This is a genomic window from Stenotrophomonas sp. TWI169, assembly GCF_039674705.1.
Lineage (GTDB): Bacteria > Pseudomonadota > Gammaproteobacteria > Xanthomonadales > Xanthomonadaceae > Stenotrophomonas > Stenotrophomonas maltophilia_P.
On the sequence record NZ_JBDJOB010000002.1, the window covers coordinates 225,464 to 281,879 of the forward strand.

51 protein-coding genes (1 of these 51 only partly in view) are annotated in these 56,416 nt (G+C 67.0%); 19 read left to right on the top strand and 32 right to left on the bottom strand.

The features are described from left to right. Nucleotides 1-54 precede the first annotated feature (54 nt). Nucleotides 55-621, top strand: coding sequence for a queuosine precursor transporter (locus ABE543_RS02775; RefSeq protein WP_053520117.1), 567 nt, complete (start codon nt 55-57; stop codon nt 619-621). Between the two features lie 35 nt (nt 622-656). Here ABE543_RS02775 and glnE read toward each other — a convergent pair whose 3' ends face one another. Beyond that, a complete protein-coding gene (gene glnE, locus ABE543_RS02780; protein ID WP_346475273.1) occupies nt 657-3,452 on the bottom strand; it encodes a bifunctional [glutamate--ammonia ligase]-adenylyl-L-tyrosine phosphorylase/[glutamate--ammonia-ligase] adenylyltransferase in 2,796 nt (931 codons plus the stop codon). A 318-nt stretch (nt 3,453-3,770) separates the two neighbouring features. Here glnE and ABE543_RS02785 point away from each other — a divergent pair, with 318 nt between their 5' ends. After that, a complete protein-coding gene (locus tag ABE543_RS02785; RefSeq protein ID WP_128988074.1) occupies nt 3,771-5,285 on the top strand; it encodes an acetyl-CoA hydrolase/transferase family protein in 1,515 nt (504 codons plus the stop codon). Between the two features lie 87 nt (nt 5,286-5,372). Here ABE543_RS02785 and ABE543_RS02790 read toward each other — a convergent pair whose 3' ends face one another. From ABE543_RS02790 to ABE543_RS02830, 9 genes are all read right to left on the bottom strand, one after another. Continuing rightward, complete coding sequence (locus ABE543_RS02790) at nt 5,373-6,734, bottom strand: VOC family protein (protein ID WP_262218526.1); 1,362 nt, start codon at nt 6,732-6,734, stop codon at nt 5,373-5,375. Between the two features lie 100 nt (nt 6,735-6,834). After that, on the bottom strand, nt 6,835-7,323 hold the full coding sequence (locus ABE543_RS02795; RefSeq protein ID WP_346475274.1) for a hypothetical protein: 489 nt from the start codon (nt 7,321-7,323) through the stop codon (nt 6,835-6,837). A 31-nt stretch (nt 7,324-7,354) separates the two neighbouring features. Then, nucleotides 7,355-8,107, bottom strand: coding sequence for an HAD family hydrolase (locus tag ABE543_RS02800; protein ID WP_053519655.1), 753 nt, complete (start codon nt 8,105-8,107; stop codon nt 7,355-7,357). Between the two features lie 95 nt (nt 8,108-8,202). Then, nucleotides 8,203-8,610: an EF-hand domain-containing protein gene (locus tag ABE543_RS02805; protein ID WP_065175425.1), complete on the bottom strand. Its 408-nt coding sequence runs from the start codon at nt 8,608-8,610 to the stop codon at nt 8,203-8,205. A gap of 227 nt (nt 8,611-8,837) precedes the next feature. Continuing rightward, entirely contained in the window at nt 8,838-9,209 is a 372-nt protein-coding gene (locus tag ABE543_RS02810; protein ID WP_053519653.1) for a hypothetical protein, read from the bottom strand. 71 nt (nt 9,210-9,280) lie between these two features. Continuing rightward, nucleotides 9,281-9,994: a M15 family metallopeptidase gene (locus ABE543_RS02815; RefSeq protein ID WP_346475275.1), complete on the bottom strand. Its 714-nt coding sequence runs from the start codon at nt 9,992-9,994 to the stop codon at nt 9,281-9,283. Then, a complete protein-coding gene (locus ABE543_RS02820) occupies nt 9,927-11,477 on the bottom strand; it encodes a serine hydrolase domain-containing protein (RefSeq protein WP_346475276.1) in 1,551 nt (516 codons plus the stop codon). Before ABE543_RS02820 ends, ABE543_RS02815 begins: the two co-directional genes overlap by 68 nt. A 58-nt stretch (nt 11,478-11,535) precedes the next feature. After that, the gene (locus ABE543_RS02825) at nt 11,536-14,535 is read right to left on the bottom strand and encodes a TonB-dependent receptor (RefSeq protein ID WP_111186633.1); all 3,000 of its coding nucleotides are present in this window, start codon (nt 14,533-14,535) and stop codon (nt 11,536-11,538) included. Between the two features lie 51 nt (nt 14,536-14,586). After that, nucleotides 14,587-16,047 carry a transglutaminase-like domain-containing protein gene (locus ABE543_RS02830; protein WP_346475277.1) on the bottom strand — a complete coding sequence of 487 codons (1,461 nt, stop codon included), beginning with the start codon at nt 16,045-16,047 and terminating at the stop codon, nt 14,587-14,589. Between the two features lie 132 nt (nt 16,048-16,179). Between ABE543_RS02830 and ABE543_RS02835 the strand changes: the two genes are divergently transcribed. The 6 genes from ABE543_RS02835 (at nt 16,180) to ABE543_RS02860 (ending at nt 22,193) form a co-directional block, all read left to right on the top strand. Then, nucleotides 16,180-17,616 (top strand): SH3 domain-containing protein, encoded by a 1,437-nt coding sequence (locus tag ABE543_RS02835; protein WP_111186651.1) that lies wholly within the window; start codon nt 16,180-16,182, stop codon nt 17,614-17,616. After that, nucleotides 17,613-18,719 carry a dipeptide epimerase gene (locus ABE543_RS02840; RefSeq protein WP_111186635.1) on the top strand — a complete coding sequence of 369 codons (1,107 nt, stop codon included), beginning with the start codon at nt 17,613-17,615 and terminating at the stop codon, nt 18,717-18,719. The genes ABE543_RS02835 and ABE543_RS02840 overlap by 4 nt, the downstream gene beginning before the upstream one ends. Nucleotides 18,720-18,792: 73 nt before the next feature. Next, the gene (locus ABE543_RS02845) at nt 18,793-19,638 is read left to right on the top strand and encodes a MurR/RpiR family transcriptional regulator (RefSeq protein WP_346475278.1); all 846 of its coding nucleotides are present in this window, start codon (nt 18,793-18,795) and stop codon (nt 19,636-19,638) included. A gap of 27 nt (nt 19,639-19,665) precedes the next feature. Next, nucleotides 19,666-20,442, top strand: coding sequence for a L,D-transpeptidase family protein (locus tag ABE543_RS02850; RefSeq protein ID WP_279942934.1), 777 nt, complete (start codon nt 19,666-19,668; stop codon nt 20,440-20,442). Beyond that, complete coding sequence (locus ABE543_RS02855) at nt 20,439-21,737, top strand: amino acid permease (RefSeq protein WP_065175432.1); 1,299 nt, start codon at nt 20,439-20,441, stop codon at nt 21,735-21,737. Before ABE543_RS02850 ends, ABE543_RS02855 begins: the two co-directional genes overlap by 4 nt. Before the next feature lie 111 nt (nt 21,738-21,848). Beyond that, entirely contained in the window at nt 21,849-22,193 is a 345-nt protein-coding gene (locus tag ABE543_RS02860) for a hypothetical protein (RefSeq protein ID WP_053519473.1), read from the top strand. Between the two features lie 90 nt (nt 22,194-22,283). On the opposite strand, the gene yiaA is transcribed toward ABE543_RS02860, so the two are convergent. Continuing rightward, nucleotides 22,284-22,733 carry an inner membrane protein YiaA gene (yiaA, locus tag ABE543_RS02865; protein ID WP_053519474.1) on the bottom strand — a complete coding sequence of 150 codons (450 nt, stop codon included), beginning with the start codon at nt 22,731-22,733 and terminating at the stop codon, nt 22,284-22,286. A 169-nt stretch (nt 22,734-22,902) separates the two neighbouring features. Between yiaA and ABE543_RS02870 the strand changes: the two genes are divergently transcribed. Next, entirely contained in the window at nt 22,903-24,087 is a 1,185-nt protein-coding gene (locus ABE543_RS02870) for a PQQ-dependent sugar dehydrogenase (protein ID WP_346475279.1), read from the top strand. A 45-nt stretch (nt 24,088-24,132) separates the two neighbouring features. Here ABE543_RS02870 and ABE543_RS02875 read toward each other — a convergent pair whose 3' ends face one another. From ABE543_RS02875 to tsaD, 5 genes are all read right to left on the bottom strand, one after another. After that, nucleotides 24,133-24,648 (bottom strand): hypothetical protein, encoded by a 516-nt coding sequence (locus ABE543_RS02875; RefSeq protein WP_253119765.1) that lies wholly within the window; start codon nt 24,646-24,648, stop codon nt 24,133-24,135. A gap of 106 nt (nt 24,649-24,754) precedes the next feature. After that, entirely contained in the window at nt 24,755-26,929 is a 2,175-nt protein-coding gene (locus ABE543_RS02880) for a glycoside hydrolase family 3 N-terminal domain-containing protein (RefSeq protein ID WP_065175435.1), read from the bottom strand. 128 nt (nt 26,930-27,057) lie between these two features. Next, a complete protein-coding gene (locus ABE543_RS02885; RefSeq protein ID WP_065175436.1) occupies nt 27,058-28,329 on the bottom strand; it encodes a mechanosensitive ion channel domain-containing protein in 1,272 nt (423 codons plus the stop codon). A 65-nt stretch (nt 28,330-28,394) separates the two neighbouring features. Continuing rightward, entirely contained in the window at nt 28,395-28,748 is a 354-nt protein-coding gene (gene folB / locus ABE543_RS02890) for a dihydroneopterin aldolase (protein WP_053519479.1), read from the bottom strand. 124 nt (nt 28,749-28,872) lie between these two features. After that, nucleotides 28,873-29,898: a tRNA (adenosine(37)-N6)-threonylcarbamoyltransferase complex transferase subunit TsaD gene (gene tsaD / locus ABE543_RS02895; protein ID WP_053519480.1), complete on the bottom strand. Its 1,026-nt coding sequence runs from the start codon at nt 29,896-29,898 to the stop codon at nt 28,873-28,875. Between the two features lie 167 nt (nt 29,899-30,065). Between tsaD and rpsU the strand changes: the two genes are divergently transcribed. Together rpsU and ABE543_RS02905 are read left to right on the top strand one after the other, a co-directional pair. Further along, nucleotides 30,066-30,281 (top strand): 30S ribosomal protein S21, encoded by a 216-nt coding sequence (rpsU, locus tag ABE543_RS02900; RefSeq protein WP_002808376.1) that lies wholly within the window; start codon nt 30,066-30,068, stop codon nt 30,279-30,281. A 133-nt stretch (nt 30,282-30,414) separates the two neighbouring features. Beyond that, nucleotides 30,415-30,861 (top strand): GatB/YqeY domain-containing protein, encoded by a 447-nt coding sequence (locus ABE543_RS02905; protein ID WP_065175438.1) that lies wholly within the window; start codon nt 30,415-30,417, stop codon nt 30,859-30,861. 78 nt (nt 30,862-30,939) lie between these two features. Here ABE543_RS02905 and ABE543_RS02910 read toward each other — a convergent pair whose 3' ends face one another. Further along, a complete protein-coding gene (locus tag ABE543_RS02910; RefSeq protein WP_229765859.1) occupies nt 30,940-31,878 on the bottom strand; it encodes a hypothetical protein in 939 nt (312 codons plus the stop codon). A gap of 212 nt (nt 31,879-32,090) precedes the next feature. Here ABE543_RS02910 and ABE543_RS02915 point away from each other — a divergent pair, with 212 nt between their 5' ends. Genes ABE543_RS02915 through ABE543_RS02930 form a run of 4 tightly spaced genes read left to right on the top strand, consistent with a single transcriptional unit; the run spans nt 32,091 to nt 36,345 of the window. Continuing rightward, a complete protein-coding gene (locus ABE543_RS02915; RefSeq protein WP_346475280.1) occupies nt 32,091-33,017 on the top strand; it encodes a YihY/virulence factor BrkB family protein in 927 nt (308 codons plus the stop codon). A gap of 60 nt (nt 33,018-33,077) precedes the next feature. Continuing rightward, nucleotides 33,078-34,817 (top strand): DNA primase, encoded by a 1,740-nt coding sequence (dnaG, locus tag ABE543_RS02920; RefSeq protein WP_346475281.1) that lies wholly within the window; start codon nt 33,078-33,080, stop codon nt 34,815-34,817. A 27-nt stretch (nt 34,818-34,844) separates the two neighbouring features. Next, nucleotides 34,845-35,345 (top strand): protein tyrosine phosphatase family protein, encoded by a 501-nt coding sequence (locus ABE543_RS02925; RefSeq protein ID WP_346475282.1) that lies wholly within the window; start codon nt 34,845-34,847, stop codon nt 35,343-35,345. A gap of 28 nt (nt 35,346-35,373) precedes the next feature. Beyond that, on the top strand, nt 35,374-36,345 hold the full coding sequence (locus ABE543_RS02930) for a bile acid:sodium symporter family protein (RefSeq protein WP_065175442.1): 972 nt from the start codon (nt 35,374-35,376) through the stop codon (nt 36,343-36,345). Between the two features lie 96 nt (nt 36,346-36,441). Here the strand turns inward: ABE543_RS02930 and ABE543_RS02935 are convergent, their stop codons facing one another. The 5 genes from ABE543_RS02935 to ABE543_RS02955 all read right to left on the bottom strand — a co-directional run bounded on the left by ABE543_RS02935 (nt 36,442) and on the right by ABE543_RS02955 (nt 41,341). Continuing rightward, complete coding sequence (locus tag ABE543_RS02935) at nt 36,442-37,185, bottom strand: hypothetical protein (RefSeq protein ID WP_164151075.1); 744 nt, start codon at nt 37,183-37,185, stop codon at nt 36,442-36,444. 743 nt (nt 37,186-37,928) lie between these two features. After that, the gene (gene cyoE, locus ABE543_RS02940) at nt 37,929-38,822 is read right to left on the bottom strand and encodes a heme o synthase (protein WP_053519487.1); all 894 of its coding nucleotides are present in this window, start codon (nt 38,820-38,822) and stop codon (nt 37,929-37,931) included. Between the two features lie 4 nt (nt 38,823-38,826). Next, nucleotides 38,827-39,990 (bottom strand): COX15/CtaA family protein, encoded by a 1,164-nt coding sequence (locus ABE543_RS02945; protein ID WP_053519488.1) that lies wholly within the window; start codon nt 39,988-39,990, stop codon nt 38,827-38,829. 10 nt (nt 39,991-40,000) lie between these two features. Then, nucleotides 40,001-40,570 carry a hypothetical protein gene (locus tag ABE543_RS02950; RefSeq protein ID WP_346475283.1) on the bottom strand — a complete coding sequence of 190 codons (570 nt, stop codon included), beginning with the start codon at nt 40,568-40,570 and terminating at the stop codon, nt 40,001-40,003. Between the two features lie 57 nt (nt 40,571-40,627). Then, nucleotides 40,628-41,341, bottom strand: a complete 714-nt coding sequence (locus tag ABE543_RS02955; protein WP_346475284.1) for an SURF1 family protein — start codon at nt 41,339-41,341, stop codon at nt 40,628-40,630. Nucleotides 41,342-41,398: 57 nt separating this feature from the next. On the opposite strand from ABE543_RS02955, the gene ABE543_RS02960 reads away from it, so the two are divergent. Continuing rightward, complete coding sequence (locus ABE543_RS02960) at nt 41,399-41,617, top strand: twin transmembrane helix small protein (protein ID WP_008264755.1); 219 nt, start codon at nt 41,399-41,401, stop codon at nt 41,615-41,617. A 21-nt stretch (nt 41,618-41,638) separates the two neighbouring features. On the opposite strand, the gene ABE543_RS02965 is transcribed toward ABE543_RS02960, so the two are convergent. Genes ABE543_RS02965 through ABE543_RS02990 form a run of 6 tightly spaced genes read right to left on the bottom strand, consistent with a single transcriptional unit; the run spans nt 41,639 to nt 46,432 of the window. After that, entirely contained in the window at nt 41,639-42,514 is an 876-nt protein-coding gene (locus tag ABE543_RS02965; RefSeq protein ID WP_197600599.1) for a cytochrome c oxidase subunit 3, read from the bottom strand. Between the two features lie 13 nt (nt 42,515-42,527). Further along, complete coding sequence (locus ABE543_RS02970) at nt 42,528-43,118, bottom strand: cytochrome c oxidase assembly protein (protein ID WP_053519492.1); 591 nt, start codon at nt 43,116-43,118, stop codon at nt 42,528-42,530. Then, entirely contained in the window at nt 43,115-43,321 is a 207-nt protein-coding gene (locus ABE543_RS02975; protein ID WP_346475285.1) for a hypothetical protein, read from the bottom strand. The genes ABE543_RS02970 and ABE543_RS02975 overlap by 4 nt, the downstream gene beginning before the upstream one ends. Before the next feature lie 8 nt (nt 43,322-43,329). Next, nucleotides 43,330-44,937: a cytochrome c oxidase subunit I gene (gene ctaD / locus ABE543_RS02980; RefSeq protein ID WP_346475286.1), complete on the bottom strand. Its 1,608-nt coding sequence runs from the start codon at nt 44,935-44,937 to the stop codon at nt 43,330-43,332. A 59-nt stretch (nt 44,938-44,996) separates the two neighbouring features. After that, nucleotides 44,997-45,944, bottom strand: coding sequence for a cytochrome c oxidase subunit II (gene coxB / locus ABE543_RS02985; protein ID WP_053519495.1), 948 nt, complete (start codon nt 45,942-45,944; stop codon nt 44,997-44,999). Nucleotides 45,945-45,955: 11 nt separating this feature from the next. Further along, nucleotides 45,956-46,432: a DUF2244 domain-containing protein gene (locus ABE543_RS02990; RefSeq protein ID WP_065182572.1), complete on the bottom strand. Its 477-nt coding sequence runs from the start codon at nt 46,430-46,432 to the stop codon at nt 45,956-45,958. Nucleotides 46,433-46,705: 273 nt separating this feature from the next. Here ABE543_RS02990 and putA point away from each other — a divergent pair, with 273 nt between their 5' ends. After that, entirely contained in the window at nt 46,706-49,924 is a 3,219-nt protein-coding gene (gene putA, locus ABE543_RS02995) for a bifunctional proline dehydrogenase/L-glutamate gamma-semialdehyde dehydrogenase PutA (RefSeq protein ID WP_197600598.1), read from the top strand. A gap of 118 nt (nt 49,925-50,042) precedes the next feature. Here the strand turns inward: putA and pnuC are convergent, their stop codons facing one another. Beyond that, nucleotides 50,043-50,642, bottom strand: a complete 600-nt coding sequence (gene pnuC, locus ABE543_RS03000) for a nicotinamide riboside transporter PnuC (RefSeq protein WP_197600597.1) — start codon at nt 50,640-50,642, stop codon at nt 50,043-50,045. Nucleotides 50,643-50,747: 105 nt separating this feature from the next. Next, nucleotides 50,748-52,169: an outer membrane protein transport protein gene (locus ABE543_RS03005; protein WP_065175449.1), complete on the bottom strand. Its 1,422-nt coding sequence runs from the start codon at nt 52,167-52,169 to the stop codon at nt 50,748-50,750. A 226-nt stretch (nt 52,170-52,395) separates the two neighbouring features. Here ABE543_RS03005 and ABE543_RS03010 point away from each other — a divergent pair, with 226 nt between their 5' ends. After that, on the top strand, nt 52,396-53,088 hold the full coding sequence (locus tag ABE543_RS03010) for a rhomboid family intramembrane serine protease (RefSeq protein WP_053520204.1): 693 nt from the start codon (nt 52,396-52,398) through the stop codon (nt 53,086-53,088). A gap of 39 nt (nt 53,089-53,127) precedes the next feature. On the opposite strand, the gene ABE543_RS03015 is transcribed toward ABE543_RS03010, so the two are convergent. Both ABE543_RS03015 and ABE543_RS03020 read right to left on the bottom strand, forming a co-directional pair. After that, nucleotides 53,128-54,660 (bottom strand): S41 family peptidase, encoded by a 1,533-nt coding sequence (locus tag ABE543_RS03015; RefSeq protein ID WP_346475287.1) that lies wholly within the window; start codon nt 54,658-54,660, stop codon nt 53,128-53,130. A 108-nt stretch (nt 54,661-54,768) separates the two neighbouring features. Continuing rightward, a complete protein-coding gene (locus ABE543_RS03020; protein WP_053520206.1) occupies nt 54,769-56,067 on the bottom strand; it encodes a peptidoglycan DD-metalloendopeptidase family protein in 1,299 nt (432 codons plus the stop codon). Nucleotides 56,068-56,162: 95 nt separating this feature from the next. Between ABE543_RS03020 and ABE543_RS03025 the strand changes: the two genes are divergently transcribed. Next, on the top strand, nt 56,163-56,416 hold the 5' end (the start) of the coding sequence (locus tag ABE543_RS03025) for a hypothetical protein (RefSeq protein ID WP_053520207.1). 409 nt of this gene lie beyond the right edge of the window; the window shows 254 of its 663 coding nt (coding positions 1-254); the start codon lies at nt 56,163-56,165; its stop codon lies beyond the right edge, outside the window.

Genomic DNA, 56,416 nt, shown 5'->3' on the forward strand with positions numbered 1-56,416 from the left:
TTTGCCTTTGGTCGCGCGGATAATGGCCGATTCCCTGATTGCCCCTGGCTCGCCATGTCCGTGCGTCCCGCCCCCGTTTTTGCCCCACTGACCCCGCGCGCCCTGGTGCTGGCCGTGCTGGCGATGGGCGCGGTGGTGCTGCTGTCGAACGTGCTGGTGCAGTACCCGATCAACGACTGGCTGACCTGGGGTGCGTTCAGCTATCCCGTCGCGTTCCTGGTGAGCAATCTGATCAACCGTCGCTTCGGCCCGGGACCCGCCCGGCGCGTGGCCTGGATCGGTTTCGCGGTGGCGGTGCTGTTGTCGGTCTGGGTGGCGACGCCGCGCATCGCCATCGCATCGTGCTCGGCCTTCATCGTGGCGCAGCTGCTGGACATCACCGTATTCGACCGCCTGCGCCGGGGCAGCTGGTGGCGTGCGCCGATGGTAGCCACCACCTGCAGCGCGACGGTGGACACCACGATCTTCTGGTCGATCGCCTTTGCCGGTTCCAGTCTGCCGTGGGTGAGCTGGGCGGCAGGCGATCTGGCCGTGAAGCTGGCCATCGGCGTGTGCCTGCTGGCGCCGTTCCGCGCGCTGCTGTGGAAGATGGCGCCGCTGCGCGCGGAAAGCGCGCGGTGATTCCGCCGGGCATGGCCCGGCGGCCTCGCCGCCGATCAGCCGAACGGCAGGCCGGCCGCCCGGCAGGCCGCACTGATTGCTGCGCAGGCCGCTTCGATGGCCGGTGTGGTCGGTGCCAGCCGCGGGCGACGGTCCAGCGTGCAGGCCAGGCCCACATCCAGCAGAGTGGCATGCGCAGCGTGCAGTGCCTGCGCGGTGGCAACCGGCAGGAATTCCGCTGCGGCCAATGCATCGATCAACGACGGCGTATCGCGGGGTGACAGCAGCGCCGGTACCTGTGCACTGCGCTCGAGCACACCGGTCTGCAGCAGGAACTCCAGGTCCACCACGCCACCGGCGCCCTGCTTCAGGTCGATGCGCGCGGCATCGCTGCGGTCCAGTTCGGTGCGCATGCGCCCTCGCATCTTCAGCACATCGGCATAGAGGGTGGCGGGGTCGCGTGCACGGCCCAGGGTCTGCGCACGCACCTGCTCGAAGTCGGCCAGCAGGCTGGCATCACCGGCCACGCCGCGCGCGCGCACCAGCGCCTGATGCTCCCAGGTCCACGCGCGTTCGCGCTGGTATTCGGTGTAACTGGCCAGGGACGAGACCAGCGAGCCTTTGCCGCCGTCCGGCCGCAGGCGCACGTCGATGTCGTACAGGCGACCGGCGGCGGTGACCGCGCCGAGCAGGGCCATCACCTTCTGTGCCAGCCTCGCGTACCAGCGTCCCGGCTCCAGCGCGCGCGCGCCATCGCTGGCCTCCACGCCCGCCGGATGATCGTGCAGGAACACCAGGTCCAGATCGGAACCGAAGCCGAGTTCGAGGCCCCCCAGGCTGCCATAGCCGATGATCGCAAAGCGCCCGCCGGGAATGCCGCCGTGGGCGGCCTGCATGTCGGACTCGGCCATGGCCAGCACCGTGACCACCACCGCCTGCGCCAGCTCGGCCAGTTGGCGGGTGCTGTCGACCGCGCCCTGGCGGCCGTCCAGCGTGGCCATCGCCATGCGGAAACTCAGGGCCAGCCGGGTTTCGTTGAGCCAGCGCAATGCGGCCTCCGGATCTTCGACCGTCAGCGCCTGCTGGCATTCGGCCAGCATGCCGGCCGCATCCGGCATCGGGCCGGACACGCGCACGTCCAGCAGTTCGTCCAGCAGCAACGGATAGGCCGCCAGGCGCTCGGCCAGCAGCGCGCTGCGCGCCAGCACATCCACCAGCCGCGCCAGCGCACTGGGCTGTTCGTCCAGCAGGGCCAGATAACTGGTCCGGCGCAGCACCGCCTGCAGCAGGCCGAGTACGCGCTTGAGCGCGGCATCCGGTTGCGGCGAGCGCGTGGCGGCGTGCAGCAGCGCCGGCAGCACGCGGTCCAGCCGCGCGCGCGCGGCGTCGGACAGCGATTTCACGCCGGTGCTCTGCGCGAAATCGCGCAGCGACTGATCGGCGCCGTTCGCATCGAGGAAACCGGCTTCGGCCAGCAACGGCGCGTCACTGCCACCCGGCAGGCTGCGCCAGTAGTTGGCCAGCGCGTCCGGCGCCGCCTGGCCCTTGCGCGGTGCCAGCAATGCAGCGAACTCGGTGCTGACCCGCTGCTGCTGCACGGTCAGTGCGGCGCGCAGCGCCTCCCAGTCCGGGTAACCCAGGCCCAGGGCGATGCGCTCGCGGTCGATCGCATCGCTGGGCAGCACATGCGTCTGCGCATCGCGCAGCATCTGCAGCCGGTTCTCCAGGCGGCGCAGGAACAGGTAGGCCTGCTCCAGCGATGCGCCGTCTTCGGGCGCGATCTGGCCCGCCGCCACCAGCGCCTGCAGCGCCACCAGCAGGCGACGTTCACGCAGGGCCGGTTCGCGGCCGCCACGGATCAGCTGCAGTGCCTGGCACAGGAATTCGATTTCGCGGATGCCACCGGCACCGCGTTTGATGTCTTCATGCAGTTCGCGGCGGGCGACTTCAGCCGTGATCGCAGCTTTCATCTCGCGCAGTCCGTCCAGCGCGGTGAAGTCCAGATAGCGTCGATAGACGAACGGGCGCAGCGTCTGCAGCCACGCCTCACCGGCGGCGATATCACCGGCCACGGCACGTGCCTTCAACCAGGCGTAGCGCTCCCAGTCGCGGCCCTCCCGCTGGAAGTACTGGTCCATCGCAGCGAACGACAGCGCAACGCGGCCGGCACTGCCGAACGGGCGCAGGCGCAGGTCGACGCGGTGGCTGAAGCCATCGACGGTGGTTTCATCCAGCAGCTTGGCCAGGCGCTGGCCGAGCCGCGCGAAGTATTCTTCGGCGGCCAGCGGACGCGGTCCGTCCGATTCACCGCCCTGCGGGTAGGCGTAGACCAGGTCGATGTCGGAGCTGAAGTTGAGTTCGCCACCGCCGAGCTTGCCCAGGCCAAATACGACAAGTTGCTCGACGCGGCCCTCGTCATCACGGATCACGCCGTGGCGCTGTGCGAATTCCTGCTGCAGGGCGTCCAGCGCCAGCCGCAGGCAGTCTTCGGCCAGGGCGGTGGCGCCGGCCAGGGTCTGCACCACGTCATCCAACCCGGCCAGATCGCGCCAGACCAGGCGGGTCGACATCGCCGCACGCCAACGCCGCAGCTGCGCCGGCCATTCACCGGGCTGCACCGGGTCGAGCACCGGCGTCGGCAACGGCGGGCACCCCGGCTGGGCCAGTTGCGACAACAGGCCGGGCTGCCGCACCAGCGTGTCCAGAGCGAAGTCACTGGCGATGGCCAGGTGGGTCAGCAGGGGCCGCAGGTCGGCCGGAATCGGTTCCGGAACCACCTGGGCCAGGCGCGACAGGGCACGATCAACCAGGGGCTGCAGCGCGGCGGGCAGTTCGGCGGGGGCGAGGGTCATGCGTTGATTCTCGCGGCGCCGGGCGCCTTTGCCAACGGCGGGAAGTCGCTGCGCCGCCGTCCATCGCGCGCATTCATCCTGGGCAGCGGGCAATAAAAAAGCCCGCTTGCAGCGAACTGCCAGCGGGCTCTGCTCCCTCCCCCACGTCGGGATGCAGGGCCATCCTGCGGGCTGCGAAAGGACTTTGCACGCTGCACTGCAAAACAGAACCGGCGGGTATGGATAGCCCCGCCCGCGAAAAGCCATTCCACGAAGGTAGCCCCCCCGTACGCCGGGGGATGGCCGATAATCGAGGCTCCCCCCAGAAACACTGTCGTCATGTCTGTTGATCGCATCGCCAACGCGCGTCTCCGCGACCGCGTGGTCTCCGCCGAGGCCGCAGCCGCGCTGATCCAGCCGGGTGAAACCGTGGCCATGAGCGGGTTTACCGGCTCGGGCTATCCCAAGGCCGTCCCCGTGGAACTGGCGCGCCGCATCGAAGCGGTGCATGCCCAGGGCCAGCCCTTCCAGATCAAGCTGATGACCGGCGCCTCCACCGCGCCGGAGCTGGACGGTGCGCTGGCCAAGGCCGATGGCATCGCCATGCGCATGCCCTTCCAGAGCGACCCGGACGCGCGCAACCGCATCAATGAAGGCAAGCTGGATTACATCGACATCCACCTCAGCCACGTTGCCCAGCACGTCTGGTTCGGCTTCTACGGCGAGATCGACACCGCCGTGGTGGAAGTCTCGGCCATCCGCGAGGACGGCTCGCTGGTGCCGTCCACCTCGGTCGGCAACAACAAGACCTGGCTGGACCTGGCGAAGAAGGTGATCGTCGAGGTCAACGAGTGGCAGCCGGCCGGCGTCGATGGCATGCATGACATCTACTACGGCACCGCGCTGCCGCCGCATCGCAAGCCGATTCCGCTGGTCAACGCCAACGACCGCATCGGCGATACCGCGCTGCGCTGCGACCCGGACAAGATCGTGGCGGTGGTCCGCACCAACGGCCCGGACCGCAACAGCCCGTTCAGCCCGATCGATGCGACCAGCGAGCAGATCGCCGCGCACCTGATCGACTTCCTCAAGCACGAAGTGAAGCACGGCCGGCTGCCGCCGAACCTGCTGCCGCTGCAGTCCGGCGTGGGCAATATCCCCAATGCGGTGCTGGCAGGCCTGGCCAGGAGTGGTTTCCGTGATCTGGCCGCGTTCACCGAGGTGATCCAGGACGGCATGCTCGACCTGCTGCGCGACGGCGTGCTGAGCTATGCCTCGTGCACGGGCTTCGCGCTGAGCCCGCAGGCCAACGAGACGTTCAAGGAGAACATCGACTTCTACCGCGAGCGCATCATCATGCGCACGCAGGAAATCTCCAACCATCCCGAGCTCGTGCGCCGGCTGGGCTGCATCGGCATGAACGGCATGATCGAGGTGGACCTGTACGGCAACGTCAATTCGACGCACGTGATGGGCACGCGGATCATGAACGGCATCGGCGGCTCTGGTGACTTTGCCCGCAACGGGTTCCTGTCGGCGTTCCTCAGCCCGTCCACGGCGAAGAACGGCACCATCTCGGCGATCGTGCCGATGGCCAGCCACGTCGACCACACCGAACACGATGTCTCGGTGATCGTCACCGAGCAGGGCCTGGCCGATCTGCGCGGCCTGACCCCGCGCAAGCGTGCGCAGGTGCTGATCGACCGCTGCGCGCACCCGGATTTCCGCCCGCAGCTGCAGGACTACTTCGACCGCGCCAGCCGTGAGAGCTATGGCAAGCACACCCCGCACCTGCTGCCGGAAGCGTTGTCCTGGCACCAGCGGTGGCTCGATACGGGCACGATGAAGGGTTGAGGCATAGGGTTCGCGGGGCATGGCCGGGCGCTACCGTTGCATTGTCCCTGGTAGCGCCGGGCCATGCCCGGCGACCAACGCAACGCATCAACCGCGCAGGCTCGCCAGTGATTCGGCCTGCAGGCGCTCGTAGATGTCGAACTCATCGTTCACCGGCACGCCCAACGCCTGCTCGAACGCTTCGCGGTTGGCATGTGCGGCATAGGCGCGCTGCTCTTCGCCCCCCAGGTTCGACTGGAAGATGCCTGCGGCGCTGACCGGCAGGAAATCCTCGTAGACGATCGGGTCGGCCACCACCAGCCCCGCCGCGATCAGGGCTTCCGCCGGCAGGTCACCGATCCCGCCAGGCGCGGCGCGGCCGGCCTCGGTCAGCTGGTAGCGGAAGTAGCCCAGACCCTCGCGGCGCAGGGTGTCATGGTCGTCCGGGAACGCTGCGAACGCTGCCTGCAGGCGCTGGCCATAGTCGCCACCGGTGCTGCCGGCACCTTCGCTGTTGCGCGCCTGCGCCAGCAGCTGGTCGTACAGCGCGCGCCCCTTCGGCGTCAGGGCCAGGCCACGCTGCTCGATCTCGCCGAACCGCGCGGTGTGGGTGCCGGCATCACCGCCCTGGTCATCGGGGAAATGCACGGCTTCTTCCAGCGCTTTGAAACTGGTCTGCCGCAGCAGGATCGGACAGGCGCGGCGCGGCGGACCTTCGATGACCGCCTTGGCGGCCATGCCCTGCTCGATCATCGCCGCCTGCGCGGCATCGATGTCCAGCGTGCGCGGGGTCAGGTGGTTGATGTGCGGGCCACGGAAGCTGACCACGTCGGCCACCAGCCGGTGTGCCTGGTGCAGCGCATGGTAGGTCGGCAGGTCGACGGTGGCGTCACCGTGCCAGCGGAAGGTCTCCAGCGCCTCCGCTACGAAGCGCTCGGCGTCGTGCTGCGACAGCCCGCCATCGCGCTCGGCCTGGTCGATCAGGGCCAGGGCGGCATCGGTGAAGATGCGGCGGCGGGCCAGGATCTGTGCCGACTGCGCACGCAGGGCCTCGTCCTCGATCAGTTCCAGGCGCAGCAGCGAGGTGAACACGCGGAACGGATTCTGCGCCAGCGCCGCACCGGTGAGCGGGCGAAACGCGGTGGAATGCACCGGCACCCCGGCCACCGACAGGTCGTAGTAGCCGACCGGAAACATGCCCATCACCGCGAACAGGCGGCGCAGGGTGGCCAGCTCCTGCACGGTGCCGACGCGGATCGCGCCGTGCCGCTCCTCGTCCAGCCGGCCGCGCTCATCGTTGCGCTGCAGCTGCGCAGCCAATGCAGGGTCCTGCGCCAGCACCTGCGCGTTGATCCGCTCCACCAGTTCCACCAGCGTGCCGTACAGCGGCACTTCGGTGCGGTACATGCGGGACATGGCCTGGGCGAACAGGCGGCGGATCACATCAGGCGAAACGAAAGAGGCGCTCATCAGTCACTCGATTACGGGAACGGGGAACAGCTCGGACCCGTATTGTCGCCGGAGCGCGGGGCCGGCGGCGATATGCAGAGCAGCATGGAGCGGACCGGCGCTACCGGTTGAGCTGGCGCTTCAGGGTGGCATCCAGGATGATCGGCCGGTCCCAATGCTCATAGCTGGCCACGATGGCGTGGCGCACGGCGCGGTAGTGCAGGTTGTCCGGTGCCTTGGGCATCCGCTTCACCACGGCCTGCCAGCCGCCGGCCGGGTCACGGCTGAAGGCACGCACGCTGTCGCGGCAGGTCTGGCCGCTGGCCTTGGCCCAGAAGCAGGCGAAGTACAGGTCACCCGCCTGCCAGCCGTGGGTGCTGAACAGCGCGCTGACATAGCCACGCGGCACATCGGCATAGCGCGAGACCTCGTCGAGGAAGGCATCGGGGTAGCGCTCGGCGTAGTGGTTGATGTCGCGCAGCTGGGCGTCGATCCAGCGGTCGCCGGTGTCCACCTCATAGGCTGCCGAGCGTTCGGCCGTCTGCTGTGCCAGCACGGTGGCCGGCGCCAGCAGCAGGAGCATCAGCAGCGTGAGCAGGCGAGCATTCATGCCCCGATTCTGCCGCAGCCGTCGCGCCCTGTCAGGCCGCGACGCTGGCCTTGGCTTCGATCGCGGCCAGTGCGGCCGGCCAGTCCCAGGCGGTATCGGCGCTGACCATGCGCGGCTCGTCGTCGGCCACGCCATGCTGGGTCTCGTGCGCCCAGGTGACCGCATAGGGCGTATGGATGCCCCAGCCCCCCAGCGTGACCACCGGCTCGATGTCCGAGCGCAGCGAATTGCCGACCATCACGAAGCGCTCGATCGGCAGGTCGAACTCGGCCAGCACGCGGGCATAGGTCGCCGGGTCCTTCTCCGAGACGATCTCGATGCGCGGGAACAGTTCATGCAGCCGGGCAACGTTGATCTTCGCTTCCTGGTGAAACAGGTCGCCCTTGGTGATCAGCACCACCGGATAGTGCTCGGCGATGGCCGCCACCGATTCACGCACACCGTCGATCAGCTCGACCGGATGGCGCAGGGTGTCGTGGCCGATATCGAGGATGCGCTGGATGTCCCTGGCCTCGATGCGCTGGCCGGTGATGTCGATGGCCGCCTCGATCATCGACAGCGCCATGCCTTTCACGCCGTAACCGAACACACCCAGGTTGCGCTGCTGCACTTCCAGCAGGTGACGGGCGGTCTGGGTGTCGTGCACGTCGATGTAGCGCGACAGCAGGTCAAGGTAGTCCTGCTCGGCCTTGCGGTAGTAGTCCTCGCTCTTCCACAGCGTGTCGTCACCGTCAAAACCGACCAGGCCGATGGCGCGCGCGGGCGCAGGCGTGGAGGTGTTCATCGGACAAGGATACAGGCGCGGCGAGGGCGAAAAAAACCCGGGCGGCTGGCGCCGCCCGGGTACCCATGCACCGGTTGTCCCGAATCAACGGTGGATCAGCGGCCCTGTGCGGCGCCGCCGGCACCGGCCTGCTGGGCGGCCACATAGGCCTTGTACTCATCGGCGCTCAGCTCGCCGTCCTTGTTGGCATCGGCCTGGTCGAACACCTGGGCAAGGCCGGCGTTGACCTGTGCCTCGGACTTGCTGATGGTGCCGTTGCCGTCGGTATCGATGCTGGCCCAGGTCTGGCCGCCGCCGCTGGCCTGCGCCGACGCGGCCGCCGCTGCGTCAGTGGCCTGGTTCGCGGCCTGGCCTGCCTGCGCGGCGGCCTGCTGGGCCTGCGCTGCATCATTCTGCGCCTGTGCGGCCTGCTGCTGCGCGGTCTGCGCCATGGCCGGAATGGCCAGTACGCTGCCGGCGGCGACAATCAGGGCGATCAGGGGCTTGCGGTTGCGAATGGTCATCAGGGATGTCTCCTTGGGGTGGTGTTGCGCGGCCTGTTGTTTCCGCACGGCACCTACCCTGCCACCCCGTTTCTGAATCGATTTTGCGCCGCGACCGGCATCCACACGCGCGGTTAACCACTGCCCGGCGTGCATGCATTAGCGCGGTGGTTAGGGTGGAGTGATCGGCCCATAAGGCGAACATTCAACGCCCTTGGATTTAACTCGCAGGCAACGAAAAACCTGCGTCAGTCGACGTTCTGGGACGATGACCGCGAACTGAACAACACCCATCCCAGCGCCACACCGGCGAGCGCTCCGGCGATCTCCAGCACCACGCGGCTGCCGAGTTCGTTGGGATCGTGGATGGTGGCCAGGAACAACCGCGCATACAGCGGCGACTCCAGCCGCACGATTCCCATGTAGAAGAGCTTCCATGCATCGATGCCGGCCGAGATCACCACGGCGATGACGCACGACCAGCCGATGGCATGGCCTACCGTCCAGTGCAGCAGGCGGCACAGCCGATGCCAGAGCAGGTACACCAGCAGGCCAACCAGCAATGCGATGGCGCCAGCTTCCAGGGTACCGAGCAGGCCGAAATGCAGGGGAAGATTCATCGGGTGCGCAGGAGGGGAAAGGCGGCCAGTGTACGACGGAGGGTCTCGGCGGCGCGGACCCGCCGGTGCTGCTATCGAACGGGCACGTCGTAGGCGGTCATCGGGTCCGGCTCGGGCTGCAGCGTGTAGTGCCACCACTCCTGCGCATAGTTGCTGAAGCCATGCCGGGCCATCGCCTGCAGCAGACGGGCACGGTGGGCCCGCTGTGCGTCATCCAGGCCCTCGGCCGCGGTGTGCGCCCGCGGACCGAAGAAATCGAAATCGGTGCCCATGTCCAGCGGCGTGCACGTGTCGCGCCGGCACGCCAGCAGGCCGACGTCCACGGTGGCGCCGCGACTGTGGCCCGAGCGCTCGGCGATGTAGCCTTCGCTCAACAGCTGCGGCTTTTCCAGATCCGGATACTGCAGTGACTTGCGTGACTGCTCCACGGGGTCATGTGCCCAGGCCACGAACGCCTGCACCGCGCGCACCGGGCGATAGCAGTCGTAGATGCGCAGAGCGAAGCCCTGCGCGCGCAGATCCGCTTCGACCCGTGCCAGTGCGGCCGCGACCGGCGCCAGCAGATAACAGGCCGGCGCTTCATAGCCAGGCACGCGTGCGCCCGTGAAGTTGCCGGTGCCCGCATAGCGGATGTCCAGCTCGATTCCCGGCGACACCGTGCGGATCTCCACCAGTCCGGCCTGCGACGCATCGGTGGCCGACGATAGGCGCGGCGCCTCACTGGCGTGCGCGGGGCTCGCCAGTGCAGTCGCCAGTGCGAGTGAAATGCAGATCCTGGAAGTCATAGCTGAAGTCGATGTCCGGGTCGATCGCGCGCAGTTGCAGGGACGGCACCGGGCCATCGCCGGGCTGCAGCCACGCCTGCGCGTCCTCACCCAGCGTATCCCAACGCAGCAGCCAACGCTGCTGCAGCTGCATCACCCGGGCGTGCAGGCGAGGCGATTTCTCCACGCGGAACCGCAGGCCGTCGGGGCCTGGGCACAGCCAGGCGGTTCCCAGCCACGGATCCGCATAGCGGCCCTGCCACTGCGGCAAGGCCGTGCCGGATACGGCGCGCGCACCTTCCGTCGAAGGCGCCACATGCCCCTGCGCACGCTTGGACGCCTGCGCGCGCTCCAGTTCATCGAGGTAGTCGGCGGCACGCCTGCGGTCCTGCGGCGCGGTGTACGCCTTCAGCATCGACTGCATCAGCGCCGTACGTGCCTGCTCGCCCTCGCCATTGATCAGGATCACCACGCCGATGCCACGGTCGGGCAGCAGGGCCAGCGACGAATACATGCCGGACAGGGTGCCGGTATGCGCCATCTTCCAGTGGCCATCGATGTCCGACAGGCGCCAGCCGTAGCCATAGCCATGGACGTGTGCGTTGTCCCAGCGCCGCTGCATGTCACCCAGCGGCATCGGCATGTGCAGCGTCCACAGCGCGCGCCGCTGTGGCGTGTCCAGCCAGTCCGGCACCAGGTCGGGATCCAGCAGCACCTGCATCCAGCGCGTCATGTCGCGCAGCGAGCAGCGGATGCCACCGGCCGCCATCGATGGCAGATCGGCGCTGATCTCACCGTCGGCGTTGACCACCGTCGTGCGGCCGTCGCGCCGCGCATGCGGCTGGGCGACGTTGCCGACGTCGCGCACCGACCAGCGGCCGACCTGGCAACGGGCCATGCCCAGCGGCTCAAACACCTGCTCGCGCATCAGCTGGTCATAGGGCTTGCCCCCTGCGGCAGCAGCCACTTCACCGGCGACCACGTACATCAGGTTGTCGTAGGCATAGCCGCTGCGGAAGCTGGTGACGGGTTTCAGATGCGCAAGCCCGGCGATGATGTCGGCGCGGGTGAAGGCATTGGGCTCGGGCCACAGCATCAGGTCACCGGCGCCCAGCCCCAGGCCACTGTTGTGGATCAGCAGATCACGCACCTGCATCTGTTGCCCCACCCAGGCGTCGTGCATACGGAAGCCGGGCAGATGCCGCTGCACGGGGTCATCCCAGCGCAGCCGGCCCTGCTGCACCAGCCGTGCCAGCAGCGCGGCGGTCATCGCCTTGCTGTTGGAGGCGATCTTGAACAGCGTGTCCTCGTCAATGCGACCGCCATCGCCCCGCATGCCCTCGGCATGGCGGTACACCACCTGTCCCTGGTCCACCACCGCCACCGCCACCCCAGGCAGGTGCTCGCGTGCGACAACGGTGGCGATATCGGCATCAAAGCGCGCGGGCTCCGCCGGCGCAGCAGGCGAGGTGGCAAGTGCAGCAAGGACGATCAGCTGAAGCACAGGCCCGCTCCCTTGTGTCATTGCCCGCGCCGCCCCTTCGAGCGGCGCGGGCACAGCGTCAGTAGCTCCAGGTCACCGTCAGCTGCGCATAGCGCGGCGACTGGAAGCCGGTGCCATAACGATACAGCGGGTTCGGCGTACCGATGCTGTCCTGCGGCTCGTAATCCTGGTCCACCGTCACCACACGCTGCTGGTTGAGTACGTTGTACACCGCCAGCTTCAGGCGCAGGTCGGTGGGGATCGGCACCTTGTACGACACGCTGACGTCGAGGTCGTAGGTCCACGGCGTGCGGCCATCGCCACCGCGCGGGGAATGCACGAACACGCGCTCGGACGGCACGCTCGCCTGGCAGTTGGAGACGCACACGTAATAGCTGTGGAAGTCGGTGTCGTCGAACGGATTGCCGGCGCCGAAGCGGGTGATCGGGCTGCCCGACTGCACGCCCAGCGTCGCCGCCACGCTCAGGTTCTCGGTCAACGCATAGCTGCCACGGAACTTGAACTGATGCCGCCGGTCATTGGCCAGGTAGCCATAGCCGCCGTAGTTCACCCAGGGGTTGTCGAAGTTCTCGGTACGACCGGCATCGGCGAAGTCGGTATCGGAGTTGACCGGGCCTTCGGCGTTGCCACGGCCGTAGGCCAGCGTATAGGACGCATTGAAGCCCCACTTGCCATCCCAGGCGCGATCGACCTGCAGCTCCAGCGCCTTGTAGTCGCGCTTGGGCTTCACCCAGCCGCGCTGGCCGACATAGTTGCCGTCATCGTCATACAGCGCCCAGCCTTCCTTCGACGTATCGATGCTGATCCAGCCGTCGTTGCTGCCGTCGCAGTTGGTATCGCCCCAGACGGTATTGCTGCGCCCGGGATTGCCCATGATCCAGACGCTGTCGATGGCACCGCACTGGCCGGTGGCGGTGATGTTCATGTCATCGATCGCGTTGTGCAGGCGCCGATAGGTCACGCTGGCACCGACCGACCAGGCTTCGTTGATCATCTGCTGGAAGCCGAGGATCGCCTCGTCCTGGTAGACCGGGTCCATGTCCCGGTTCACTTCGGCACGCAGGTCCGGCACGCTGCCATCACCCTGCGAATTGTCGACCGGCCCGATCTGTGCCCCCAGGTTCGGCACGTTGTTGGCGGCACCGCTATAGCCGAGGAATTCGTACCAGGTGCGTTCGTCCAGGAAGCCACCGGCCTGCTTGATGTTGATGACGTTGGCCACCGGCAGGAAGTAACGGCCAAGGTTGCCGAACACCTTGGTGGTGCCATCACCGCGCACGTCCCACGCGAAGCCCAGGCGCGGGGCCAGCATGTCGTCGATCTTGATGTAGCTGCTGCCGTCGCCGCCCTTGTTGTCGAAGGCTTCCAGGCGCAGGCCCATGTTCAGCAGCAGGTTCGGGGTGACCTGCCAGTTGTCTTCCAGGTAATACGCCGAGTTGATGGTTTCAAACGAGCCATCCACTTCATACCGGCGGGTGCGCGCGACCAGGCCACTGGCCGGCACGATGCCCCCATTGAGCGAGCTGCCCGGCGTGCGGTAGTAGATGTCGTAGCGGAAACCACCCGGACCGGGATAGGCGCGGCTGTAGTCGGAGGTGTTCTCTTCGCGGTCCAGGCCGAAGCGCAGCAGATGGTCGCCCAGGGTCCACTCGAAGTCGGCGCGTGCGGCCTTGCGCGTATCCAGTGCCGATTCCAGCAGCGAGCTGCTGGTGCAGCTGCGGTCGCCCTGCAGCTGCGAGGGCACGCCCTGGCTGGCGGTACGGTTGTCGAACACGCGGTTGCAGTTTTCGTCCATCAACGAGCTCTGCGCGCGGTTGCGCTTGTTCTCGCCATACATCAGTTTCATGGTCAGGTCGTTGTTGACCTGCCAGCTGTAGGTGCCCGACCAGTTCCTGCCGCCCACGGTGTTGTAGATCTGGTTGCTGCGCTCGCCTACCGTCTGGCCACTGGCATAGTCGTAGTTGTAGACATCGGTAAGCGTCTTGCTCTTGTCCGAGAAGCCGAACAGCGACAGCATCTGGTTGTCGGTGATCTGCCAGTCGATCTTGCCGCCCCAGAACGGGTCATCGGCCTTGCCCTGGCTCAGGCGCGTACCAGCGTCGTTGGTCGAGGTTGGCCGGTAGTCACGGGCTTCGTACATGCCGAAGAAGAACAGCCGGTCCTGGACCAGGGCACCGGAGGCGAACACGTTGAGCGCACTGCGGCTGTAGTCGTCGCGGCTGGCGGTGATGTAGCGGCTGCCTTGGCCGTCATAGCGGTCGCGGGCCTGCGACTGCCACGCGCGGGGTTCGAACACCAGCTCGGCACCGGCCTTGAAGTCGTTGCTGCCCGAGCGGGTGACGGCGTTGATGACGCCACCGGTGCTGCGCCCGAACTCCACCGAATAGCCTCCGGTCTTGACCTGGAACTCCTGGTAGAAGGAGAACGGTACTGACGAGAAGCCCACCCGGTTGTAGAAGTCGGTGACGTTCAGTCCATTGATGTACACGGTGTTCTCGGCCACTGACGAGCCGCCGAACGAAATGCCCTGCCCGCCCAGCGAGCCCTTGCCCTTCACTGCGCCCGGCGCCAGCAGCGCGACGGCGGTGATGTCACGGTCCACCGGCAGGCGCGACAGCTCCTCGCGGGTGATGTTGGTGGCCGATTCGGTGGACTTCACATCCACCATCGATACCACCTGCGGCGCGCGCACCTCCACCGTTCCCAGGGTACTGACCGCACCCAGCGGCACATTGACGGTGGTTGCGCTGCCCAGTCCGACGGTGACCTGGCCGACGCGGCTGGCACCGCCGCCGGGCAGGCTCACCTCCATCTCATAGGTGCCCACCGGCAGCAGCGGAATGCGATAGCTGCCGTTGGCATCGGCCTGTACCGAGCGGACGAAGCCGGTGGCCGGATTGCGCACCGTGACCGTGGCGCCGGCGGGAACCTGGCCGGCATCGCTGACCAGCCGGCCGGCGACGGAGCCATCCTGCGCGAAGGCGCCGGGCGCGATCACGCCCAGACAGGTGCCCAGGGCGACGCACAGCGCCGCCCGCTTGATGTTGTATGCCTTCATCCCCTGCTCTCTCCTGCAAGAATTGAATGGTGCCGATGGTGGTGTGTCGCGCTAGCGTTGCCCGGCGGGCAGTACCTGCCACTGGAAGTCGTAGCTCCATTGGTCGAAGTACAGGTTGCCGCCTGCCCACTCGGCCTCGCCGCGCTGCGAGTCGACCGTTTCCGAGCGGAAATGCTGTTTGGCCGGCACGAACGGCTGGCCGAAATCGTCGTTGAAGGCGATGCGGTAGCCGTCGAGGCCACCTAGGTAGAAATCGCGCAGCGCAGGTACATCGCTGGTCAGTGCGCCGGTGGTCACATCCATCGGCAGCCAGCCATACGGCGCCAGATAGACCTGTCCCCAGTCATGCAGGTTGTTGTAGCCGCTGCCATCGTCGGAGAACACCATGCCCGACTGCCAGCGCGCGGGAATGCCGTTCATGCGCAGCAGCGCGATCAGCAGCAGCGTCTGCTGGCCGCAGTCGGCATGGCCGGCACGCAGCGCGTAGTCGCTGATGTTGCTGAGGGTGGAATACTCGCGTGCGCCGGCCCATGGGATGCGATCGACCGCCGCGAACAGCCTGCGCACGATCTCGTAGGGGCGTGTTTCGCCCTGCAGCACCTGGTCGGAAAACAGTTTCAATGCCGGCGTGAAACGCACATGCGGCAAGTGTTCGCTCAGGTAAGGCTGCAGCGCGGCGTCGGCCGGTGTCGGCTGCACCCGGGCCGGATCGATTGCCGTGTGGCGGGCGAACAGGGTGACGGCATAACGGATCTCGAAGCGCGTGGGCTGCCCGGCGACGGCCTTCGCTTCCAGATAGGCGGTGCGCTGCAGGGTACCGGCGGGTGCCACGCGTGCTTTGTCCGGTGTACTGCCAAGCCATTGCACGCGCTCCTGCTGGCCCGGAATCTCGCGCGGATAGGGAATCCAGGCGCGAACGGTTTCGCCCGCCGGGACCGCATCGGCCTTGACCGTGAGCGACTGCGTGAACGCGATGCGCTGCGGCAGCACCGAGCCCTGGCCGCTTTGACCGGCAGCAGCAACGACACGTGCGTGGTGCGCGTTGAGCACTTCATTCGGGCCCGGAGACGGCATCGGTGCATCGGCGCGGCGGCGTGCACGCGCTTCATCGCTGAGCAGGAACAGGTTTGAGGGCGCGCGTTTGAAGTACGCGCGCCTGCCATCGATATCGAGGTGCTCGATCAGCCCCAGCTGGTCCCAGCGCGCGAACTCCTCGTCGGTCAGATCCGGAATCCAGCGACGCACCGCCGCTTTGGCCGCCGCTTCGTCGAGGGAAAAATCCAGGCGGATGCGGCGCATGCGCTCGCGCTGGAATGCGTCTTCGGCAGCATCGTGCCCGGTCGCCAGCAGCGCCTGGGCGTCGCTGAAGCGCCCGCTGTCGATCAGGTCGATCACCTGCAGCTGCCGGCTGTCGCGCGCGTCTGCCGCGTGCGTGGCCGACGCCCACAGCAGCAGCGCGGCACACAGGCCGGCGGCGGCAGGCAGACGCGGTTTGCGAACGGCAGGATCCACAGCGACACTTCCCAAGCGCGGGTGGTAACGGCTGTGTAACACGGGCCGGAGGACCGGTCAATAATTTATTCTTGCTTTCGCAGGCGAAAGGAATAAATATTCCTTAAGGCATTCGAGGAGGGTGTGCTGCGCATGATCCTGGCTTCCCGCGAACCGCGCCGGCAGTGGCCGCGCCGGTTGACCCTGGCCCTGTGCCTGTTCGCCGCACCGGCCTTCGTGCAGGCTGCCGCGCCCGATCCGGGCGCGCCGCTGCCGTATGTGATCGGTCTGCACGAGGCTTACCTGACCCCGGACTACTGGGCCGCCCGGCTGGACGATGCCGATGCGCCGATCCTCGACCGCGCACAGATCCAGGCGCAGAACGCACGGATGCGCGCAGAGGATGCCCATATCCAGGACATCGCCGCCCTGCCCGCCCAGCTGGATGCGGCACAGGTACGCAGCAGCATCACGGCGCTGTCGAGCTGGCCCACGCGTACGCTCTACAACGCCAAGGGGCAGGCGATCGCGCCGGCAGTGCGCAAGGCCATCGAAGCCAACCTCGGCCTGGATGCGATTCCCGCACAGGTGGCGCCCGACTACGGGCTGGTGGTGAAGCGTGCCGCACTGCGCACCTTCCCGACCCGCGAGCGGGTCTTCAGCACGGTGGGCGATACCGATATCGATCGCTTCCAGGAATCGGCGCTGTTCCCCGGTGACAAGGTCGCCGTGGTCCATCGCAGCAGCGATGGCCGCTGGTTGTTCGTGCACAGCGAGCGTTACAGCGCATGGATCGAAACGGACGCCGTGGCCACCGGCGACAAGACCAGCGTGCTCGGCTATGGCAGCGCCGGCCCGTACCGCATCGTCACCGGCGCCACCGCGCACACCGTCTACACGCCGGAAGAGCCGCGCGTCTCGCGCCTGCAGCTGGACATGGGCGTGCGCCTGCCGGTGCTGGCCGACTGGCCTGCGGCCACGCCGGTCAACGGCCAGCAGGCCCACGCCTCATGGGTGGTGCAGCTGCCCGTGCGCGAGGCCGATGGACGACTGAAGCTGGTTCCGGCACTGCTGCCGCGCTCGCAGGACACGGCCGCCGATTACCTGCCGCTGACCCCTCGCCGGCTGTTGCAGCAGGCGTTCAAGTTCCTGGGTGAGCGCTATGGCTGGGGCCATGACTACGATACCCGCGACTGCAGCGGCTTCGTTTCGGAAATCTACCGCAGCTTCGGCGTGCTGCTGCCGCGCAATACCAGCGCCCAGGCGATCAGCCCGGCACTGGATCGCCTGCCGTTCACCAGCAGGGATGGCAAGGCCGCGCGCGAACGTGCCGTCACCGGCCTGCAGGTCGGTGATCTGGTCTACATCCCCGGCCATGTGATGATGGCCATCGGCCACGTCGACGGCCGCACCTGGGTCATCCACGATACGGCCGGCGGCAGCTGGTTCGGCGCCGACGGCACGCGTGTGCAGGCCCATCTCAATGGTGTTTCGGTCACGCCGCTGGAGCCGATGATGGCCAGCGACACGGTCCGCTACATCGACCGCATCACCAACATCCAGCGCCTGCGGGCCAAGACCCCTGAATGAAGATCACCGCCATTGAACTGGGCATGCTGCGCGTGCCGCTGAAGACCCCCTTCAAGACCGCCCTGCGTACCGTGGAAACCGTGGAGGACGTGGTGGTGCTGATCCGCACCGACAGCGGCCACACCGGGTACGGCGAGGCGCCGGCCACCGCGGTGATCACCGGTGATACGCATGGCTCGATCATCGAAGCGATCCGCCACTTCATCGCTCCACGCCTGATCGGGCAGGACGTTGCTAACCTCAACCGCCTGTGCGGGCTGGTGCAGACGTCGATGGAGCGCAATACCAGCGCCAAGGCCGCAGTGGAGATCGCCCTGTACGACCTGTGGGCGCAGCTGCATGGTGCGCCGCTGTACCAGATGCTCGGCGGCGGCGACCCGGTCATCACCACCGACATCACCATCAGCGTGGACTACATCGACAAGATGGTGGCCGATTCGCTGTCGGCGATCGAGCGTGGCTTCGAGTCGCTGAAGATCAAGGTCGGCAAGGACATCGGCCTGGACATCGAGCGGGTCAAGGCGATCCACGCGGCGGTTGAAGGCCGCGCCCTGCTGCGCCTGGACGCCAACCAGGGCTGGACCGCCAAGCAGGCGGTGCACGCGATGCGCACGCTGGAGGATGCCGGGGTGGTGCTGGAGCTGCTGGAGCAGCCGGTGAAGGCCGCCGACATCAGTGGCCTGAAGTACGTGACCGACCGGGTCAACACGCCCGTCATGGCCGATGAGAGCGTGTTCAGTCCCAGCCAGGTGATGGACCTGATCCAGCAGCGCGCGGCGGACATCATCAACATCAAGCTGATGAAGACCGGTGGCCTGTCCAATGCCATCCGCATCGCCGACATCGCCGGCATCTACGGCGTGCCGTGCATGATCGGCTGCATGATCGAATCGAGCATCAGCGTGGCCGCGGCCGTGCACCTGGCCGTGGCCAGGAGTGATGTGATCACCAAGGTCGACCTGGACGGCCCTTCGCTGGGCCAGTTCGACCCGGTCAGCGGCGGGGTCAACTTCAACGAGTCGGAGATCACCATCAGCGATGCGCCGGGGCTGGGAATCACCGAGGTGCGCGGGCTGGAGATGATCACGCCGCCGCGCTGGTAGGCCGCTGCACGGGCGCTACCGCCGACCGTTGATCCCGCTTACCCTTCCTGCAACCGGACCCACGCTGAGCCCCATGCCACCCCTGGTGAAAATCCGCTCCGAGCGCGGGCAGATGTCGGCCATCGAACGCCGCATCGCCGACTTCATCCTCGACAACGCGCACCTGCTGCGCGACTACTCGTCGCAGCAGCTGGCCAGCGCGCTGGGCATCAGCCAGTCCAGCGTGGTGAAGTTCAGCCAGAAGCTGGGCTTCAAGGGTTACCCGGACCTGAAGTACTCGATCGGCCAGGACGTGGCGCGCGCCGGCCACGATCCGCAGGCACGCCCGCCGTCGCCGAGCGCCGATGACTACGCCGACATCGCCGGGCGCCTGCGCCTGAGCCGGGCAGCCGCCGAGGAAGAGACCAGCCTGGCCAATGCGCAGGCTGATGTGGAGGCCATCGTGCGACTGCTCGACAGGGCGCCCAAAGTGTTCGTGTACGGCCTTGGCGATGACGGCCTGTACGCGCGCGAGTTCGCCATGCGACTGTCGCTGCTGGGCATGCTGACCGTGCACCATGCCGATCCGATCCTGATGATGGCCACCCTGTCAGCGGCGCGGGCCGGTGATGCCATGCTGGTGTTCTCCGAGTTCGGCAAGCTGCCGCAGCTGTTCCAGCTGTCGCGGCAGTTCCAGGACGTGGGCGGGAAGGTGGTGTCGATCACCCGCCACACCGCCAACCCACTGCGCGCACATGCCGACCAGTCACTGGTGGTCTGCGCCCATGACCCCGCACCGCACGTGGCGCAGCTGCTGTACCGTGCTTCACTGCAGTCCCTGCTCGACTTCGTCTTCGTGCTTTTGTGCCATGCCAACCCGGACCGCCACCGCCAGCTCGGGGTGAACCTGGAACGGATCGAACACCTGATCGACGCCTGATCGACCCCTGGTTCACTGGAGTCCACGATGCTGCCGCTGCTGCGTACCGCCCTCGCTGTCACCGCTCTGGCCACCGCGCTGCCCGCTGGCGCGCTCACCCTGCTGCCGCCGATGGCGCGCAGTCTGCAGGCCATCGTGGTGGTCACCGACAGCTGGGATGCCACCCAGGGCCGGCTGCAGGCCTATGAGCGCAGGAGCAGCGACGACACGTGGCGCCCGCACGGCCCGGCCTTCACCGTGGCCGTGGGGCGTGAGGGCAGCGCGTGGGGCGTGGGCCGTGCGTCGCTGCACAACCAGGGGCCGCAGAAGACGGAAGGCGACGGGCGCAGTCCGGCCGGCGTCTTCGATATCGGCCCCGCGTTCGGCTACGCGCCGACGATCGCCAGCGCGATGCCGTATCTGCCGATGACGGCCAGCCACTACTGCATGGATGTACCCGCCTCGCGCTACTACAACCGCATCGTCGATGCGGCGGACGTAGGTACCGCCGCAGTGGAAGGCTCCACCGAACCGATGCGGCTGGACCTGCACAACAAGGGCGATGTTCGCTACCGCGAGGGCTTCGTGATCGAGCACAACAGCAGCCGCAGGCCGGGCAAGGGCAGTTGCATCTTCGCCCACCTCTGGCGCAAACCGGGCGAGGCCACGGCCGGTTGTACGGCAATGGAGCCGCGCCACATGACGGCCCTGCTGGCCTGGCTGAAGCCGGACACGCGCGCGGTCTTCGTCCTGCTGCCCAAGACGGAGTACGACAACCTGCAGGGGCCGTGGCAGCTGCCGGCCCTGACCGGAGCGTTGCGTTGAGCGCCCCGGACGAACCGCAGCTGCAGCGCGCGGTCAGCCGCTGGCAGATCGTCGGCCTGTCGATCAACGACGTGATCGGCAGCGGCATCTATCTGCTGCCGGCGGCCACCGTCGCCCTGCTGGGCCCCTTCAGCCTGTGGGGCGTGGTCGCCGCCGGCATCGTGGTGGCCCTGCTGGTGCTGTGCTACGCGCAGGCCGCCAGTTACTTCGATGAACCCGGCGGCAGCTATCTGTATGCCCGCGAAGCCTTTGGCCGCTTCGCCGGCTTCGAGATCGGCTGGATGATCTGGCTGACCCGTATCAGCTCGGCGGCCGCACTCAGCAATGCGCTGGCCGATGCGGTCGCGCGCTTCTGGCCCTGGGCCGGGGCCGGCACGGGTCGCCTTGCCGTGATCGTGCTGTCGCTGGGTTTCCTGACCGGCGTGAACATCATCGGCGTGCGCTCGGCGGCCCGCACCGGCATCGTGCTGGTGATCGGCAAGATGCTGCCGCTGCTGCTGTTCGTGGCCATCGGCGCGTTCTACATCGATCCGCAGCTGGCGTTCTCCGGCCAGCGCCCGGACCCGCACGACCTGCAGCGCATGGGTGAGGCCGCATTGTTGCTGCTGTATGCCTACGCTGGTTTCGAGAACATCCCGGCGGCAGCCGGCGAGTACCGCAACCCCCGTCGCGACATTCCATTCGCGTTGATCACCATGATCATCACCGTCACCGTCATCTACGGCGCGGTGCAGGTGGTGGCGCAGGGCACCCTGGCCGGGCTTGCGTCGTCGCCGACACCGCTGGCCGATGCCGCAGCCGGATTCGGCGGTGAGGCACTGGCGTTGATCCTGACCGTCGGCGCGACCATCTCCATTCTCGGCACCAACAGCAATACGATGATGATGGGCCCGCGCTTCCTGTTCGCGCTTGCCCGCGATGGCTACGGGCCGAAGATCCTCGCGCAGGTCCATCCGCGCTTCCGCACACCGGCTGCCGCGATCTTCTGCCAGGGGCTGATCGCCCTCGGCCTGGCGCTGTCCGGTTCGTTCGTTCAGCTGGCGCTGCTGTCGATGACCACGCGACTGTTCGCCTACATCGGAACCGCGGCGGCCGTGCTGGTGCTGGCCAAGCGCTACGCCGACCGGCCGGGCGCACTGAAGCTGCCGGGCGGGCCGCTGATTCCGGTCCTGGCCCTGTTGCTCTGCCTGGCCCTGTTCGCCAGTGCCAGCTGGCAGAACATCGCCGCCGCACTGGTCGCCTTCGCCATCGGCGCAGTGATCTACAAACTGCCGCGCAAGGATGTGGGCGCCTGATGATCGGCAGCGACGGCGCGGATGGAGGACACCTTCCCTTCACGCGAGCGGACCGGACTGTTAACCGCCATGGCGGCATGATCGAAGCTCATCCACCACGGAGCCCGATCGATGAGCCCCGAGTACCAGATCCCCGGCCGCGTGCCGGATGACAGCGCACCGCGCCAGGCCGTTTCCGACTTCTGGCGCGAGCGTTACACCGCTGAACCCTATTACGACAACCAGCTGTTCTTCGAGGACTACGAGCCGGCCTATCGCATCGGCCACGCTGCCCGCGCGCAGGACATGATCCGCGCGTACGAAGAGGTGGAAGCCGAACTCGAGTCGCGCTGGGCGAGCGAGCGCGGCAAGAGCCGGCTGGAGTGGGCGCAGGCCCGCAACGCCGTCCGCCGCGGCTGGGAAGAAGCGGTCAACCTCGACCAGCGCCTGGACCGGGGCGTACCGCGCGGCACCTGAGGGCACGCCCCGCTGCGGCCGGGCCATGCCCGGCTGTCCTTCGGCACTGCGGCAGAGCCGGGCTGGTCCCGGCTCTGCGCAATCCGGGCGTCAATCGTGTTCCGGCAGCGGCGGCACGGCCTGACCGCGTGCATTGCCGCCGTTGGCGGCGATCAGGTCGCGGGTGTTCTTCTGCACCGCGACCGCGCCGAACAGCGCAAGTGCGAAGGCCATGGCGTAGAAGCCCTTCTCGCTCAACAGCAACGTGGCATTCCACAGGCCCACCAGCAACAGCAGCAGCGCCGACAGCAGGGCGAACCAGCACAGCGCGTAGTACAGGCCGCTGACCGGGATGCCCTCCACGCGGTCGCGCACGCTCTTCTGCAGCGATACCGCCGCAAACAGGCCGTACAGCAGCAACGCCAGGTAGTAGCCCTTCTCGTTCAGGGCCATTTCGGCGTTGAACAGGCCGATCAGATAAGCCACCGCGCCAAGCAGCAGCGCCACCCACGAAGCGGCGACGAAGGCGGGAGATGGCTTGTGGGTCGGAACAGTGTGCATTGCAGATCCTTGGCAGACAGACGGGCATGCATTGCCCGGGCGTGCCCACCCTAGACGATCCGCCCCACGTCGCACAGGGGGTAGCAGGACCTTCGGGCCACGACGGTCACACCCGCAGTGGTATACAAGGGAACGCTTGGCCATCCGCATCCCCGCCCTGGAGATTCCCATGACCCGCACGCCCCTGCTGCTTGCCCTCGGCCTGGCGCCGATTCTCGCCACCACGGCCTGCAACGCCGCCGATCCTGCATCCGCTGCTGCCGGTACTGCCGCCACCGCTGCGGCACCCGCTGCGGCTGCGTCCGCAACCGACCAGCGACCGTTCACCGCCACGGAAGTCAGCCGTTTCGATCAACCGTGGGCAATGACCTTCCTGCCCGATGGCAGCCTGCTGGTCACCGAAAAGCGCGGCAAACTGCAGCACCTGGACGTGGCCAGCGGCCAGAAGCATGAGATCACGGGCGTACCGAAGGTCGCCTATGGTGGCCAGGGCGGCTTCGGCGACGTCATCCTGCACCCCGACTTCGCCCGCAACCAAGTCATTTACGTCAGTTATGCGGAGGAGGGCACGCTGGATACCCGCGGCGCTGCCGTGGCCCGCGCCACGCTTGCCCTGGACGCCGATGGCGGCGGCCAGCTCAAGGATCTGAAGGTGATCTGGCGACAGACACCGAAGGTCAGCGGGCAGGGCCACTACGGCCATCGCCTGGTGTTCGGTCCGGACGGCAAGCTCTGGATCAGCTCCAGCGAACGGCAGAAATTCGACCCCGCGCAGGACATGGGCGGCAACCTCGGCAAGATCATCCGCCTCAACGACGATGGCAGCCTGCCGGCGGACAATCCGTTCGCGTCACAGGGCGGCGTGGCTGCGCAGGTGTGGTCGCTCGGCCATCGCAACATCCTGGGCATGGCCTTCGATGCCAACGGCAAGCTGTGGGCGCATGAGATGGGACCGGCGGGCGGAGACGAACTGAACCTGATCGTGCGGGGCGCCAACTACGGCTACCCGGTGGTCTCCAACGGCGACCACTACGACGGCCGGCCGATTCCCGACCATGACACGCGCCCGGAGTTCGCCGCGCCGAAGGTGACCTGGACGCCGGTCATCTCGCCTGCGGGCTTCGTCATCTACAGCGGCACCCTGTTCCCGCAGTGGAAGGGCAGCGGCTTCATCGGCGGCCTGTCCTCCACATCACTGGTGCGCGTGGCCTTCGAGGGCGACAACGCGCGCGAGGCGGAACGCTTCAACATGGGTGAGCGCATCCGTGAAGTGGAACAGGGGCCCGATGGCGCGCTGTGGCTGCTTGAAGATGGCAGCAAGGCGCGCCTGCTCAAGCTCACGCCGAAGACCTGATCAGGTAACGCAGGGTGGCGGGCCAGTGCCCGTCACCCTGCACGCTCACTGGATGGTGACGACCTTCACTTCGGTCCGGGTGCAGGCCGCATCAAGGCACTGGCCGCTCAACCACACCTGGCCATCGCCGATCATCACGCCCTGCTGGTTGACGAACACCTTGCCGAAATCCTGTGCGGACACCGCCTTGACCACGGCCGGCGTGATGATCTTCTCGTAGCTGCGCTGGAATTCGCCCGGTCCGGCGATCGTCTTTCCGCCGCTGATGTTCAACGGGAAACGTATTTCCTCGACGACCGCCGCGCGATCACCGCCGACCACCGCCGTTCTGAAGGCAGTGAAGACCTTCTCGTACTGCGCCGCGTCACCGAGCAGTGTCTCGATGCGCGCGCGCGCATCTTCGGTCTGTTCGCTCGCGGGTGCCGCAGGTGCTGCCGGTGCTGCCTGCACGGGTTCGGCCGGCGGTGCGGCAGCGGGCGTTGCCTCCGGAGCCGTCGGCGGCGCCGGCTGTGCACAGGCTGCCAGCAGCAGCGCGGGGGCCAGGAAAGCACTCTTGCGCATGGTCGGGCTCCATCGGATCACGAACCCCGATGGTAGCGCCGGGTCAGGCCCGGCGTGTTTGCCATGGGTGACGACGCCGGGCATGGCCCGGCGCTACCGTTCCCGTTCAGCCCTTCAGCAGTTCGAACTGCACCGGCTCGCCAGCCGCTGACGAGGCGCACACCCACAACTCGAACAGGCCCGGCTCGGCACGCAGCACGCCATCGCGGCCGGTGAACGCCAACTGCTCGCGATGCAGGGTGAACACCACATCGGTGGATTCGCCCGGCTGCAGTGCGACCTTGCGGAAGTCCTTCAGCTCGCGCACCGGCCGCACGCGGCTGGCCACGCGGTCATGGATGTACAGCTGCACCACTTCCTCGCCAGCCACGGTACCGGTGTTGGTCAGCGTGGTGGTGATGGTCAGGGTGTCGTCCCAGCCCAGCTGTGCCGTGCTGAGCTGCGGCACGCCATAGGCGAAGGTGGTGTAGCCGATGCCATGGCCGAACGGATACAGCGGCTCGTTGGGAATCTCGCGCCAGCGGGCCTTGAACTCCGACATCGTCGGCAGTTCGGGGCGGCCGGTACGCGGATGGTTGTAGAAGTACGGCTGCTGGCCGGATACCTGCGGGAAGCTGACCGGCAGGCGGCCGGACGGGCTGTAGTCGCCGAACAGCACATCGGCCACCGCATGACCGGTCTGCGTGCCCAGGTACCAGGTGACCGCCACGGCCTGCGCATTGCGCACCGCGCCTTGCAGGGCCAGCGCGCGGCCATTGCGCAGCAGCACCACCAGCGGCTTGCCGGTCATCGCCACCGCCTCGGCCAGTGCCTGCTGCGCCGGCGGCAGGGTGATCTCCACGCGCGACTGCGCTTCGCCGCTGTAGCGCTGAGGCTCGCCCAGCGCCAACACCACCACGTCGGCACGCAGCGCAGCCGCCACGGCGGCTTCGGTGCCCCCCGGGATCGCGGTTTCCAGATCGCAACCGGGCACGATCTCCAGCAGCGACGCGTCACCGATGGCGGCACGCACACCGGTTTCCAGGTCCACATAACGCTGCTTGTCGCCGAACAGGGTCCAGCAGCCTTCGATGTTTTCGCGGTCCTGCACGAACGGGCCGATCAGCGCGATCTTCTGCCCGGTCTTCTGCAGCGGCAGCACGTTGTCACGGTTGTTCAGCAGCACGATCGAACGGCGCGCGGCATCGCGCGAGAGCTCATCATGTGCGGCGATGTGCGAGTCGTCCGCTTCGCGGGCCGGGTCCAGCGACCGGTACGGGTCGTCGAACAGGCCGATGGTTTCCTTCAGCCACAGGATGCGGCGCACGCCCTCATCCAGCACCGCCATCGGCACCTCGCCGCTTTCCACCAGGCCTGGCAGGTGCTCGGCATAGAAGCCGCTCTGCATGCTCAGGTCCAGGCCTGCGGTGAAGGCCTTGGCGGTGGCGTCGCGGTCATCGGCGGCGTAGCCGTGCGCCACCAGTTCCATGTCGGCGGTGTAATCGGAGATCACCACACCCGGGAACTTCCACTCGCCACGCAGGATGTCGGTGAGCAGTTCTGCATTGGCGCTGGCCGGCACGCCGTTGATGTCGTTGAACGAGGACATCACCGTGATCGCACCGGCATCGAAGGCCGCCTTGAACGGCGGCAGGTGCACGTCGCGCAGGGTCTGCGGCGAGATGTCCACCATGTTGTATTCCATGCCGGCCATCACCGCGCCATAGGCGGCGAAATGCTTGGGCGTGGCCAGCAGCGAATCGGCGGCACGCAGGTCGCTGCCCTGGAAGCCGCGCACACGGGCGGCGGCGAAGGCACAGCCCAGCACCACGTCCTCGCCTGCGCCTTCGGCGCCACGGCCCCAGCGCTGGTCGCGGGCGATGTCCACGGCAGGCGCATAGGTCCAGTGCAGGCCGGCGGCGGTGGCCTCGACCGCAGTGGCGCGGGCGGTGCGCTCGGCCAGGTCCGGCTCGAAGCTGGCGGCCTCGCCCAGCGGGATCGGGAACACGGTGCGCATGCCGTGGATGACGTCGGCAGCGAGGATGACCGGGATGCCCAGCCGGCTCTCCTCGGTCGCGACCTGCTGGATGCGGCGGCCCAGTTCGGCGCCCACCCCGTTGAACAGCGAGCCGACCTTGCCCTCGCGCACCTGCTGCAGCACCTGGTCGGCATTGCGCACGTTGGCTTCCGGGTTCACGTCCGGGGCGAACGGGCGGACCATGTCCGCGAAAACACCCAGCTGGCCGACCTTTTCCTCGACGGTCATCTGGGCAATGAGGGATTCGATGCGTTCGGAGGCCACCGGCAGTCCTTGATGAAAACGTTTACAAGCCCGGCATTCTAGCGATCCCGGGCCATTTGGCGAGAGGTTTCGGCATTCAGTTTCATCCACCAGCGGGGTCCGTACGGTCCCGCGGGCGGCACGGCAGCTTACTCCGAGCGGGCCGACTGGCGCTGCCCGGCCATCAACATGGCGTCGCTGGACGCCTGGAACACCCTCAGGCCGAAGGCCGGCAGGATCGCCAGCAGATGGTCGAAAATGTCCGACTGCACGGCCTCGTACTCCGCCCAGGCGGTAGTGCGGGTGAAGCAGTACAGCTCCAGCGGCAGGCCCTCGGTGGTCGGTTGCAGCTGTCGCACCAGCAGGGTCATGTCGGTGTGGATACCCGGGTGGCTGCGCAGGTAGCGCTCCACATAGGCCCGGAACGTGCCCAGATTGGTCACCCGGCGGCTGTTCACGTCCGCCACGCCCTGTTCGCGCAGGCGCCCGTTCCACTGCCCCAGCTCCTGCTCCTTGTCGCGCAGGTAGTCGCGCAGCAGGGCGAACTCACCGAGGAAGGCCAGGTCGCCCTCGTCCAGGAAGCCGACGCTGTGCTGGTCCAGGTACAGCGCGCGCTTGATGCGGCGGCCACCGGCCTCCTGCATGCCGCGCCAGTTCTTGAACGACTCGGTCACCAGCTTCTTGGTCGGGATGGTGGTGATGGTCTTGTCGAAGTTCTGCACGGTGATGGTGTGCAGGGCGATGTCGATGACGTCACCATCGGCGTTCTGGCTCGGCATCTCGATCCAGTCGCCGATGCGCACGCGGCCATCGCCACTGATCTGCACGCTGGCCACCAGCGAGAGGATGGTGTCCTGGAAGATCAGCATCAGCACGGCCGTGGCCGCACCCAGGCCGGTCACCAGCGGGCCCAGTGCCACGCCCAGCAGGGTGGAGATGATCGCCAGGCCGGCCGCCACGAAGATCACGATCTTGACCACCTGCAGGTAGCCCTTGATCGGCTTGTTGCGCGCATCCGGCTTGCGCTCGTAAAGGCTGTTGGCCGCATCCAGCGCATGCGAGAACGCCAGCGAGACGGTCAGCACCGCCCACACGATGCACAGCTTGACGATGACGCTGACCAGCCCGGGCGGCAGATCGGGAATGAGGGTGATGCCAGAGGCGATCACCTGGCTGGGCACCACGTTGGACAACCGCGAGATGACCCGCATCAGATGGCTGCCACGCCCGGATTCGGCACCGGGCAGGCGCTGCAGCAGACGGCGCAGGCCGCGCACCAGGATGCGCTTGGTCACCCAGTTGGCCAGGCCCGCCGCGAGCAGCAGGGCCGAAATCATCAACGCCAGGTAGGCGCCGGGATAGGGTTCCAGTGTGTTCTGCAGCCGCTCCATCCACTGTACCGCCACCACCGCATCCACCATCAGTCGTCTCCTGTTTCAGTCATTTCGCTTGAAGAAGTTGCCGGCCACCGGCTGACGCTGCTGTTTCAGCCGCGTTCGCGCTCGATGATCACGCCGACCGCGCGCGCGCCGCGCACCGCTCCCGGCTTGCTCAGCTTCAGCCGCAGCCAGCGCACATCGAACTCGTCGAGCACGATCTGCGCGCAACGTTCGGCCAGGGTCTCGACCAGGCCGAACTCCGATTCGCGCACGAACTGCTCCAGCCGCTTGCTGACCGCCTTGTAGTTGAGGGTATGGGCGATATCGTCGGTCGCTGCCGGGCGCCGGTTGTCGAAACCCATCTCCAGGTCGAACACCAGGTCCTGCCGGATCCGCCGTTCCCAATCGTAGATGCCGATCAGGGCGTCGATCGTCAGCCCCTCGATGAAAACCTTGTCCATTGCGGTTACCAGCGGGAAAACAGACGGTCATGGTAACGGCACGGAACCACCACTGCCTGAAACGACCGGATCCCGGCACGTCCGCCGCTACGGTCGCAGCCTGTGTGGATGGGTGCGCCGCGGGTCACACCGCGGGCAGCGTCGCCATGTCCCAGCGCGGGGTCACGTCAACGTTCGGCGGGTTGTGCTGCCCGGCCTGCAGGCGCAGGGCGCCGGCGAAAGCGATCATCGCGCCGTTGTCGGTGCACAGCGCCGGCCGCGGGAAGCAGGCACGCCCCCCGAGGCGTTCGGCCATCTGCTGCAGGCGGGCACGCAGCCGCGTATTGGCACCGACACCGCCGGCCACCACGATCACATTGGTGCCGGCTGCTTCCAGCGCGCGTTCGCACTTGATCGACAGGGTCTCCACCACCGCATCCTCGAAACCGCGCGCGATGTCGGCGCGGGTCTGGTCGCTCTGGTCGCTGTCACGCCAGGCCATCAGCACCTGGGTCTTCAGGCCGGAGAAGCTGAAATCCAGACCCGGGCGATCGGTCATCGGCCGCGCGAAACGGTAGGCCCCCGGGGTGCCCTGTTCGGCCAGCTTGGCCAGCTGCGGGCCGCCGGGATAGGGCAGCCCCATCAGTTTGGCAGTCTTGTCGAAGGCTTCGCCGGCCGCATCGTCCAGGGTCTCGCCCAGCAGGCGGTAGCGGCCGATGGCATCGACCGCCACCAGCTGGGTGTGGCCACCGGACACCAGCAGGGCCACGAACGGGGCCTGCGGCGGATCGTCCTCCATCAAGGGCGCCAGCAGGTGCCCTTCCATGTGGTGCACGCCCACGGCCGGCACCTCCAGTGCCCAGGCCAGGGCACGGGCCACCCCGGCACCGACCAGCAGCGCACCGACCAGCCCGGGGCCAGCGGTATAAGCCACGCCATCGATGTCGTCCACGCCCAGGCCCGCCTCGGCCAGGGTCTGCCGGACCAGCGGCAGCAGCTTGCGCACGTGGTCACGGCTGGCCAGCTCGGGCACCACACCGCCGTACTCGGCGTGCAGGGCGATCTGGCTGTAGACCGCATGGGCGCGCAGGGCCGCGCTGCCGGTCAGGTCGGTGTCGTACACCGCCACGCCGGTCTCATCACAGGAAGATTCGATGCCAAGGACTCGCATGCCTGCTATTATGACGCCCCTGCCGCCCCCTCGGGGTGACGTGCAGATCCCACTGCATCCGTATTGCTGGCCCGCATTCAGGCTTGCGTGCTTGCAGTTTGTTGATTCGCCGCTATAATGTGCGGCTCGCCGGGCGTGACCCGGTTCTACTGTGTCCCGGAGATTCCATGCCCAGCGTCAAAGTCCGCGAGAACGAGCCCTTCGAGTTTGCTCTTCGCCGCTTCAAGCGCACTTGCGAAAAGGCCGGTGTGCTGGCCGAAACCCGCAAGCGCGAGTTCTACGAAAAGCCGACCCAGGAGCGCAAGCGCAAGGCCGCCGCTGCTGTGAAGCGTCAGCTGCGCCGCTCGTCGCGCGACGTCACCAAGCGTCAGCGCCTGTACTGATCGGACGCATCTTCATTGCGGCGGGTTCGTCCTTCCGCGGTGAAGCCGAAGCCGGCACGCGCGAGCGTCGCCGGCTTTTTGCGTTTCCGGGCCCGGGCAACCGCCCTGCCCCACTACCACCACGAGGTCTCCCATGAGCATGAAGCAGCAGCTCACCGATGACATGAAGGCCGCCATGAAGGCGGGCGAGAAGGACAAGCTGGGCGTGATCCGCCTGATCAACGCCGCGATCAAGCAGAAGGAAGTGGACGAGCGTATCGAGCTCGACGACACCGCCGTGATCGCCGTGCTGGACAAGATGGTCAAGCAGCGCAAGGACTCGGTCAGCCAGTACGAAGCGGCCAACCGTGAAGACCTGGCCGCGATCGAGCGTGCCGAGATCGTGGTCATCGAGGCCTACCTGCCCGCCAAGATGGGTGAGGCCGAGATCGCCGCCGCCATCCAGGCCGCCATTGCCGAAACCGGTGCCACCGGCCCGGCCGACATGGGCAAGCTGATGGGGGCGCTGAAGCCGAGGCTCGCCGGTCAGGCCGACATGGGCGTGGTGTCCAAGCTGGTCAAGCAGGCCCTGGCTGGCTGATCCGCCACCGCCCCTGCCGGACACGACAAGGCCCGCTTCACGCGGGCCTTGTCATTGCTGCAGCGGCCAGGCCAGCGCTTACACCTGGCGGCAGTTGCGCAGGGTCATGGAACTGCCTTCCACCGCGCTGACCTCGCCTTCCAGCTTGGCCCAGTCGCGCTCGCGCAGCATGGCGAAGTTGGCCGCCTGGTCCGGAGCGAATTCGCAACGGATGGTGTAGTTGTTGTTGTTGAAGGTGTCATTCTGGCGGATCCGCAACAGGCCACGGGTCGGCGTCACCAGGTAGTTGATCGATCCGACCTCACCCGGACGGCTGGAGTAGCTGTTCGAGTTGACCGTGTAGATCTGGCCGTCGATCCGGTAGCGGCGACCGATGTACTTGGCATACACCGGCAGGAAGGTGGCCGAACGGTCGCCCAGGTCTTCCTTGTTGGTGGTGGTGCCCAGCAGCAGGTCCTTGAAGCTGCCCGCGGCGTTGTAGGCCGCCATCGTATCGCGCACCTCCTTGCCCATCTTCTTGGACAGGTCCGGCGCGGTCACGTCCTCCGCCACGGAAGTCGGATACTGCGCGCGCGCAGCGGCGGCCAGCGCGTCCCCCTGGCTGCCCCCCTTGAGCTTGTCGAGCATGTCGCACATCGACTTGCGGGCATCCTCCTGGGCGATGGTCTGGCCGCGGGCCAGCTTGGTGGCCAGGGTGACCCGGCCGCTGCGGTCGGCGGTGCCGATCAGCACCAGCGGCGTGCGCAGGCCCTTGGTCTGGATCAGGTACTGGTTGCCGGTATCGCCTTCCACCAGCTGGCCGCCCACCTCGAACTGGTCATCGGCACCGATCTTGCGAAGCTGGTCCAGTGCACTCTGCACCTTCAGACCGGGCACCGTCAGGTCGGCCATGTACATCGCGCCATTGCGCGGATCCCCGACCGTCTTGAAGGCCTTTTCGCAGGCCGTGGACGCCGCAGCGGCCGAACCGCTCGTCGCCAGCAGCAACACCATCGTGGTGCAGACCATCCCTTTCATAACGCGTCCTTTTGCAGAGAAGTTGGATTGTCGTGGCCCCGCACACAGGCAGTGGGCCCGGATACCGCGGCGGCAGCCCCAGCGCGCCCTCGGTCCGGGCAGAAGGATAACGCGGACTTCGCTGCATTCTGCGACCGCGCTTCCACTTCACCTGCCGCAACGCCGGCATCTGCTAGAAAAGGAAGCCTGTACCGCTCCAGCCGACGCCGTAGATGCCGCATCCCCGCACCTTCCTGCCCATCGTCCGATCGCGCCTGGAGAAGCTGCAGGACAGCTTCCCGATGGCCGTGGCCAAGCGCTTCGTCGAAATCGACGTCCTGACCCAGGCCGCATCGGTTTCGTTCTATTCCCTGCTGTCGATGGCGCCGTTGCTGGTGCTGCTGCTGTGGTTGACCGCCTCGCTGTACCCGCCCGCGCAGCAGGCGCTGATCAGCCAGATCGGCTCGGTGGCCGGCAGCAGCGTGGCCAGCGTGGCCGATACCGTGCTGCACAACGCCAACAGCCAGCCGAGCATGGGCTCGCTGGCCGGGTTGTGGAGCACCCTGCTGCTGTTCGTCGGCGCCACCGCCGTGTTCGCACAGCTGCAGAACGCACTCAACCGCATCTTCCATACCAGCGGCCAGCGCCTGGAAGGCGTCCAGGCCTGGCTGCGCAAGCGCGTGTTCTCCTTCGGCGTGGTGCTGGCGCTGGGCTTCCTGCTGATCCTGTCGATGACCGCCACCACCGCCCTGCAGGTGGTATTCGCGCAGCTGCCATCGGTGTTGCCGGCCATCGGTTACGTGACCACGCTGCTGCTGTACACGCTGGCCTTCGCCTTCCTCTACCACTATCTGCCCGACCGTCGCGTGGCCTGGCGCCAGGCCTTCATCGGCGGGGCCATCACCTCGCTCCTGTTCGCCCTGGGGCGCTACGGCATCGGCGTCTACATCGCCACCGTGGCACCCGGCAGCGCCTACGGTTCGATGGGCGCCCTGGTGATCGCGCTGGTCTGGATCTACTACGCTACCGCGGTGTTCTTCGTCGGCGCCCTGATGACCGCGGTGATCGACGAGCGCCTGAGTGCCCGGGCACAGCGGGCTGCCGTCAGCGCCGGCGGCAGCAGCGAACAACAGGCCGGCCCGACCATCGCCAGCGAGTAAACTAGGGGGACCTGCCGCCCCTGCTGCGCGCCCCGGCGGCCGCGCCCTGCCCTGCTGCCCATGGCCCGTATCCCCGACGCTTTCATCGACGACCTGCTGGCCCGCACCGACATCGTCGAGGTGGTGGGCAGCCGTGTGCCGTTGAAGCGACAGGGCAAGGAGTACGCGGCACGCTGCCCGTTCCATGACGAGCGCTCGGCCTCGTTCACCGTCTCGCCGACCAAGCAGTTCTATCACTGCTTCGGCTGCGGTGCGCACGGCACCGCAATCAGCTTCCTGATGAACTACGACCGCCTCGAGTTCCTCGACGCGGTGGATGAGCTGGCCAAGCGCGCCGGCATGGACGTGCCACGCAGCGAGAACCCGCGCAGCGCCCAGCAGCAGGACGACAGCCGCGAACTCTATTCGGCACTGGATGCGGCGGCGCGCTTCTTCCAGAAGAACCTGGAGAGCAGCGACAAGGCCCGCGCCTACCTTGACGGCCGTGGCGTGGACGAACAGAACCGCGCCCGCTTCCAGATCGGCTATGCGCCCGACGGCTACAGCGGCCTGCGCGATGCGCTGGGCAAGGACGAGCGGCGGATGAAGCTGCTCGACCGTGCCGGCCTGTTCTCCAAGAACGACCGGGGGCACGTCTACGACAAGTTCCGCGACCGGGTGATGTTCCCGATCTTCGACCGCCGTGGACGGGTGATCGCCTTCGGTGGCCGGGTGTTCGAGAAGGACGACGGTCCCAAGTACCTCAATTCGCCCGAAACCGCGCTGTTCCACAAGGGCCGCGAACTGTACGGCCTGTGGCAGGTGCGCCAGGCGAACCAGAAGATCGAGCGGCTGATCGTGGTCGAGGGTTACATGGACGTGGTCTCGCTGTTCCAGTTCGGCGTCACCCAGGCGGTGGCGACGCTGGGCACCGCGACCACGCCCGACCATGCCGAGCTGCTGTTCCGAAACGCACCGGACGTGTTCTTCTGCTTCGATGGCGATACCGCCGGCCGCCGCGCCGGCTGGAAGGCACTGGAGTCGGTGCTGCCGCGCATGAAGGACGGCCGCCAGGCCTTCTTCCTGTTCCTGCCCGACGGCGAGGACCCGGACACCATTGTGCGCAAGGAAGGCGCTGAGGCCTTCAACGAACGCCTGAAGCAGGCCACGCCGCTATCGCAGTTCTTCTTCGACGAGCTGACCCGCGAGATCAACATGGGCACGCTGGACGGCCGGGCACGCCTGGCCGAGCGGGCCAGACCGATGCTGGCGCAGATTCCCGATGGCGCGTTCGGTGACCTGATGAAGCAGCAGCTGGCGCAGCTGACCGGGCTCGGTGCGGCCACGCAGAATACCCGCACGGCGATGCCGCAGCGCCCTCCGGCACGGTCGATCCAGCCGGTGGCCAAGCGCAGCCTGGTGCGGGGTGCGATCGCCGTGCTGCTGCAGCAGCCGTCGCTGGCGCTGACCCTGGGCGGCAAGCATCACTTCCAGGGCCTGCGCCTGCCGGGTGTGGAGCTGCTGCTGGAGCTGCTGGCGCTGGTCGAACAGCGTCCCGATATCAGCACCGGCGCGCTGCTGGAACATTTCGACGGGCGTGAGGAACAGGCCTCGCTGCACACGCTGGCCGCCCAGACCCTGCCCGGCAGCGAAGCGATCTGGACCCAGGAACTGCACGACGCCGTGGCCCAGCTGGAGAAACAACTGTTGCAGCAACGTCTGGAAGAGCTGTTGGCAAAGCAGCGGCAGCAGGGACTGGACGATACTGACAAGTACGAACTGCGCGAGCTGCTCAAGGCCCGCGCCAGCCTGGGCCGGTAGCGGCGGAACGTTTCAACGGAGAGGACCATGCTGCTGCGCCTGACCTGCCTGCTGTTGCTGTCCCTCTGCCTGCCGCTGGCGGCCTTGGCCGCAGATGCCCCGCTCAATGAAGTCCGCCCCGGCCTGTATGCCGGCGGCCAGCCCAGTGCCGCACACCTGCGCGAACTGGCTGCGCAAGGCGTACGCACCGTGATCGACCTGCGCCAGCCCGACGAGGACCGTGGTTTCGATGAAACCGGCGCGGCCGAATCGCTGGGCCTGCGCTATGTGCGCGTCCCGGTGGCCGGCGCCGAGGGCCTGGATGCGGCCAATGTGCGCGCCGTGCACCAGGCCCTGCAGCAGAGCCAGGGGCCGGTGCTGCTGCACTGCGCGTCCGGCAACCGCGCCGGTGCCGTGCTCGGCCTGGTCAATGCACGCTACGAACATGCCAGCCCGGAACAGGCCCTTCAGCTGGGCCAGCGCGCCGGCCTGAAGTCGCTGGAAGCGGCCACCCGCCAGCGTCTGGCCACACCGGTCACCTCGCCCTGAACCCTCCACACCAAGGAGTCTGCCCCCCATGACCCGCTGGTGGTCGCGCCTGCGACCGGACAACTTCACCCTGGCCCTGCTGTGCACGGTCGGCCTGGCGTCGCTGCTGCCGATGAAGGGCGCCGCCGCCATCGTCCTGGACGATGTCACCACGGTCGCCATCGCCGCGCTGTTCTTCCTGCACGGGGCGCGCCTGCCGCGCGAATCGATCATCGGCGGCATGCTGCACTGGCGCCTGCATCTGACCATCCTCGCCTGCACCTTCCTGCTGTTCCCGATGCTGGGCCTGATGTTCAAGCCGCTGTCGGGCTGGCTGTTGACCCCGGAGCTGTACCTGGGCGTGCTGTTCCTGTGCACCCTGCCCTCCACCGTACAGTCGTCCATCGCCTTCACCTCGATGGCGCGCGGCAATGTGCCGGCGGCCGTCTGCAGCGCATCGCTGTCGAGCATCCTCGGTGTGTTCCTCACGCCGCTGCTGTTGACCGCGCTGGCCGGCACCTCCGGCGGTGTGCATGACCCGCTGCATGCGATCGGCGGCATCATGCTGCAGCTGCTGGTGCCGTTCGTGGCCGGCCACCTGCTGCGCCCGTGGATCGCCGGCTGGGTCGAGAAGCAGCGCGCGCTGCTGCGCTACACCGACCAGGCCACCATCCTGCTGGTCGTGTATTCGGCGTTCGGCGAAGCCGTCACCGAAGGGCTCTGGAGCAAGACCCCTGTGCTGTCGCTGCTGGCAGTGGCCGTGGTAGCTGCCGTCCTGCTCGGTATCGCCATGCCGCTGATCACCTTCATCGCCCGTCGCCTGCACTTCAACCGCGAGGACGAGATCGCCATCGTGTTCTGCGGCTCCAAGAAGAGCCTGGCCACTGGCGTGCCGATCGCCAAGGTGCTGTTCGCCGGGGGCAGCCTCGGTGCCATCGTGCTGCCGGTGATGATCTACCACCAGATCCAGCTGATCGTCTGCGGCGTGATCGCGCAGCGCTACGCACGGCGCAGCTCCTGACCCGGAAATTCATCCACACATGGCGTGGAACTACTGCAGAGCAGAGCCCATGCTCGGCTGATGCCACGCCACGTGTGGACGCCCCTCGCGCCGTCGCTAATCCACGATGGCGGCAGCGATGTCGTGCAGCAATCGGGCGCTACGCTCCACGTCGGTGCCGCGCTCCCCGGTTGCGATCAGGCTGAAGGTCTTGCTGTCTCCCGTCCAGACAAGCTCGACGCGGGTGCGGCCAGCACTGTCAATGCTCTTCTTCAAGTGCGCGAGCGCGCCTTTCACTGTTGTGTTCTGCGCCTCGGCAATGACCTCGATATGCGTGCCCGCAGCGAGGAAGTTGTTCTCGCTGAACTCCACGACGCCGATGCCTTCCAGCTGGAAGAAACGGCTCAGCCCCGAGGACCTGCCTCCATCCAGAGCGCCACTGGGCTCCATACCGATCAGCTCTGCCGGTCCCAGGAGGCTTGCTTCCAGGCTGCTGGGGGGCTGCGGCAGGCGCTGGCGTAGTTCCGACGCCGAGCGATATCGGCGGGGCAACGCAGCCAGCAGTTCGGCCCGCGTTGGGATGTCCCCTTCTGCAACCTGCACCACACCTGCTGACCGGTCCATGTCCGCGCGAAGCTGATGCTTCACCGCTTCGGGGGCATCCAGGTCTGCCAGCCGCACGATCTGGTAGCTGCCAGCGCCTACGAACGACCCTCTCGTCGTCGAGGCCTCCTGCATTGCAGCTTGCATGGCACGTTGGTGCAGCCAACGTCCCACCGGATCAGGAGCTGCATCGGTCTGCGATGCCTGGGCCGACATCGACATCAGCAGTGAGGTTGCAAGAAAGCAAACGCTTTTCATGATGCTCACCACTCCGAAAGTTGGCAATCGACTGCGCTCGTGGACTGGGTGAATACACGCCCGCCCAGCCCCCATGTGTGGTAACCATGAACAACCATCCGTTCCGGATCGGTGCCATCGCCTGCGTAGAAGCGCCAGGAGTACAGTCCATTGTTGGGAGCAGCAAGGACATGCTTCGGCTCGATGTTTCCAAGCGGGATATGCCTGGATGCGGTAGAGCCCTGGAAGTTGCGGAACTGGGGCCGTTCGTAGGTAACGGATTCATTGACGAATCCAATGCAGTTGGCCCGACTCAGTGCTTTTACTTCTGCTGTTGCATTGCCGGCCAAGCACGCAAGCGCAGCACAGAGGACGATGGGCAGAGAAACATGGCATCTCATTGATTGCTCCACAGAATTGCGATTGATCTCGCAAATCCTGTGTATCCACATTCGACCATCCCGCCTGCCGGATCCATCCGTATCTGTGATCCACTGCCCGCGGTGAGTCAGCAGCGCGGCAGATCCCTACACCGTAGCGGCTCGGCGGGTTGGCAAAGTGCCGCCTCCGGCGAGCGGAAGCCGACATTGAACGCACGGAGTTCTGTGGAAGACCGTCCACGCACGGCGTGGCTGCGCAGCACGCGTGCCGCCTCGATCAGGTCAAGCATGTCCTCCCTGCGACGGCCGTCATGCATCCGGCTGATGCGCCCGCCTTTCCCTGGGATACGGTAGCGCCGGGCCATGCCCGGCGGCAGGCGCCCGTTACAACCAGGGCAGGATCCAGTGGTCGATCAGTAGGAAGGCGAACAGCGCCATCAGATAGACGATGGAGTACTGGAACATCTTCATCGAGAACAGCTCATCCGGCGGATCCAGCATGCGCCACGCATACCAGAGGAACACCGCGTTGAGCACGATCGCACCGCCCAGGTAGAACGGTCCGCTCATGCCCACCAGATAGGGCAGCAGGCAGACCAGGGCCAGCACCACCGAATACACCATGATCTGCCTGCGGGTATGCACCACGCCGTGGGTCACCGGCAGCATCGGGATCTTCGCCTTGGCGTAGTCCTCGCGGCGGAAGATCGCCAGCGCCCAGAAATGCGGCGGCGTCCAGATGAAGATGATCAGCACCAGCAGCGACGAGTACGCCCAGTCCGAAGAGCCCTGCATTCCGGTGACGGCGGCCCAGCCCAGCATCGGTGGCATCGCGCCGGCCAGACCACCGATGACGATGTTCTGCGAGGTCGCACGCTTGAGGTAGACCGTATAGATCACCGCATAACCGATCAGCGAAGCGAAGGTCAGCACGGCGGTGATCACGTTCACCCACAGCACCAGGATCGTCATCGACAGCACGATCAGCGCGCCGGCGAACACCAGCACCTGCCACGGCTTGACCTTGCCGACCACCAGCGGCCGCCACGAGGTGCGCGCCATCTGCGCATCGATGTGCGCATCCAGCAGCTGGTTGATCGCAGCCGCAGCCGAGGCCGCCAGCCAGATGCCGAGGAAGCCGAGCAGGCCCGCGCGTACCTGTTCCCAGCTGGGCACGCCTGGAATGGCCAGGACCATGCCCACCAGGGCGGTGAACACGATCAGGGCGACGACCTTGGGCTTGGTCAGGTCCCAGTACTGGCGGTAATTGGAGAACATCGGATCAGTCCGGGGCACGCAGGCGGGCCAGCAGGCTGACCAGCACGAACAACAGGGCAACGGCCACGCCGTTGTGCGCCACCGCCACTTCCAGCGGCAGCGCCAGCTTCACGTTGAGGATGCCGAGGGTGACCTGCAGCACCAGCAGCACGATCAGCGCAGTCGCCCAGCCCCGCATGCTCGGCAGGCGGAACAGACGCACGCCCAGCCACAGCAGGTAGGCAGCCACCACGATGGCGAACAGGCGATGCGCCAACTGGATGGCGATGCGCGAGGCGCCATCGAGCACGCCCCCTTCGTAGTCCACGCCGATGCCACGCCACAGGGTGAAGCCTTCGACGAAGTTGTGCTGCGGCCACCACTGGTTGGCACAGCGTGGGAAGTTGTCCAGCGAGGCGCTGCCGCCGCCGCAGGCCAGCGCCGCGTAGTTGGCACTGACCCAGCCGCCCAGTGCGATCTGGGTGACCAGCACGACCACGGCGGCACGCAGCAGCCACTTCAGCCTGGGCGCCTCGGCCAGCGTGATCGGCAGATGCGTGGCCCGCCACGCCAGCCACACCAGCAGGCCGAACATCAGCATGCCGCCCAGCAGGTGGCCCATCACCACGATCGGCTTCAGCAGCAGCGTCACCGTCCACATGCCCAGCAGGGCCTGGAAGATCACCACCGCCAGGGTCAGTACCGCCGCGCGCGCCAGATCGATGTTGTTCCAGCGCAAGGCGGCAATCAGCAGTATCGCCTCACCACTCAGGGCCAGGGCACTGGCCGTTGCATGCCAGCCCATCATGTACAACGGTATGCCGGCAGCCACCAGCACGCAGGCGGTGACGACCGCCGTGGTTCCGAACCGGCGCCTGCGCGTGGCCAGCAGGGCCAGGGTCAGGATCTCGATGCCCAGCGCGCCGGCCAGGAAGCGGTGCACCTGCTCGCGCCAGGCCTTGTGCGTTTCCAGCGGACGGATATCGGCAGCCGGGTGGCCAACCGTCTCCTCGATGTGCTGCGGCCAGGTCGCGCGGCCATAGCAGGTCGGCCAGTCCGGGCAGCTCAGCCCCGCATCGGACAGACGGACGAAGGCACCGAACATGATCGTGCTCGCGGTCATGATCATGGCGAACCACGCCAGGCGGTGGAAATTGCGGTGCAGCGCCGGACGCGCGGAAAGGCTCATCAAACAGGACTCACTTCAGTTTCAGCAACGTGGCCATGTCCTTGCGCAGGCCCCCGAGGTCGCTGCCCGGGGCATGGCGCATGATCACGAAGCCGTTCGGATCGATCACGTAGACCGGCAGGCCAGCCGGATCATCGACGCCGGGCAGGGCCGCGCGCAGCGCTGGCGACGGTGCCAGCGGCCGCAGCGCGGGCAGCGAGGCGATCGACGGCGGTGGCGGACCCAGCCACAGGATCTCGACATTATCGGCGTTATGGCCGAACAGCTGCCACACCTTGCCCAGTCCCTGCGACAAAGTGACGCACTGCGCGTCGCAGGCACCGGCCGGTGCCACCAGCAGGCGCCAGGTGCGCGCCTCCGGATTCCAGGGATAGGCCGTGCCGTCGGCCAGGGTCGGTGGCTGCTGGCGCAGGTCCACCGGGGGTTTGAGCAGCTGTCCACTGTTGCGGTGGCCGGTAGGCTGCCATCCGGAGAAGCGCAGCACGGCCGCCAGCGCCATTGCCCCGAAGAACACGGCGAACAACAACACCAGGGTCCGGCGACCGGAACCGCGCGCCTGCGGGGATGTAGCAGTGTTCATGCGGGCATTTTCTCATGGTTGGACAGGGGATGCCGGGCGCCCGAAGTCGGGCCGGCGCTAGCGTGGAACGCGCCTGCTGCGCCATTCCAGCACCAGCGCAACCACCAGCACGGTCAGCGCCAGGCCGAACCATTGCACGGCGTAACCCAGGTGGCGCTGCGGGGGCAGCGTGTTCGGCAGCAGATCGAGGTCGCGTTCATCACCGAAGGGCAGCGCCGGATCAAGCCGCAGCACGCGCTCCGGCAGTGCAGGCAGCCCCAGCGCCGGAGCCAGGCCCTCGGCAGGCAGCCGGCTGGCCAGCCAGCGCTGCGCCTCACCGGTTGCAGAGAACGCCGGGCCCAGCGCCAACCCTGCCGACGGCGGCGGCGCCAGCAGCCCGCGCACGGCCACCGGCGAAGGCGGCGGCGGCAGGTCGGGGAGCGTGCGGTCGGCGGGCAGCGCGCGCCAGCCGAGGTCGACCAGCAGCACGCTGCCGCCGTCGCTGCGGAAGGGGCGATAGATCTTCACCCCGGCCCGGCCGTGCCGGGTCTGGTTGTCCAGCAGCACCACGCCCGGCAGGAAGCGGCCATGGTCGGCCACGCCATGCAGCGCGCCCGGCGCCGCCAGTGCCTGCGCCAGCGGAAGTGCCTGCGCCGCAGCGGGGCCCTGCGCATCCAGCACGGCCTGCTTTGCATGCATGCGCTGCAACTGCCACAGGCCCAGCGCGGTGAATCCCGTGATCGCCACCAGCGCCAGCAGCCAGCCGATCACCCGCGTGTGCTGGCGCATCATGACAAGTCCGCGCAAACGCGGTCAGATAGGCACATCCACCCTGCCCTCGAGCCGCGCATGAGTGATTCGCTGAAGACCCTGCTGGTGATCGCGTTTCTGATCGTCATCGTCTGGAACCTGGGCGCCGGGCTGTACTACCTGCTGGTCGACCGGGGCCAGACCAAGCGCACGGTCAACGCACTGACGCGCCGCATCGCGGTGTCGGTGGCGTTGATCGTACTGGTGATCGTGAGCATCTACATGGGCTGGATCAAACCGCACGGCATCGGTGGCTGAGTACGCCACCGGCACCGGCGCTTACAGCACGTAGACGAACAGGAACAGCATCAGCCACACCACGTCGACGAAGTGCCAGTACCACGCAGCGGCCTCGAACGCGAAATGGTTGTCGCGGGTGAAGTGCCCCTTTGCCGAGCGCAGCCACATCACGATCAGCATGATCGTGCCCAGCAGCACGTGCGCACCGTGGAAACCGGTCAGCATGAAGAACGTCGACCCGTAGATGCCCGAGCCGAGCGTCAGGTTCAGCTCCTTGTAGGCGTGGATGTACTCCTCCGCCTGCAGGGCAAGGAAGCCCAGGCCCAGCACCACGGTCAGGCCCAGCCAGACCAGCAGCTGGCGACGGTGGCCGGCCTTCAGCGCATGGTGGGCGATGGTGAGCGTCACGCCGGAAGTCAGCAGGATCAGCGTATTGATCAACGGCAGGCCCCAGGCCGGAATGGTCTGGAAGGCCCCGCCGATCGCCGCCGGGCCGTTGGTGGGCCACCCCGCGGAGTAGCCCTGCCACAGCAGCTCGTTGGTCATCACCCCGCGGCCCTCGCCGCTGAGCCAGGACAGGCCCAGGTGGCGGGTGTAGAACAGTGCGCCGAAGAATGCGCCGAAGAACATCACCTCGGAGAAGATGAACCAGACCATGCCCATCCGGAACGAACCATCGACCTGGCGGTTGTAGTTGCCGGCCTGCGATTCGCGCACCACGTCGCTGAACCACCAGAACAGGGTCAGCACCAGCATCGCGATGCCGATGTAGAACGTCCAGCGCCCCCAGCTGGCATCGTTGAGCCAGCTGGCCACGCCCACCATGGTCACCATCATCGCGATGGAGCCCACGAATGGCCATTTGCTCTGGGCCGGGACGAAGTACACGTTGGCGTCGGTCGGTGTCTGGGCCATGTCGTTATCCGGGTCAGGGAGCGGCGTGCGCGCCTTCCGAGGTGGCGGCCGGAGCCAGCCGATCGGACAGCGCGTCGTTGCGGTAGAAGGTGTAGGACAGGGTGATCGTCTTGATTTCCGGCGGCAGATCCGGATCGACGATGAAGCGCACCGGCATGTCGCGCTTCTCGCCGGCCTGCAGCGTCTGCGCGGTGAAGCAGAAGCACTCGGTCTTGCTGAAGAATCCGGAGGCACGTGCTGGCGCGACAGAGGGCACCGCACTGCCGACGATCGCCTGTGGGCCGTCATTGCGGGCGTAATACAGCGCCTCGTTCAGCTCACCGGGCACCACGTCCATGGTCAGCTGCTCGGGATGGAATGCCCATGGCAGCCGCGAATTGACCCCGCCATCGAACTCCACCCGCACGGTGCGCTTTGCGGTGGCAGCCCCCACGCTGGCCTCGCTGCCCGGGCCGCGCTCCAGGCGCACGCCGAACACCTTCTCGCACGCGATGCGATACAGCGGCACCAGCGAGAAGGTCAGCAGGAACACGGCCACGGCAACGCCGATCAGGCGCGGCAGGCCGGCGCTGGGCGACGGTGTGCTGGCCGGCGTCGGGCTCATCGTCCGATCACCCCGCTGAGAATGAAGGTGGCATAGACCAGTACGGCGATGGCGCCCACCACGACCGCCGTGCGCCGGGCACGCCGGCGCTGCTGTTCGATGCCCTGAGTCTCGCCACCGGACAGCCGGGCCCTGCCCGGCTGCTTTTCGACAGCCGAGCCGGGCTCGGCTCTACAGGTCTGGAGCGGGCTCTCGTTATGCATGCCCCACCTCAATGCGTGATGTCGTCATGCGCCAGATCGCCCGGGCGCAGGGTCGGCGGGGTGGTGAAGGTGTGGGCCGGTGCCGGCGACGGCAGCGTCCACTCCAGGCCACGCGCACCTTCCCAGGACCGATCGGCCGCCTTCTCGCCATTGCGCAGCGAGGACAGCAGGATCGCCGCCATCATGAAGGGCGTGACGAACATGCCGAATGCGCCGATCGAGCTGATCAGGTTCCAGTCGGCGAACGCCACGCTGTAATCGGGAATACGGCGCGGCATCCCGGCCAGGCCGAGGAAGTGCTGCGGGAAGAACAGCAGGTTGACGAACACGATCGACCACCAGAAGTGCAACTTGGCCCACTTCTCGCTGTACATGCGACCGGTCCACTTCGGCCACCAGTAGTACACCGCGGCAATCAGAGCGAACACTGCACCGGTCACCAGCACGTAGTGGAAGTGGGCAACGACGAAGTAGGTATCGTGGTACTGGAAGTCGGCGGCGACGATGGCCAGCATCAGACCGGAGAAGCCGCCAATGGTGAACAGGATGACGAAGGCCACCGACCACAGCATCGGCGCCTCGAACGTCAGCGAGCCACGCCACATCGTGCTGACCCAGTTGAAGACCTTCACGCCGGTCGGGATCGAGATCAGCATGGTGGCGAACATGAAGTAGATCTCGCCGCCCAGCGGCATGCCCACGGTGAACATGTGGTGGGCCCAGACGATGAACGACAGGAAGGCGATCGCAGCCGTGGCGTACACCATCGCCTGGTAGCCGAACAGGGGCTTGCGGCTGAAGGTGGGAATGATCTCGCTGACCACGCCGAAGGCGGGCAGGATCATGATGTACACCTCGGGGTGGCCGAAGAACCAGAAGATGTGCTGGAACATCACCGGGTCACCGCCACCGGCGGCGTTGAAGAAGCTGGTGCCGAAGAACTTGTCGGTCAGCAGCATGGTCACCGCACCGGCCAGCACCGGCATCACCGCGATCAGCAGGAAGGCGGTGATCAGCCAGGCCCAGCAGAAGATCGGCATCTTCAGCAGGTCGATGCCCGGCGCGCGCATGTTGAGCACGGTGGCGATGATGTTGATCGCGCCCATGATCGAACTGATGCCGGCCACGTGGATGGCGAACACAGTGAAGGCCACGTTGTAGCCGCCCTGCAGCGACAGCGGCGGATACAACGTCCAGCCACCGGCCGGCGCACCTCCGGGCAGCAGGAAGGTGAGCAGCAGCAGGCTGAAGGCCACCGGCAGCAGCCAGAACGACCAGTTGTTCATGCGTGGCAGGGCCATGTCCGGCGCACCGATCTGCAACGGCACCATCCAGTTGGCCAGGCCGACGAAGGCCGGCATCACTCCGCCGAAGATCATCACCAGTGCGTGCACGGTGGTGAGCTGGTTGAAGGTTTCCGGCCTGACGAACTGCAGGCCCGGCTGCATCAGCTCGGCGCGGATGATCACGCTCATCGCCGCGCCGATGATGAACATGATGAAGCTGAAAAGCAGATACAGGGTGCCGATGTCCTTGTGGTTGGTCGAGAAGAACCAACGCTCGAAGAAACCCGGGTGGTGGTGGTGATCGTCGTGCCCAACTGCCGAGTGCGCCATTGCAAAACACCTCTCAGAATCGGTTGTCGCCACGGCCGCAGGCGGCCGCGGGATTTACATCACGCGCCGCTGGCCGCGGTGGCAGGGGCGGCACCCGCTTCGGCGGCGGCAGGTTCGGCCGGCGCGGCAGGCGTCTCCGCCGCAGGCGCAGCCGGTTCGGCCGGGGCTGCGGCCGGCGGTGCCGGCTTGCGCTGCGCCAGCCACTGCCTGAACTCCTCCTTGGACACGGCCTCGACCACGATCGGCATGAATCCGTGGTCCTTGCCGCACAGTTCAGCGCACTGCCCGCGATAGACGCCCGGCTGCTCGATGCTGGTCCAGGCCTCGTTGATGAAGCCGGGAATGGCATCCTGCTTCCAGCCCAGCGCCGGCACCCACCAGGCGTGGATCACGTCGTCGGAGGTGATGACGAAACGGACCTTGGTATCGACCGGCAACACCAGCCGGTTGTCGACATCCAGCAGGTAGTGGGGATGGCTCTCGCGCGTCGGCACCTTGCCACTCTGCCGCATGCGGTCCGACTCGCGGTCCAGGCGGCTGGTGAAGGTGACGTTCTCGCCCAGGTACTCGTACTTCCACATCCACTGGTAGCCGGTGACCTTCACCGTCATCTCGGCATCGCGGGTGTCGTACATCTTGATCAGGTTGGCCGTGGCCGGCCATGCCATCACCACCAGGATGATCACCGGGATCACCGTCCAGATGATCTCGGCCTTGGTGTTGTGGCTGAAGGTGGCTGCGACCGCCCCCTTGGATTTGCGGAACTTGAAGATGGCGTAGGCCATCGCCCCGAACACGATCACGCCGATCACCGTGCAGACGATCAGCGAGAGATTGTTCGACTCCCAGGCCAGGCGCGAGGTCTGGGTTACCCCCTTGCCCATGTTCAGCTGCCACGGCTTGGGATCGGCCGCCTGGGCCCATGCCATCGCCGGAACCCATCCCCCGGCCACCACTGCGGCGGCCATTGCAACGCACTTCGTGCCCCACCTGCTGCTTTGCTTCATTGCCTAGACCCTTAGCGTCGTCGGTTGCCGCCATCGCTGGCGGCGAGCAAGCCTTCAAGTGTCTCTGCGAGCGTCTGACGTTCGGCCGGCGCGAGGAAACTCCCCACCTCCACCTGCCGGCCGCTGGACGCAAGCCGGACCCTCTCATCGTCGGCGAGCAGGCGCACCCAATGCGGGTGAGCCCGGAACACCGGCAATCCACCGGGTACGGGGATGACCTCCACATACGCCGGCACTACCCGGATTTCCTCCTGCCGTTCGCCGCTGCGCCACAGGGCACGTAACGCGGCTGCCAGCAACAGGCTGTACAGCAGCGCGAACAGGGGGGCGAATGCATTGCCGGCCAACCACCCCAGGGCGGAGACCAGCCACATCGCTCCCGACAACACGGTGAACAACAGGACGAACTGCCGGGCATCGAGCGCCCGTGGGGGACGCAGCCGCAGCTGCGTACCTGACCCATCTGGAGCTGGAAGCACCTCGATCATGTCGCAACCGCGTTCCTGCCGCGGGAAACGTCTCGATGGTAGCCCCGCCGTCTCACCGGTAGCAAGGGTGCATTCACACTTTTTGCCATGCTGCAATACAGCATTCGCCCGGCGCCGCAAATGACGAATTCAGCACAAATAGTGTCGCGCTTGCTGAACACGCTGAATCCACCACCGTTAGGGGCTATCAGCATTCACGAAGGCGGCCGCGGGGCACTTCCGAAGGGCGCAAAAATGATTAAAATCGCCAAGTTTTCCATTGGCCGGACCGGCATGAACGCACCCTCCTCCTCCCTTGCCGCCCACGACGCCCTGCGTCCCGGCGCGCTGCTGTCGCCGGAACTGCCGGCGTCCCCCAACCCGTTCCGCCAGGCCATTACCGACGCCTGGCTGAAGGACGAGGCCAGCCACGTCCGTGAGCTGCTGGCGCAGGCCCGCCTGCCCGTCGAGGAACAGGCCCGGGTGCAGGCGCTGGCCGCCGATCTGGTCGGCCGCGTGCGCGTGCGCGCCAAGGACCAGGGCGCGATCGAAGCCTTCATGCGCCAGTACGATCTGGGCAGCGAGGAAGGCGTGCTGCTGATGTGCGTGGCCGAAGCGCTGCTGCGCATTCCGGACCAGGACACTGCCGACAAACTGATCCGCGACAAGCTGGCCGACGCCGACTGGGAAAAGCACCTGGGCGGCAGTGACTCGGTACTGGTCAATGCCTCCACCTGGGGCCTGATGCTGACCGGCAAGCTGGTGCAGATGAACGATGCCACCCGTGCCGACGCACCCAGCGCGTTCAAGCGCCTGGTCGGACGCGTAGGTGAGCCGGTGATCCGCCTGGCCGTGCGCCAGGCGATGAAGATCATGGGCCATCAGTTCGTCATGGGCCGCACCATCAGCGAGGCGCTCGCGCGTTCGCACAAGGGCGACAACGCCAGCTATCGCTATTCCTTCGACATGCTGGGCGAAGGTGCCCTGACCATGAAGGATGCGCTGCGCTATCTGGAAGACTACCGTCGTGCGATCCACGCCATCGGCGGTGACCACAAGGCACGCGGCGGCCGTCCCGACGGCGACGTCAACAACGCACCGGGCATCTCGATCAAGCTGTCGGCGCTGTACCCTCGCTACGAACATGCCAAGCGCGAGCGCGTGCTGAAGGACCTGGTGCCGGGCGTGCTGGAACTGGCGCAGCTGGCCAAGAGCTACGGCATCGGCTGCACCGTCGACGCCGAGGAGTCCGACCGCCTCGAGCTGTCGCTGGACATCATCGAGCAGGTGTTCTGCGACGCCTCGCTCGCCGGTTGGGACGGCTTCGGCGTCGTGGTGCAGGCCTACCAGAAGCGCACCCCGTACACGATCGACCACTTGGCCGACATGGCCCGCCGTGCCGGTCGCCGCCTGCAGGTGCGCCTGGTCAAGGGCGCCTACTGGGATGCCGAGATCAAGCGCGCGCAGATCGAGGGCTACCCGGGCTACCCGGTGTTCACCCGCAAGCAGAACACCGACGTCTCCTACCTGGCCTGTGCCAAGCGTCTGTTCACGCATGCCGATGTGATCTACCCGATGTTCGCCACCCACAACGCGCACACCATCGCGGCCGTGCGCAGCATTGCCAACGGCGGCGTGTACGAGCACCAGAAGCTGCACGGCATGGGCGACGATCTCTACGCCGAAGTGGTGCCGGCCGATCGTCTCGGCCTTCCCTGCCGCGTCTATGCACCGGTCGGATCGCATGAGGATCTGCTGCCGTATCTGGTGCGGCGCCTGCTGGAAAACGGCGCCAACTCCAGCTTCGTCAACCGCATCACCGACGAACGCGTGCCGATCTCCGATCTGATCCGCGATCCGGTCGAGATGGTGTCCTCGTTCGAATCGATTCCGCATCCCAAGATCCCGCTGCCGGTTGACCTGCTGCGCAGCCAGAACCACGACAGGAAGAACTCCATGGGCGCCAATCTCGCCAACGACAACGAACTGCGCGCCCTGGCCGGGCAGCTCAACGCGGCAGTGAAGCCGTGGCAGGCCGCGCCGCTGGTGCCGGGTGCGACCCCCGCAGGCGCGCCGCAACCGGTAACCAACCCCGCCGATACCCGCGAAGTGGTCGGCCAGTGGCTGCCCGCCGATACCGCCACCGTGCAGAAGGCGCTGGCCAATGCCGTGGCCGCGCAGCCGGCCTGGAACCGCACCCCGGCAGCAAGCCGCGCCGCCATTCTCGAGCACGCCGCCGACCAGCTCGAAGCACGCATGCCCGAGTTCATGGCGCTGTGCGTGAAGGAAGCCGGCAAGAGCCTGCCCGACAGCATTGCCGAAGTGCGTGAAGCGGTCGACTTCCTGCGCTACTACGCCAAGCAGGCACGCGAGCAGTTCGGACATGCCGAGAAGCTGCCGAGCCCCACCGGCGAATCCAACGAGCTGCAGCTGCACGGCCGTGGCGTGTTTGTCTGCATCAGCCCGTGGAACTTCCCGCTGGCGATCTTCCTGGGCCAGGTGGCCGCCGCACTGGCTGCCGGCAACAGCGTCATCGCCAAGCCGGCAGAGCAGACCAACCTGGTCGGCTACTACGCCGTGAAGCTGCTGCATGACGCCGGCGTGCCGGCCGAGGTGGTGCAGTTCCTGCCGGGCGATGGTGCCACCGTCGGCGCGGCGCTGACCGCCGATCCGCGCGTGGCGGGCGTGGCCTTCACCGGCTCCACCGACACCGCACGTGCGATCAACCGTGCGATGGCCGCGCGTGATGCCGCCATCGGCGTGCTGATCGCCGAGACGGGTGGCCAGAACGCCTTCATCGCCGACTCCTCGGCGCTGCCGGAACAGCTGGTCAAGGATGCGATCGGTTCGGCCTTCACCTCGGCCGGCCAGCGCTGCTCGGCCGCACGCGTGCTGTTCGTGCAGGACGACATCGCCGACAAGGTGATGACCATGCTGGCCGGCGCCATGAAGGAACTGAAGGTCGGCGACCCCGGCCTGCTGTCCACCGACGTCGGCCCGGTGATCGACGCCGATGCGCTGAAGATCCTGCAGGACCATGCCGAACGCATGGACCGCGAAGCGCGCCTGATCGCTGCGGCTGAACTGTCCGCCGAGGCTGCCCACGGCACCTTCTTCGCACCGCGCGCGTACGAACTGAAGAACCTGGGCCAGCTGCAGAAGGAGATCTTCGGGCCGGTCCTGCACGTCATCCGCTGGAAGGGTGAGCAGCTGGACGCGGTGATCGAGCAGATCAATGCCACCGGCTACGGCCTGACCCTGGGCGTGCACTCGCGCATCGACGAGACCGTCGATCGCATCACCAACGGCATCCAGGTCGGCAATGTGTATGTCAACCGCAACCAGATCGGTGCAGTGGTCGGTGTGCAGCCATTCGGCGGCCAGGGCCTGTCCGGCACCGGACCGAAGGCCGGTGGCCCACATTATCTGCTGCGCTTTGCCACCGAGAAGACCGTCACGGTGAACACCACGGCCGCTGGTGGTAACGCCTCGCTGCTGACGCTGGGCGACTGATCACCGGATTGATGTGGTCAACGAAAAACCCCGCGGAAGCGGGGTTTTTTGTGCCTCGCTTGCTGTAGAACCGAGCCCGCGCTTGGCTTTTCCAGCGCAGCCGAGCGTGGGCTCGGCTCTACAGGGGGCCAGGTGCCGCCGTGGCCTCGGCACGCATCAGATTGCGCCAGTGGCGCAACGCCACCAGTGCATTGATCCAGAAACCGACGTACAGGATCGACGTCAGGTGCAGGCCACGGCTGTAGTACAGAGGCACGGCGATCGTATTGACCAGCAGCCACACCCACCACGATTCCAGCTTGCGGCGCATCATCAGGATCTGCGCGATCACGCTCAGCACCAGTACCGCCGAATCGACGTAGGGCGCATAGGCGTGGGTCAGGCGGGTCAGCATCCAGCCGTAGCCGAACGTGGCCAGGGCCGCCGTCGGCAGCAGCCACATTCCCGTGCGCGGGCGCAGCGAGGTGATCGGCAGCGGTGCGCCGTGGTTGCCACGCAGCCATTGCCACCATCCCAGCACGCTGATGGCGATGAAGAAGAACTGCAGCACCATGTCGGCGAACAGGTGTGAGCGCTCGAAGACAACGGCGAACAACGCGCAGCCGACGATGCCCAGCCACCAGGTGTGGACGTTGTTGCGTCCCGCCAGCAGGATCGAGCCTGCGACCGCTACGTTGGCGGCCAGCTCCAGCTGAAAGTTCGGATCGGACAGGTTCATGCGGCCATTGTCGTAGATCCACAGCCCGCGTGGATGCGCGCTGCACAAACAAAAGGCCCCGCTTGCGCGGGGCCCTTCGTGTGCTGGATGAGGCCGAAGCCTGGATCAGAACTTGTACTGCAGCGATGCGGCCAGCACGTCGCCACTGACCTTGTACTTGCCGATGACGGTGTTGGCCGTCGCCGAGGTCGAGTAGATGTCCGGATCCTTGGTGAACAGGTGGGTGTAGCCCACGCTGTACTCCAGCTTGTCCGACGCTGCGTAGGTCATACCCAGCGACAGCCACTTGCGGGTGGTGTCCGGCACGCGGACGTCACGGTGCTCGTAGGTGGTCGGGGTCTGATCGTAGGCCAGGCCGCCGCGCAGGGTCAGCTTGTCGTTGACCTTGTAATCGGTACCGATCGCCGCGAAGGTGGTATCGCGGTAGTGGAACGGCAGCACGCTGTCCGGCTGGTTGGAGTCATAGTCGACGGTGACCTGGTCGAACTTGCTCCACGCAGTACGGGTGACTTCAGCCATGACCTGCCACTGGTCGTTCACCCGATGGGTGATGCCGACGGTCGCGCTGGCCGGCAGGGTGATGGTGGCGCGGCCGTTGCTGTCGATGAAGGTGCCGGTATTGGCCAGGAAGGCCGCGGCATTCTGCGGAATGGTGAAGTCGGCAGTGCCGTCGGTGATCTTGTGTTCGACCTCCGAGCGGTAGCTGAAGGCGATGTTGGTGCCTTCCACCGGGCTGACGGTCATGCCCAGGGTATAGCCGACCGACACTTCGTCACCCTTGATGCGCAGGTAGCCATCAGCGGTGCCCGGAGCGAAGCCCAGCTGGGCCGCCTGGCGGGCAGCAGCCTGCGAAGCGGCAGCGGCCTGGGCCGGAGTACCGCCGGCCTGCAGCACGCGGGCGGCAGCCTGGCGCTGGGCCGTGGCGTTGATCGCGGTGCCGGTGTCGACGGCGCTGGTCAGGTCAACGTTCAGGCGCTCGGCGAACACCGAAGCACCAAACGACAGGTACGGGTTGACGTCGTACGAGAACGCGACGCCCAGGTCGATCGCCTGCAGTTCGGTCTTGACGCCGTTGTAGCGGCCGACCCAGTCACGGTCGTATTCGGTCTTGAAGCCGAACGGAACGGTCAGCGAGGCACCGAAGTGCATGTTCTCGTTCTCGCCGAACGGCAGGTGGAAGTAGGCCGCCGGGACCGGGGCGATCATGCCGGCGTCGCCGCCGTTGCCACCCGAGATCGGCGCGCCGTTGCCGTATTCGCCACGGCCGCGGAACTTGGCACCGAAGCTGATCGCGCTGACGTCGCCCTGCAGCAGGGTACCGTCGAGCAGGCGCATGGAGGCCGGGTTGGTGGCGATGACCGAGGCGTCACCTTCGGTCGAGGTGGAGCCGGCGAAGGCGCGGCCCAGGCCCTTGGCGCTGTTTTCCTTCAGCTGGAAGGCAGCAGCGTTGGCGTCGGCGGCGGCCAGCGCACCGGCAACGCCGACGGCCAGCAGGGTCAGACGGGCAATGGTGGAAGCGGTTTGCATCGTAGTTCTCTCTCCGGTAAGCGGTGATGTTGCTCTGAGTGCGCCTGCGCCCGGCAGGCCCTGGGGCCCATCGGAGCGCGCCGGATTCCCCTCCCGACATACGACGCCGTATGCGAGTATTACCCAGAGCCGTTAATGAAACAATAACAGCGGCGGCGCTTTTTTCGTCGCAAAACCTGAACAGGAGCGCCCCCGCCACGGAGCCCGGCGCGCTAGGCTTGTCGCCATGTTCGTTTCCCTTCCGTCGCGCAAGAAGGCCGCCCTGCGCTGGGCCACACCCGTGCTGTTTGCGGCACTGTGGCTGGCTTTCCTGTGGTCGATCTCACGGCCGGATGATGCCAGGGGCAGCCTGTGGCTCGACTGGGGCGCGCTCTCCACCGGGCTGACCCATCCGCTGGACTGGTGGGCCACCCTGCAGGACGGCAGCGTGCTGCGCCTGTTCACAGCCCTGTTCCTGCATGCGGACTGGTCGCACCTGTTGGGCAATCTGGTCTTCCTGCTGATCTTCGGCCTGCCGGCAGAGCGGGTACTGGGGCCATGGCGCCTGTTGCTGCTGTTCCTGGTCGGCGGCGCGGTCTCCAACCTGGTGGCGATCTACACCATGGGCAGCCCGGACCAGATCATCATCGGTGCCAGCGGCGCGGTGTCGGCCCTGATCGGCGCCTACCTGGCCCTGTTCCCGGGCGCGCGACTGGGCGTGGTGATTCCGCTCGGCCTGTTCCTGGAGTTCGTGCGCGCCCCGGCCTACCTGCTGATCGGCGTGTGGGCAGCACTGCAGGTGGTGTTCGCCTATATCGGCCCGACCTTCGGCATGGTGGCCTGGTGGGCGCACATCGGCGGCTTCGTGTTCGGCGTGGTGTATGGCGTGTACGTGCGCGCAGCGATCGCGCGCCGCCTGCGCAAGCGGCACGGGTTCTAGGCAACCGGCCGGCGTCGCCGGGCGTGGCCCGGCGCTACCTCAGGGCTTGGCCGGGGCCGGGCTCGGCTTTGCTTCCGGCTTTGCTTCCGGCTTTGCTTCCGGCTTTGCTTCCGGCTTTGCTTCCGGCTTTGCTTCCGGCTTTGCTTCCGGCTTTGCTTCCGGCTTTGCTTCCGGCTTGGCTTCCGGCTTGGCTTCCGGCTTGGCGGTCGCCGCGTCGGCGGCCTTTTCCGCTTCCGCCTTCGCGGCTTCGGCCTTCAGTCGCGCGGCCACCGAACCGGGATGCTTCAATTCGGCGAGCGCATCGTTGATCGGGCCATCGCCCGGCAACACCGCGCCTGCGCGATAACCTTCGGTCCCTTCGTCGTCGCCGCGCAGATGACCCGGCAGGGTGGCTTCGCTGTAGTCACTCAGGCTGGCCGGCAGCGCGTCATCCTCAGGGCGCGGCGCAGGCTTGAGCTCCACATCCGGCACGATGCCGGTGGCCTGGATCGACTTGCCGCTGGGCGTGTAATAGCGCGCCGTGGTCAGCTTCACCGAATCGCCGTTGTCCAGCGGCAGCACGGTCTGCACCGAGCCCTTGCCGAACGTGCGGCTGCCAACCACGCGTGCGCGGCCATTGTCGCGCAATGCACCGGCCAGCACTTCCGAGGCGCTGGCCGAACCCGCATCGGCCAGCACCACCACCGGTGCGCCCTTCAACAGGTCGCCCGGCGTGGCGTCGAAACGCGCATCGCTGATGCTGATGCGGCCCCGCGTACTGACGATGTTGCCCTTGTCCAGCAGATCGTCGGCCACCTGCACAGCGGCGGTCAGCAGGCCACCCGGATTGCTGCGCAGGTCCAGCACCAGCCCCTTCAGCGTTCCACCGGACTGCTTCTGCAGCTGCTGCACATGCTTCTGGAAATCCGAACCGGTGTCGGCCTGGAAGGTACTCAGGCGGATGTAGCCATAGCCCGGTTCCAGCAGGCGGCTGCGCACGCTGGTGACGCGGATCGTCTGCCGGGTCAGGCTGACATCGAAAGGTTTCGGCCGGCCGTCGCGCACGATGGTCAGCACCACCTTGCTGCCGGCCGGGCCCCGCAGCGGCTCACTGGCATCGATCGCACTGATCGGCTTGCCATCGATGGCGATGATCAGATCGCCCGCGAGGATGCCAGCCTTGGCCGCCGGCGTGTCATCGATCGGCGCGATCACCTTCATGCTGGCGTTGTCCGGCTGCTGCTGCAGCTCGACGCCGATGCCCTCGTAGGCACCGGAGGCCTGCTCGTCGAAGGCCTGCGCATCTTCCTTGTTGAAGTACGTGCTGTGCGGGTCGAGGTCGAGCAGCAGGCCACGGACCGCCGACTGCATCAACTTGTTGTCGTCGACCGGGTCGACATAGGCCGCGCGCACCGCGTTGTACACCGCCACGAAACGGCGGATGTCTTCCAGCGGCACCTTCGAGGTCACCGCCTCCTCGCTGCTCGCCGCCTGCCCGCTGTTCGCAGCGGTCGGGGCCGGCGCGGTCTGCTGCGCCCAGGACAGCGCTGGCAACAGGGCCAGCAAGAGGGTGGCGGTACGGGCTGCGCGCATGGAGCACTCCTGTCGACGGTGGCATCGTGCCCAAGGCACAGGCACCGATTATGCGCGAAGCACAGCTAAATTCCCGTTGAACCCACGCAGTCCGTGCAGGCCCCGGGTTCAGCGGCGCTGCAGCCAGCTGTCCGGATTGACCGGCTGCCCGCCACGACGCAGCTCGAAATACAGTGCGGTCACGCCCTGGCCGCCGGAGTTGCCGACCTTGGCGACCGCATCGCCACGGCTGACCCGCGCACCTGCATCCTTCAGCAGCGTGTCGTTATGCGCATAGAGGCTCATGTAGCCGTTGCCGTGATCGACGATCAGGATCATGCCGTAACCGGTCATCCAATCGGAGAAGACGACCGTGCCATCGGCTACCGCGGTCACCGTGCTGCCGGCCGGGGCACCGATCAGCACGCCGCTGCTGGTGCGGCCATCCGGCAGCTTGCCGCCGTAGCGTGCCAGCAGGTTGCCCGACAGCGGCCACCCCAGTCCCCCCACCTTCGGTGCCGGCGCCGATGCCACGGCCGGCGGCACCTTGGTCGCCGGCGGCGGTCGGCCTTCGGCGGCGGCCTGGCGTGCAGCGCGTTCGGCGGCGGCCTTCTCCGCGGCAGCCCGGCGCGCTGCCGCGCGACGCTCGGCTTCGGCCCGCGCTGCGGCCGCGCGCAGATTGGCCAGCAGGGTTTCCAGTGCCTTGGCATCCTGCCCCAATGCCTGCTCCTTCTCGCGCCGGTCCTTGAAGCGTTCGTCCAGCGAGGCCACGGTCTGCGCACGTTCGCGACGATCGGCCGCCAGCGCAGCCGCCTGCTGCTTCTGCTCGCGCTGGGTCCCCTGCAGCTGCTGCTGGCGTTCGGCAATCTGTGCCTGCAGCGCCTCCAGTTCCTTGAGATCGGCAGTCAATGCGGTGATGCGCTGCGCGCGCTCGCGCTGCAGGTACCGGTGGTAGGCCAGTGCACGGTTGGCATCGGCCACCGTGTCCTGTGACAGCAGCAGCTTGAGCGGGGCGTGGTTGCCCAGCTGATAGGCCGCGCGCAGCAACCCGGCCAGTTCGCGATGCTGCTGCGCCAGGTTGGACTGCAGGGTCGTGCGACGTCGCTCGGCCTCGGCCAGTGCCTGGTTCTGCTCGCGCAGCGCCGCCTCGGTCTGGGCCAGCACACGGCCGCTGCGGGCCACCTTCTCATCGGCCGCGCGCAGCTGCTGAGATGCCTGGCCACGCTGGCCCTCAAGCTGGCGGCGCTCCTGCGCGACGCCCTTCAGCTCGCTGCGCAGCTTCTGCAGCTTGCGCTCCGTTTCGCGCGTGTTCTGTGCACCTGACGGAAGCGGCAGCGCCAATGCCAAGGCCAGCCCCAGCAGCAGGCAGCGCCCGCCGCGGGCAGCGGCGATGTGATGTCGGCGTGAGGGGAAGGCGTTGTTGCGCAAGGGCTTTCCAGTGACTTCAGGCAGTTGCAGGGGCGATTGGGGAATGGTGACATCAACGCACGCGGCCTGCCAGCCGCACATCCACCGAGGGACCCATGAACATTCGATCCATTCCGCTGCTGTTGGGCGTGCTGCTGGCCAGCAGTCCCGCCTGGGCACAGGACAACATCAGCAAGGTCAACGGCAGCATCACCGCCGAAGCCGGGCAGCGCTACGGCAAGCTGGATACCGTCAACGGCGGCATCCGCGTCGGCGAAGGCAGCGAAACCGGCAGCATCGATACCGTCAACGGTGGGGTGAAGGTCGCCGACCGCGCCCGTACCGGCAGCATCGAAACGGTCAACGGCGG

Excerpts from the sequence above, each read along its gene's own strand:
- ABE543_RS02975 (WP_346475285.1), bottom strand. The coding sequence starts at position 43,321 with ATGCATAACGAGAGCCCGCTCCAGACCTGTAGAGCCGAGCCCGGCTCG.
- ABE543_RS03015 (WP_346475287.1), bottom strand. The coding sequence starts at position 54,660 with ATGCGCGCAGCCCGTACCGCCACCCTCTTGCTGGCCCTGTTGCCAGCG.
- ABE543_RS02965 (WP_197600599.1), bottom strand. The coding sequence starts at position 42,514 with ATGGCCCAGACACCGACCGACGCCAACGTGTACTTCGTCCCGGCCCAG.
- ABE543_RS02945 (WP_053519488.1), bottom strand. The coding sequence starts at position 39,990 with ATGAGCCTTTCCGCGCGTCCGGCGCTGCACCGCAATTTCCACCGCCTG.
- pnuC (WP_197600597.1), bottom strand. The coding sequence starts at position 50,642 with ATGAACCTGTCCGATCCGAACTTTCAGCTGGAGCTGGCCGCCAACGTA.
- ABE543_RS02790 (WP_262218526.1), bottom strand. The coding sequence starts at position 6,734 with ATGAGCGCCTCTTTCGTTTCGCCTGATGTGATCCGCCGCCTGTTCGCC.
- ABE543_RS02825 (WP_111186633.1), bottom strand. The coding sequence starts at position 14,535 with ATGAAGGCATACAACATCAAGCGGGCGGCGCTGTGCGTCGCCCTGGGC.
- ABE543_RS02950 (WP_346475283.1), bottom strand. The coding sequence starts at position 40,570 with ATGAACACTGCTACATCCCCGCAGGCGCGCGGTTCCGGTCGCCGGACC.
- glnE (WP_346475273.1), bottom strand. The coding sequence starts at position 3,452 with ATGACCCTCGCCCCCGCCGAACTGCCCGCCGCGCTGCAGCCCCTGGTT.
- ABE543_RS02930 (WP_065175442.1), top strand. The coding sequence starts at position 35,374 with ATGACCCGCTGGTGGTCGCGCCTGCGACCGGACAACTTCACCCTGGCC.
- folB (WP_053519479.1), bottom strand. The coding sequence starts at position 28,748 with ATGGACAAGGTTTTCATCGAGGGGCTGACGATCGACGCCCTGATCGGC.
- tsaD (WP_053519480.1), bottom strand. The coding sequence starts at position 29,898 with ATGCGAGTCCTTGGCATCGAATCTTCCTGTGATGAGACCGGCGTGGCG.
- ABE543_RS02925 (WP_346475282.1), top strand. The coding sequence starts at position 34,845 with ATGCTGCTGCGCCTGACCTGCCTGCTGTTGCTGTCCCTCTGCCTGCCG.
- ABE543_RS02960 (WP_008264755.1), top strand. The coding sequence starts at position 41,399 with ATGAGTGATTCGCTGAAGACCCTGCTGGTGATCGCGTTTCTGATCGTC.
- ABE543_RS02810 (WP_053519653.1), bottom strand. The coding sequence starts at position 9,209 with ATGAATCTTCCCCTGCATTTCGGCCTGCTCGGTACCCTGGAAGCTGGC.
- ABE543_RS02905 (WP_065175438.1), top strand. The coding sequence starts at position 30,415 with ATGAGCATGAAGCAGCAGCTCACCGATGACATGAAGGCCGCCATGAAG.
- ABE543_RS02795 (WP_346475274.1), bottom strand. The coding sequence starts at position 7,323 with ATGAATGCTCGCCTGCTCACGCTGCTGATGCTCCTGCTGCTGGCGCCG.
- ABE543_RS02910 (WP_229765859.1), bottom strand. The coding sequence starts at position 31,878 with ATGAAAGGGATGGTCTGCACCACGATGGTGTTGCTGCTGGCGACGAGC.
- ABE543_RS02800 (WP_053519655.1), bottom strand. The coding sequence starts at position 8,107 with ATGAACACCTCCACGCCTGCGCCCGCGCGCGCCATCGGCCTGGTCGGT.
- ABE543_RS02885 (WP_065175436.1), bottom strand. The coding sequence starts at position 28,329 with ATGGTGGATGCGGTGGTGGCGGTACAGTGGATGGAGCGGCTGCAGAAC.
- yiaA (WP_053519474.1), bottom strand. The coding sequence starts at position 22,733 with ATGCACACTGTTCCGACCCACAAGCCATCTCCCGCCTTCGTCGCCGCT.
- ABE543_RS02785 (WP_128988074.1), top strand. The coding sequence starts at position 3,771 with ATGTCTGTTGATCGCATCGCCAACGCGCGTCTCCGCGACCGCGTGGTC.
- ABE543_RS02815 (WP_346475275.1), bottom strand. The coding sequence starts at position 9,994 with ATGACTTCCAGGATCTGCATTTCACTCGCACTGGCGACTGCACTGGCG.
- ABE543_RS02835 (WP_111186651.1), top strand. The coding sequence starts at position 16,180 with ATGATCCTGGCTTCCCGCGAACCGCGCCGGCAGTGGCCGCGCCGGTTG.
- ABE543_RS03005 (WP_065175449.1), bottom strand. The coding sequence starts at position 52,169 with ATGCAAACCGCTTCCACCATTGCCCGTCTGACCCTGCTGGCCGTCGGC.
- ABE543_RS02875 (WP_253119765.1), bottom strand. The coding sequence starts at position 24,648 with ATGCGCAAGAGTGCTTTCCTGGCCCCCGCGCTGCTGCTGGCAGCCTGT.
- ctaD (WP_346475286.1), bottom strand. The coding sequence starts at position 44,937 with ATGGCGCACTCGGCAGTTGGGCACGACGATCACCACCACCACCCGGGT.
- ABE543_RS03010 (WP_053520204.1), top strand. The coding sequence starts at position 52,396 with ATGTTCGTTTCCCTTCCGTCGCGCAAGAAGGCCGCCCTGCGCTGGGCC.
- ABE543_RS02955 (WP_346475284.1), bottom strand. The coding sequence starts at position 41,341 with ATGATGCGCCAGCACACGCGGGTGATCGGCTGGCTGCTGGCGCTGGTG.
- ABE543_RS02805 (WP_065175425.1), bottom strand. The coding sequence starts at position 8,610 with ATGACCATTCGCAACCGCAAGCCCCTGATCGCCCTGATTGTCGCCGCC.
- putA (WP_197600598.1), top strand. The coding sequence starts at position 46,706 with ATGAACGCACCCTCCTCCTCCCTTGCCGCCCACGACGCCCTGCGTCCC.
- dnaG (WP_346475281.1), top strand. The coding sequence starts at position 33,078 with ATGGCCCGTATCCCCGACGCTTTCATCGACGACCTGCTGGCCCGCACC.
- ABE543_RS02840 (WP_111186635.1), top strand. The coding sequence starts at position 17,613 with ATGAAGATCACCGCCATTGAACTGGGCATGCTGCGCGTGCCGCTGAAG.
- ABE543_RS02845 (WP_346475278.1), top strand. The coding sequence starts at position 18,793 with ATGCCACCCCTGGTGAAAATCCGCTCCGAGCGCGGGCAGATGTCGGCC.
- ABE543_RS02775 (WP_053520117.1), top strand. The coding sequence starts at position 55 with ATGTCCGTGCGTCCCGCCCCCGTTTTTGCCCCACTGACCCCGCGCGCC.
- ABE543_RS02870 (WP_346475279.1), top strand. The coding sequence starts at position 22,903 with ATGACCCGCACGCCCCTGCTGCTTGCCCTCGGCCTGGCGCCGATTCTC.
- ABE543_RS02915 (WP_346475280.1), top strand. The coding sequence starts at position 32,091 with ATGCCGCATCCCCGCACCTTCCTGCCCATCGTCCGATCGCGCCTGGAG.
- ABE543_RS02935 (WP_164151075.1), bottom strand. The coding sequence starts at position 37,185 with ATGAAAAGCGTTTGCTTTCTTGCAACCTCACTGCTGATGTCGATGTCG.
- rpsU (WP_002808376.1), top strand. The coding sequence starts at position 30,066 with ATGCCCAGCGTCAAAGTCCGCGAGAACGAGCCCTTCGAGTTTGCTCTT.
- cyoE (WP_053519487.1), bottom strand. The coding sequence starts at position 38,822 with ATGTTCTCCAATTACCGCCAGTACTGGGACCTGACCAAGCCCAAGGTC.
- ABE543_RS02990 (WP_065182572.1), bottom strand. The coding sequence starts at position 46,432 with ATGATCGAGGTGCTTCCAGCTCCAGATGGGTCAGGTACGCAGCTGCGG.
- coxB (WP_053519495.1), bottom strand. The coding sequence starts at position 45,944 with ATGAAGCAAAGCAGCAGGTGGGGCACGAAGTGCGTTGCAATGGCCGCC.
- ABE543_RS02860 (WP_053519473.1), top strand. The coding sequence starts at position 21,849 with ATGAGCCCCGAGTACCAGATCCCCGGCCGCGTGCCGGATGACAGCGCA.
- ABE543_RS02850 (WP_279942934.1), top strand. The coding sequence starts at position 19,666 with ATGCTGCCGCTGCTGCGTACCGCCCTCGCTGTCACCGCTCTGGCCACC.
- ABE543_RS02970 (WP_053519492.1), bottom strand. The coding sequence starts at position 43,118 with ATGAGCCCGACGCCGGCCAGCACACCGTCGCCCAGCGCCGGCCTGCCG.